At 42.2% G+C, this 43,329-nt stretch carries 42 protein-coding genes, 1 tRNA gene and 1 pseudogene; 32 read left to right on the top strand and 12 right to left on the bottom strand.

Annotation, left to right across the window (positions count from 1 at the left end; translation table 11 throughout):
- Positions 1 to 8 precede the first annotated feature (8 nt).
- The 3 genes from EKM80_RS09550 to EKM80_RS09540 form a co-directional block, all read right to left on the bottom strand.
- Entirely contained in the window at positions 9 to 212 is a 204-nt protein-coding gene (locus tag EKM80_RS09550; RefSeq protein WP_125552897.1) for a hypothetical protein, read from the bottom strand.
- Positions 213 to 852: 640 nt separating this feature from the next.
- Positions 853 to 940, bottom strand: a tRNA-Ser gene (locus EKM80_RS09545).
- A 320-nt stretch (positions 941 to 1,260) separates the two neighbouring features.
- Positions 1,261 to 1,698 (bottom strand): PAS domain-containing protein, encoded by a 438-nt coding sequence (locus EKM80_RS09540; RefSeq protein ID WP_125552896.1) that lies wholly within the window; start codon positions 1,696 to 1,698, stop codon positions 1,261 to 1,263.
- A 172-nt stretch (positions 1,699 to 1,870) separates the two neighbouring features.
- Between EKM80_RS09540 and EKM80_RS09535 the strand changes: the two genes are divergently transcribed.
- Together EKM80_RS09535 and EKM80_RS09530 are read left to right on the top strand one after the other, a co-directional pair.
- Positions 1,871 to 2,635 carry an alpha/beta hydrolase gene (locus tag EKM80_RS09535; RefSeq protein ID WP_125552895.1) on the top strand — a complete coding sequence of 255 codons (765 nt, stop codon included), beginning with the start codon at positions 1,871 to 1,873 and terminating at the stop codon, positions 2,633 to 2,635.
- 292 nt (positions 2,636 to 2,927) lie between these two features.
- Positions 2,928 to 3,116, top strand: a complete 189-nt coding sequence (locus EKM80_RS09530) for a hypothetical protein (RefSeq protein WP_125552894.1) — start codon at positions 2,928 to 2,930, stop codon at positions 3,114 to 3,116.
- A gap of 47 nt (positions 3,117 to 3,163) precedes the next feature.
- Here EKM80_RS09530 and lexA read toward each other — a convergent pair whose 3' ends face one another.
- Positions 3,164 to 3,784: a transcriptional repressor LexA gene (gene lexA / locus EKM80_RS09525; RefSeq protein WP_125552893.1), complete on the bottom strand. Its 621-nt coding sequence runs from the start codon at positions 3,782 to 3,784 to the stop codon at positions 3,164 to 3,166.
- Positions 3,785 to 3,926: 142 nt separating this feature from the next.
- Here lexA and EKM80_RS09520 point away from each other — a divergent pair, with 142 nt between their 5' ends.
- Both EKM80_RS09520 and EKM80_RS09515 read left to right on the top strand, forming a co-directional pair.
- Positions 3,927 to 4,163, top strand: a complete 237-nt coding sequence (locus tag EKM80_RS09520; RefSeq protein ID WP_125552900.1) for a DUF896 domain-containing protein — start codon at positions 3,927 to 3,929, stop codon at positions 4,161 to 4,163.
- 84 nt (positions 4,164 to 4,247) lie between these two features.
- Positions 4,248 to 4,466, top strand: a complete 219-nt coding sequence (locus tag EKM80_RS09515) for a YneF family protein (RefSeq protein ID WP_125552899.1) — start codon at positions 4,248 to 4,250, stop codon at positions 4,464 to 4,466.
- A gap of 42 nt (positions 4,467 to 4,508) precedes the next feature.
- Here EKM80_RS09515 and EKM80_RS09510 read toward each other — a convergent pair whose 3' ends face one another.
- Positions 4,509 to 5,135 carry a lysophospholipid acyltransferase family protein gene (locus EKM80_RS09510; RefSeq protein WP_125552892.1) on the bottom strand — a complete coding sequence of 209 codons (627 nt, stop codon included), beginning with the start codon at positions 5,133 to 5,135 and terminating at the stop codon, positions 4,509 to 4,511.
- 147 nt (positions 5,136 to 5,282) lie between these two features.
- Here EKM80_RS09510 and EKM80_RS09505 point away from each other — a divergent pair, with 147 nt between their 5' ends.
- The 26 genes from EKM80_RS09505 (at position 5,283) to lepA (ending at position 36,495) form a co-directional block, all read left to right on the top strand.
- Entirely contained in the window at positions 5,283 to 6,020 is a 738-nt protein-coding gene (locus tag EKM80_RS09505) for a tRNA1(Val) (adenine(37)-N6)-methyltransferase (RefSeq protein WP_125552891.1), read from the top strand.
- Positions 6,007 to 6,291: a GIY-YIG nuclease family protein gene (locus tag EKM80_RS09500; protein ID WP_125552890.1), complete on the top strand. Its 285-nt coding sequence runs from the start codon at positions 6,007 to 6,009 to the stop codon at positions 6,289 to 6,291. Before EKM80_RS09505 ends, EKM80_RS09500 begins: the two co-directional genes overlap by 14 nt.
- Before the next feature lie 88 nt (positions 6,292 to 6,379).
- Positions 6,380 to 7,372, top strand: a complete 993-nt coding sequence (locus tag EKM80_RS09495) for a D-2-hydroxyacid dehydrogenase (protein WP_125552889.1) — start codon at positions 6,380 to 6,382, stop codon at positions 7,370 to 7,372.
- Positions 7,373 to 7,598: 226 nt separating this feature from the next.
- Complete coding sequence (rpsB, locus tag EKM80_RS09490) at positions 7,599 to 8,426, top strand: 30S ribosomal protein S2 (RefSeq protein WP_125552888.1); 828 nt, start codon at positions 7,599 to 7,601, stop codon at positions 8,424 to 8,426.
- A 211-nt stretch (positions 8,427 to 8,637) separates the two neighbouring features.
- Positions 8,638 to 9,522 carry a translation elongation factor Ts gene (gene tsf / locus EKM80_RS09485; protein WP_125552887.1) on the top strand — a complete coding sequence of 295 codons (885 nt, stop codon included), beginning with the start codon at positions 8,638 to 8,640 and terminating at the stop codon, positions 9,520 to 9,522.
- Between the two features lie 139 nt (positions 9,523 to 9,661).
- Positions 9,662 to 10,387 (top strand): UMP kinase, encoded by a 726-nt coding sequence (pyrH, locus tag EKM80_RS09480; protein ID WP_125552886.1) that lies wholly within the window; start codon positions 9,662 to 9,664, stop codon positions 10,385 to 10,387.
- Position 10,388: 1 nt separating this feature from the next.
- Positions 10,389 to 10,949, top strand: a complete 561-nt coding sequence (frr, locus tag EKM80_RS09475) for a ribosome recycling factor (RefSeq protein WP_125552885.1) — start codon at positions 10,389 to 10,391, stop codon at positions 10,947 to 10,949.
- A gap of 191 nt (positions 10,950 to 11,140) precedes the next feature.
- A complete protein-coding gene (locus EKM80_RS09470; RefSeq protein WP_125552884.1) occupies positions 11,141 to 11,905 on the top strand; it encodes an isoprenyl transferase in 765 nt (254 codons plus the stop codon).
- Between the two features lie 65 nt (positions 11,906 to 11,970).
- A complete protein-coding gene (locus EKM80_RS09465) occupies positions 11,971 to 12,753 on the top strand; it encodes a phosphatidate cytidylyltransferase (protein WP_125552883.1) in 783 nt (260 codons plus the stop codon).
- 34 nt (positions 12,754 to 12,787) lie between these two features.
- Positions 12,788 to 14,062 carry an RIP metalloprotease RseP gene (gene rseP / locus EKM80_RS09460; protein ID WP_125552882.1) on the top strand — a complete coding sequence of 425 codons (1,275 nt, stop codon included), beginning with the start codon at positions 12,788 to 12,790 and terminating at the stop codon, positions 14,060 to 14,062.
- 79 nt (positions 14,063 to 14,141) lie between these two features.
- The gene (locus EKM80_RS09455) at positions 14,142 to 15,842 is read left to right on the top strand and encodes a proline--tRNA ligase (protein ID WP_125552881.1); all 1,701 of its coding nucleotides are present in this window, start codon (positions 14,142 to 14,144) and stop codon (positions 15,840 to 15,842) included.
- A 292-nt stretch (positions 15,843 to 16,134) separates the two neighbouring features.
- On the top strand, positions 16,135 to 20,478 hold the full coding sequence (locus EKM80_RS09450; protein ID WP_125552880.1) for a PolC-type DNA polymerase III: 4,344 nt from the start codon (positions 16,135 to 16,137) through the stop codon (positions 20,476 to 20,478).
- Between the two features lie 223 nt (positions 20,479 to 20,701).
- Complete coding sequence (gene rimP, locus EKM80_RS09445; RefSeq protein ID WP_125552879.1) at positions 20,702 to 21,175, top strand: ribosome maturation factor RimP; 474 nt, start codon at positions 20,702 to 20,704, stop codon at positions 21,173 to 21,175.
- Positions 21,176 to 21,195: 20 nt separating this feature from the next.
- Positions 21,196 to 22,470, top strand: coding sequence for a transcription termination factor NusA (nusA, locus tag EKM80_RS09440; protein ID WP_125552878.1), 1,275 nt, complete (start codon positions 21,196 to 21,198; stop codon positions 22,468 to 22,470).
- 26 nt (positions 22,471 to 22,496) lie between these two features.
- A complete protein-coding gene (gene rnpM, locus EKM80_RS09435) occupies positions 22,497 to 22,802 on the top strand; it encodes an RNase P modulator RnpM (protein WP_125552877.1) in 306 nt (101 codons plus the stop codon).
- The gene (locus EKM80_RS09430; RefSeq protein WP_125552876.1) at positions 22,792 to 23,097 is read left to right on the top strand and encodes a L7Ae/L30e/S12e/Gadd45 family ribosomal protein; all 306 of its coding nucleotides are present in this window, start codon (positions 22,792 to 22,794) and stop codon (positions 23,095 to 23,097) included. The genes rnpM and EKM80_RS09430 overlap by 11 nt, the downstream gene beginning before the upstream one ends.
- Positions 23,098 to 23,110: 13 nt before the next feature.
- Complete coding sequence (gene infB / locus EKM80_RS09425; protein ID WP_125552875.1) at positions 23,111 to 25,645, top strand: translation initiation factor IF-2; 2,535 nt, start codon at positions 23,111 to 23,113, stop codon at positions 25,643 to 25,645.
- Positions 25,646 to 25,695: 50 nt separating this feature from the next.
- Positions 25,696 to 26,049 carry a 30S ribosome-binding factor RbfA gene (gene rbfA, locus EKM80_RS09420; RefSeq protein ID WP_125552874.1) on the top strand — a complete coding sequence of 118 codons (354 nt, stop codon included), beginning with the start codon at positions 25,696 to 25,698 and terminating at the stop codon, positions 26,047 to 26,049.
- Between the two features lie 132 nt (positions 26,050 to 26,181).
- Positions 26,182 to 27,096 carry a tRNA pseudouridine(55) synthase TruB gene (gene truB, locus EKM80_RS09415; RefSeq protein WP_125552873.1) on the top strand — a complete coding sequence of 305 codons (915 nt, stop codon included), beginning with the start codon at positions 26,182 to 26,184 and terminating at the stop codon, positions 27,094 to 27,096.
- Positions 27,097 to 27,179: 83 nt separating this feature from the next.
- Positions 27,180 to 28,136, top strand: coding sequence for a riboflavin biosynthesis protein RibF (gene ribF, locus EKM80_RS09410; protein ID WP_125552872.1), 957 nt, complete (start codon positions 27,180 to 27,182; stop codon positions 28,134 to 28,136).
- Complete coding sequence (hemW, locus tag EKM80_RS09405) at positions 28,133 to 29,275, top strand: radical SAM family heme chaperone HemW (RefSeq protein ID WP_125552871.1); 1,143 nt, start codon at positions 28,133 to 28,135, stop codon at positions 29,273 to 29,275. Before ribF ends, hemW begins: the two co-directional genes overlap by 4 nt.
- 236 nt (positions 29,276 to 29,511) lie before the next feature.
- A complete protein-coding gene (gene hrcA, locus EKM80_RS09400) occupies positions 29,512 to 30,552 on the top strand; it encodes a heat-inducible transcriptional repressor HrcA (protein WP_125552870.1) in 1,041 nt (346 codons plus the stop codon).
- Between the two features lie 19 nt (positions 30,553 to 30,571).
- Complete coding sequence (gene grpE / locus EKM80_RS09395) at positions 30,572 to 31,210, top strand: nucleotide exchange factor GrpE (protein WP_125552869.1); 639 nt, start codon at positions 30,572 to 30,574, stop codon at positions 31,208 to 31,210.
- 29 nt (positions 31,211 to 31,239) lie between these two features.
- Positions 31,240 to 33,102 (top strand): molecular chaperone DnaK, encoded by a 1,863-nt coding sequence (gene dnaK / locus EKM80_RS09390; protein WP_125552868.1) that lies wholly within the window; start codon positions 31,240 to 31,242, stop codon positions 33,100 to 33,102.
- 265 nt (positions 33,103 to 33,367) lie between these two features.
- Complete coding sequence (gene dnaJ, locus EKM80_RS09385) at positions 33,368 to 34,528, top strand: molecular chaperone DnaJ (RefSeq protein WP_125552867.1); 1,161 nt, start codon at positions 33,368 to 33,370, stop codon at positions 34,526 to 34,528.
- 128 nt (positions 34,529 to 34,656) lie between these two features.
- Positions 34,657 to 36,495, top strand: a complete 1,839-nt coding sequence (gene lepA / locus EKM80_RS09380) for a translation elongation factor 4 (RefSeq protein ID WP_125552866.1) — start codon at positions 34,657 to 34,659, stop codon at positions 36,493 to 36,495.
- A 52-nt stretch (positions 36,496 to 36,547) separates the two neighbouring features.
- On the opposite strand, the pseudogene EKM80_RS09375 reads toward lepA, so the two are convergent.
- The 6 genes and pseudogenes from EKM80_RS09375 to EKM80_RS09350 form a co-directional block, all read right to left on the bottom strand.
- Positions 36,548 to 36,826 (bottom strand): annotated as a pseudogene (locus EKM80_RS09375) (tyrosine-type recombinase/integrase); the annotation flags it as partial.
- Positions 36,827 to 37,039: 213 nt separating this feature from the next.
- On the bottom strand, positions 37,040 to 37,801 hold the full coding sequence (locus tag EKM80_RS09370) for a DUF1828 domain-containing protein (protein ID WP_125552865.1): 762 nt from the start codon (positions 37,799 to 37,801) through the stop codon (positions 37,040 to 37,042).
- Positions 37,802 to 37,821: 20 nt separating this feature from the next.
- Positions 37,822 to 38,250 (bottom strand): DUF6978 family protein, encoded by a 429-nt coding sequence (locus EKM80_RS09365; RefSeq protein ID WP_125552864.1) that lies wholly within the window; start codon positions 38,248 to 38,250, stop codon positions 37,822 to 37,824.
- A gap of 79 nt (positions 38,251 to 38,329) precedes the next feature.
- Positions 38,330 to 38,647 carry a DUF898 family protein gene (locus tag EKM80_RS09360; protein ID WP_125552863.1) on the bottom strand — a complete coding sequence of 106 codons (318 nt, stop codon included), beginning with the start codon at positions 38,645 to 38,647 and terminating at the stop codon, positions 38,330 to 38,332.
- A gap of 516 nt (positions 38,648 to 39,163) precedes the next feature.
- The gene (locus tag EKM80_RS09355) at positions 39,164 to 39,781 is read right to left on the bottom strand and encodes an alpha/beta hydrolase (protein WP_125552862.1); all 618 of its coding nucleotides are present in this window, start codon (positions 39,779 to 39,781) and stop codon (positions 39,164 to 39,166) included.
- Between the two features lies 1 nt (position 39,782).
- Entirely contained in the window at positions 39,783 to 40,748 is a 966-nt protein-coding gene (locus EKM80_RS09350; protein WP_125552861.1) for a ring-cleaving dioxygenase, read from the bottom strand.
- Positions 40,749 to 40,923: 175 nt separating this feature from the next.
- Between EKM80_RS09350 and EKM80_RS09345 the strand changes: the two genes are divergently transcribed.
- On the top strand, positions 40,924 to 41,718 hold the full coding sequence (locus EKM80_RS09345) for an SDR family NAD(P)-dependent oxidoreductase (protein ID WP_125552860.1): 795 nt from the start codon (positions 40,924 to 40,926) through the stop codon (positions 41,716 to 41,718).
- Between the two features lie 26 nt (positions 41,719 to 41,744).
- Here EKM80_RS09345 and EKM80_RS09340 read toward each other — a convergent pair whose 3' ends face one another.
- Positions 41,745 to 42,116: a hypothetical protein gene (locus EKM80_RS09340; RefSeq protein WP_125552859.1), complete on the bottom strand. Its 372-nt coding sequence runs from the start codon at positions 42,114 to 42,116 to the stop codon at positions 41,745 to 41,747.
- Between the two features lie 217 nt (positions 42,117 to 42,333).
- Between EKM80_RS09340 and EKM80_RS09335 the strand changes: the two genes are divergently transcribed.
- A complete protein-coding gene (locus EKM80_RS09335; protein WP_125552858.1) occupies positions 42,334 to 43,206 on the top strand; it encodes an NAD(P)-dependent oxidoreductase in 873 nt (290 codons plus the stop codon).
- Positions 43,207 to 43,329: the final 123 nt, after the last annotated feature.

The raw sequence follows: 43,329 nt of genomic DNA, 5'->3' as shown, positions 1-43,329 counted from the left end.
TAGACCAATTATAAGTTAATTCTAGTAAGTGTTGCACTTGGGTTGACAATTCGGGCTTTATTTTTATTATCAAAATCTAAAACATAGTCCTTTAAAAATACTTTAGGATTTGCTACTTTAAAGAAGTCAGAATCTTGATTAAGTACGAATCTTTTAACGCGTAATTTATATACTTCTCGGTATATAGAATCCTTGATATTTTTATCATTCACTTTATATGCCCCACATGTTTTTTGCCTTAAATTTATTCATCAAATAACTACTTTGTATACACCTTAGTTAGTGTTATTAAGCATGACCAATAGATAGTTTTATTTGTAATCCATAATACTATGTTACGCTATAAAATTAAAAAAGCATCAATTAAAAACACACTATTTTCATTACAAGACGGGATGTTCATTATTTGAAAAAGCTGATTTTGCATTATTATTTGCTAATCAAAACCGTCAAATTTTTTTGATTGAAATGTCCAATCATCGGACGTTCTATTCGTGATCATGGCGTAAATTTGACGACCGCCAAATCATTGTCACTGTAGCTGGTATGGAAGCTGTAACCGGCGAAAAGGATCCTAGGGACAAAAGTTAAATTGAAGAGATAGTATTCCAATCACAAAGTATAGGTTGCTGTTTTAGAATTTCACGTTCCCATTTTTTTATTGAATGCTAAATCTTCATACAAACAAGTCTATCATAGCAGTGATTAACAGTAATCGGCTGTTCTCAATTTGGTTCTCAATTTAATTATTTTCATGACTTTTTGTGATGGTTCAGAGCAAACAAAAAGACCGCTAAACACTGGTTTAACGGTCTTTCTAATTTTGAAAAACTTTTCGTGAACATACTCATAAGGAGAGTACAGGATTTGAACCTGCGCGCCGGTATAAGCCGGTTCGACGGATTTCGAGTCCGTTGCATTACCACTCTGCCAACTCTCCACAACAAGATACATTATAGCAAAAGACGGCTTGGTTGCAAAGTGTTTTTTCAGTTTGCTGGATAGTTGATCAGTTAATAGCGAATGATTTATTTTTATTCTAGTGAGCAGAATTGAATCGACAAATACCAGGAATAAAGCTAAAATTAAGACAGTCCAACTGGTCAAAAGAAGCTCACTAACAGCAAAAAATAACGGCAGCTAGGTTGCATTACGCGCTGGCTAAGGTTGATGTTACTGGCATGATGGGTAACGAAATGGTGTTTGCTTAGTACAAAAAACTGCCGTAACACTTGGCTTACAGCAGGTTACGGCAGCGTCTTATTTATATTTACGGGTCAATTTCAGTAATTTTAAGAAATTGCCGAATTTAGTCGTTTTGGTGTATGTTGTGACGTCTTCGGTGACTTCGATACAGCCAATATAGTCACCACTTGGGTTATGTAGGGCATAAAACGCCATGTGGACCTGCTTACCATGAATTGGGACGGTCATCGCAACTTTACCGGTGGTGCCATTGTGCATTTCCGCTAAGACTTGTTTTACGCGGCCGGCACTATGCGCGGGATGAACGTCTAGTACGTGTTGGTTTAAGTGCTTAGGCTCACGTTTGAATAAGCGTTGGGGGCTATTTGAATACCAACGGACAATGTCCTTTTCATCGATAAAGTCAAATTCTTGATCGATGGTGGCAAAAATTGCGTTTAATTGTTCTAGGCGTAAGCTTCCGCTGGCTAAATTGATTTCTGATTGTTCCAAGTGATATTCCTCCATATATAAGTGATTACCTATAGATTAGCATGGAAAAAGGGCTGACTTAAATAGGGGAAAGCACTATAATAATTGTTAGGTACAAATAGAAACGGTCATATTAAGGATAGACTAGTTGTAATTGATGATGAAAGTATTATTTTTCGAGGTGAGTTAAGTATTGGTCACAATTAAGCGAAATATTAAATATGCAACTGATTTAACTTTGGATCAGTATCAGCCTGAGCAAGCGGCAAAAGGTTTAATCATTGCCATTCACGGTGGCGGTTGGTTTCAAGGTGACAAGGCTAAGGAAGCTGACGTTAGTCAATGGTTGGCGCAACAGGGTTATTTAGTCGTTACGCCTAATTATCGGTTGGCCCCGACACATCTTTTTCCAGCACCATTGCAAGATATGAATGCGTTATATGATTGGCTGTGCCAGAAAGAACCAAAATTACCGATTGCGGCAATCGGTGCTTCATCCGGCGGTAATTTAGCTGTAGAATTGGCACTGAATTATGGCATCCCAGCAGTCTCACTATCGGGTATCTTGGATATTAGTCATTGGTTGAGCACGCATCCATTGGTGGTTGCTAAAAAGGTAGCCACCACTGATCCAGATCAGCCAAGCGTTGCAGTTAACCAAACGGGGACGAATGATAGCTTCTACAAATGGTTTATTGAAAACTATTTAGCAGCGGATCAAGCCACAGCGGCTACTCCGTATTTACACGTCAGTTCTGCCAGCGGCCCGATGTTGCTGATTAATTCGTTGGCTGAGTTTGTGCCGATCACGGGCATTACGCGATTGAGCCAGCGTTTGGCCCAGGTGAAAGTACCAGTTGAAACGATGCTATTACCTGGCAGTCAACATGGTAAAGGCTATTTAGCGACCGTCCAAGCTGATATTTTGTTGTTCTTGAAACGTTATTTAGCGGCATAACTAGGTTAACAGGTTGCTGTTCAAAAAGGAGAATGCGGCTAGGACATAATTTTACTTATGTCTTGGTCGCATTTTTCATGGTAGAGATCAATTAAGTTGCTAAGCTTGTGGTGCCGCGCGTTGCAGGCTAATTACATAATAGGCTGCTGGTCAGTTGCTCATTGCAAACAAAGTCGCTATTTTCAAATTTTATTGTTCGCGGGTGGTGCAATAATTTACGCTGTATCATTTACTGATTAGTTATGGTACAATATTTGGCTGGTAATTAATTATTTAACGGGAGGTGAGTGGGATGAATCAATGGATCTACGTGGTTTGTTATCAGAATTTAGCTGGTGATCCGGCAGACTTTGAAGTGTTGCGCGCTTACCACACTGAAAAAAGGGCACAAGAAATGGTGGCCATATTAATGTCCGCGCCCTTTGAACGCCACTCATTGACTACTGGTTATTATAGCTATCAGCGAATTTCCTTAATGTGATCGGCGAAAAAAAGAGCATCAGCGAAAGTTGCTAATGCTCAAACGAATTACATATGATTACGGTATAAACCAACGACTTTACCAAGAATCGTGACTTGTTGTAAAATGATTGGTGCAAAGGTGTCATTTTCTGGCTGTAGCCGAATATGATCCTTTTCACGGAAGAGCCGCTTACAAGTGGCTTCATTTTCTGTCGTCATCGCAATCACAATATCACCATTATCAGCAGAAGCTTGCTTACGCACGATGACATGATCGCCGTCTAAAATACCGGCATTGATCATACTTTCGCCGCGAATCGTCAGCATGAATAGGTCTTGTTCTGTGTCATCGAGATCAGGTGGAATGGGAAAGAAATCAGTTGCTTCTTCAACGGCTAGAATCGGCTCGCCAGCAGTTACGGTGCCTAAAACAGGAATCCGTTCTGGGGCAACACCTAAAACTTTAAGGCCAGCATCGGTTAGCTCAATAGCTCGTGGTTTCGTTGGATCTTTTTCTAACCAGCCTTTTTTCTCTAAACGGGCGATATGGCCATGAACGGTCGACGTTGATGATAAGGAAACCGCAGCGCCAATTTCGCGCACCGTTGGCGGATATCCTTTCTCAGTCACACGTTCGTGAATGAAACGTAAGACTTCTAGTTGTTTGGGTTCATGCGGTTTAATCATGGTTGACACCTCAGTCATATTTTATTAGTTTTAGTGTAGCATATTCAATTAGGTATTTCAAACAAACGTTCGGCCTTAAACGGCTGATTTAATCGTATTTTACGTTGAAATAGTGTTAGATTTATGAAAGGTGACGACAATGATGGAAAATAAATATCTCAAACGGATCAATGAACTGGCCCGTAAAGCTAAAGAAAATGGCTTAAATGCTGATGAACAGGCGGAACAAAAACAGTTGCGCCAGGCCTATATGAAGGAATTTCGTGAGGGTTTACGGCAACAAATCGAACAAACCCAAATTTTTGATAAAAAAGGCCGCGAAACAACGCCTAAAAAGGTTCAACAAATTCAACGCAAGAATGGGTGGCGGCAGGACTAATTTGGTCTGTACCTTTTAATTTAGGCGTGAATTGTGTAAAATAAATAAACGAGATCGTTTTGAAAGGGGAAAAACAACGTGGGAATGTATATTCTGATTTTTGTTATCGGTGCTGCGCTGGGCGTTATCGGTGGTTTCTTTGGCGCTCGCCAATATATGAAGAAATATTTGCAAGACAATCCGCCTATTTCTGAAGATATGATGCGGACAATGATGATGCAAATGGGTCAAAAACCTTCTGAAAAGAAATTAAACCAAATGATGTCTTCAATGAAAGCTCAATCCCGTAAATCCGGCAAATAAAAAAACGACCGTCCTTTTTGATGAAAAGGGGCGGTCGCTTTTTTATTTTTTTGGTGTTGGCACGTATTTAAAGTTAGGATCGATTTCAATATCTAACTTTTTAAAAGCTGTTTGCATTTGGTCATCGATCGCTGCCATACCATCTTTATCCATTTTTTGTTTACGATCAATGTAGATTGGGTCACCAAAACGAACAGTAATTCGTTTGCGGGTGAATAAGCGTTTAAAAGTTAATGGTCCTTGATAAACAGTTGGGACTAAAGGCACGCCGCTCATACGGGCAATAACCAACGCGCCACCTTTTAGCTCAGCTGAATGGCGGGTACCCGAGGGAAACATGATCAACGCCAATTCACCCTTTTTCAAAAGTTTAACCGGCGTTTTGATTGCTGAGGGGCCGGGATGGGCGCGATTAACTGGAAAGGCGTTGGCGTGCACTAAGATGAAACGAATGATTGGATTTTTGAATAATTCTTCCTTAGCCATAAATGAAAACTTTTTTGGACTGCCAGCCAAGGCGTAATAAATTGGATCAAACCAGGTACGGTGCGGACCAACTAAAATATACGATCCCTCTTTTGGTAGAACAGTTTTATTTTCATAATGGGCGTTGCCGTTGATTAGCCAAACCAGCCCACGTACAATGGCGCGAATAAAAGTATAAAACATAACTTGGGTCCTTTCCGTGGATAATTTCTTATATTATACCAAAAATTTGCAAATTGACTTGTTTTTTCATCGTTGTTTGGGTAATCTGGTTCAGGACGAATAATTGTGCAGCAGAATGATCGCTTTTTTATAGGGAGACGAAGAATTGTGTTAAAAGCCGATGAACGGATCGATCAACTTTATAGTCAAACTATTCAGATTATCCAAAGCCCAAGTGTTTTTTCCTTTTCACTTGATGCCGTATTATTGGCGGATTTTGCGGTGATCAAAGCGCATAGTAAGACAGTTGATTTGTGTGCTGGTAACGGGGCGGTCAGCCTATTTCTTAGCGGCAAAACAACAGGCCCAATTGCCGCGATCGAGCTACAGCCTCGTTTAGCTGACATGGCACAGCGTTCAGTCGCGTTAAATCAGTTGACGGCACAAATCAGTGTTTATCAAATGGATCTGAAGGATACCTTTACCAAAATTGCCAAAGATAGCGTTGATGTAGTGACCTGTAATCCACCGTATTTTCCGCCATTAGCGACCAGTAAGAAAAATCCGAATCCCTATTTGGCAATTGCCCGCCACGAAATTGCCACTTCATTGGAAGAAATTTTGAAAATAACCAGTGGCTTACTGAAAATGAATGGCAAAGCTTTTTTTGTTTATCGGCCAGATCGCTTTAATGAGTTTGTGACTAAAGCAGCAGCGTGGCGCCTGGAAACTAAGCGTGTCCGATTTATTCACCCTAAAGCTGATTGTGAAGCCAACATGGTACTGATTGAATTGATCAAGGATGGGCGCCCCGGTGGCCAGCGGTTTTTGCCACCGATTACCGTTTACGATCAAAACAACCATTATTTACCAGAAGTCAGGCGATTACTTTATGGCAGTGATTAAAAAATATTATTTTTATGTTTTACTCTGTGCGGATAACACGTTGTACGGCGGCTTTACGACTGACGTTGAAAAGCGCGTTGCAACGCATAACGCCGCTAAAGGAGCCAAATATACGAAGCCGAAAACAAGGCGGCCAGTAGAATTGCTTTTTCACGAAGAATTCAGCACTAAAACCGCGGCACTACAAGCAGAGTGGCACTTTAAGCATCAACCGCGTGAAGATAAGCTAGAATTCTTACAAGAACATGGCGTTAAAGTGAGGTTACGATAAAATTTTCTGAAATCAGCAAATTAAGCTTTACCTATTTTCAGTAAATGCTTATAATGTAAAAGGACTATGAAGGGAGCAATCACAAATTATGAAGTTTATTGTTTATGGTGTACGTAAAGACGAAGAAGGTTACGCACGTAACTGGTCAAAAGAAAATAAGATGGAAGTCAAGCTAGTTGCTGATTTATTAAATAAAGAAACAGTTAAATTAGCTAAGGGCTATGACGCAATCATTGCTTATCAACAATTGCCTTATGACAAAGAAATCTTTACTACCATGAAAGAATTTGGTATCAAAGACTTATCGATCCGTAACGTTGGGGTCGATAACATTCCTACTGATGTTGCTAAAGCAAATGGCGTACGGATCACTAACGTACCAAGTTACTCACCAAGTGCTATTGCTGAATTAGCTGTCACTGGTTTAATGCAATTACTTCGCCGGACACCTGATTTCAACGACAAGCTCGCTAAAGGCGACTTTACTTGGGAACCAGATATTGCCCGCGAATTGCACACTATGACTGTTGGTGTCGTTGGTACAGGTCGTATCGGCCGTGCCGGCATCAATATCTATAAAGGTTTTGGCGCTAAAGTTATTGGTTACGATGTATTCCGTAACCCTGAACTTGAAGCTGAAGGTATGTACGTTGACACTTTGGACGAATTATACGCCCAAGCTGATGTTATCACGTTGCATGTTCCTGGCCTTAAAGAAAACTATCATATGATCAACAAAGATTCCATCGCTAAGATGAAAGACAATGTTATCATCATTAACACTGCCCGCGGTGAATTAGTTGACGCCAAAGACTTAATTGCTGGCTACAAGTCAGGTAAAGTTGCTGGTGCCGTACTTGATGTTTATGAAAACGAAGTTGGTATCTTCAACTCTGATTTCACAGGCAAAAAAGTTCCCGACGCTACTTTAGTTGAATTAATGGCACAACGTAACATTTTGGTTACACCACACGTTGCTTTCTATACGGAAACAGCTGTCCGTAACATGGTTGACGTTGCCTTAGATTCTGCTAAGAGCATGCTTGAAAAAGGCGAAAGCCGTAACGAAGTTAAATTCTAAATTAACGTTTAGACTTAAAAGGTCTGTCCTTCGGGGCGGGCCTTTTTTTATTCACAGCGGCGGTTAGAAAAAAGTAGTTGCACCCAGACTGATTTTACGGTAAACTGTTAATCGGTGCTTTAAGACACCACAATTCACACCTTGCGTGATAATAAGCGTGGTGCTTGCTTGCAAGTTCACTTGTTAATTGACCGCAGGGGAGGAAAAAACCTAGGAGGAAACACATATGTCTGTTATTAGTATGAAACAATTACTTGAAGCCGGCGTTCATTTCGGCCATCAAACACGTCGTTGGAATCCAAAAATGAAGCCTTATATCTTTACTGAAAGAAACGGTATCTACATCATTGACTTGCAAAAGACTTTGAAATTAGTTGATAACGCTTATGACTTCATGAAGAATACAGCTGCTGATGGCGGGATCGTTCTTTTTGTTGGTACAAAGAAGCAAGCACAAGATTCAATTGCTGAAGAAGCAACTCGTGCTGGCCAATACTACGTTAACCATCGTTGGTTAGGTGGGACTTTGACTAACTGGCAAACAATCCAAAAACGGATCGGTCGCTTAAAGGAAATCAAACAATGGGGCGAAGATGGCACCTTTGAAAAATTACCTAAGAAGGAAGTTTCTCAGTTGAACAAACAACGTGAAAAACTTGAAAAATTCTTAGGCGGTATCGAAGATATGCCACGGATCCCAGATGTCTTGTTCATCGTTGACCCACGCAAAGAAAAGATTGCCGTTCAAGAAGCACAAAAATTGAACATCCCAATCGTTGCTATGGTTGATACTAACAGTGATCCTGATGACATCGATGTTATCATCCCTTCAAATGATGATGCAATCCGTGCCGTTCGTCTGTTAACTTCAAAAATGGCTGACGCAATCGTTGAAGGCCGTCAAGGTGAAGAAGCAGAAGTTGCTGCACAACAACAAGCTGCAGCTGAAAGTGCTGCTCCAGCTGAAAGTGCAGCTGCTGATAGCGAAGCACCAAGCAAAGAGAGCTTAGAAGATTTACAAAAAGCTGTCGAAGGCAAAAACGCAAACAAATAGCATAAAATCAATTTTAAAATGAGTGATTTAGGGCTGTCTCCAAGGTTAGGCACAATCTGCAAGCCTTAATTAAGAGGCGGCCCTTTTTTTGTGAAATGTTGGGAAAGCGCTCCGATTATGGCCTTTTAAATACGGTCGATAAGCTGCTTTTGCAACGAGCTTCACCTAGTTGAAACGAAAAATAGTTATTATCTATAGGAGGTTGTACACAATGGCAACAAAGATTACAGCGGCACAAGTTAAGGAATTACGTGAGAAGTCTGGTGCCGGCATGATGGCAGCTAAGAAAGCTTTAGTTGCAGCCGATGGTGACATTGACAAAGCAATGGAAGCATTACGTGAAAAAGGTGTTAAAACAGCTGCCAAGAAGAGTGGCCGTATTGCCGCTGAAGGTTTAGCTGATGTTGCCGTTAATGGTAACGTTGCTGCTATCGTTGAAGTTAATGCTGAAACTGACTTCGTCGCTGGCAACAAAGATTTCCAAAGCTTGGTTCAGACAATTGCTGATACCATTGCCGCTAACAAGCCAGCTGATATGGATGCCGCTAATGCCGCTAAAATGGCTGACGGTAAAACAGTTGCTGAAGCAGTTATCAATGCGACGGCAACAATTGGTGAAAAAATCAGCTTCCGTCGTTTCCAAATATTGACTAAAACAGCTGACGGTCATTTTGGTTCATACCGTCATATGGGTGGTAAAATTGCTGCCTTGACTGTTGTTGAAGGCGCTGATGAAGAAACTGCTAAGGATGTTGCAATGCACGTTGCTGCAATTAACCCACATTATGTTTCGCGCGCTGATGTTCCAGCTGACATTATGAATGCTGAAAAAGCTAAATTAATGGAAGAAGCTAAGCAAGAAGGCAAGCCAGAAAAAATTGTTGAAAAGATCGTTGAAGGTCGTTTAAACAAGTTCTTGGCTGAAATCAGTTTGGATGATCAAGAATTCGTTAAGGATTCTGATCAAACAGTTGACCATTACGTTAAATCAAAGGGTGGCAAGGTAGAAAACTTTGCGCGCTATGAAGTTGGCGAAGGTATTGAAAAAGTTGAAAAAGACTTTGCTGCCGAAATTCAAGCTGAATTAAACAAGTAAGCTACCGTAATTTTAGGGAACGCAGACCCCTGCGCTCCCTTTTTTTAAGGTTAAATAGCGTTAGATATGCTAAAATAGAAGAGGCAACTCTTTCAGTCAGAATGTAATAAATTAATGGTGAAGCAGGAGGATGCAATTCATGACGAAAATCAAGTATAAACGGGTGGTTCTTAAAGTCAGTGGCGAAGCACTTGCTGGTGAAAAAGGCTTTGGAATTAACCCACCGATGATCAAAAAAGTGGCTAAGGAAATCAAGGAAGTTTATGCCTTAGGTGTCCAAATTGCCATCGTTGTTGGCGGCGGTAATATTTGGCGTGGCCAAACAGGTGCCGCAATGGGCATGGAACGGGCACAAGCCGACTACATGGGCATGCTAGCAACAGTAATGAATGCATTAGCTTTACAAGATAACTTAGAACAACTTGAAGTGCCAACTCGGGTGCAAACTTCAATTGAAATGCGCCAAATCGCAGAACCTTATATTCGGCGTAAGGCAATTCGCCATTTAGAAAAAGATCGCGTCGTTATTTTTGCTGCCGGTACTGGGAATCCTTACTTCTCAACTGACACAACAGCTGCTTTACGGGCTGCTGAAATCGATGCCGATGTTATCTTAATGGCTAAGAACAACGTTGATGGGGTTTACTCAGCTGATCCTAATAAGGATGCTAGCGCAACTAAGTATGATCAATTAACACATTTGGACATTATTGATAAAGGGTTGAACGTTATGGATACAACCGCTAGTTCATTATCAATGGACAATGATATTCCGCTGGTCGTTTTCAATTTAAACGAATCTGGCAACATCAAGCGGGTTGTTGAAGGCGAACAAATCGGGACAACAATCAAAGGGGAAAAATAATATGGCTAAAGATCCAGCAATTACAGAAGCACAACAAAAAATGGTTAAAGCTGAAGAAGCACTTCAACGTGAACTTGGCCAAATTCGTGCCGGCCGCGCTAATGCCAGCATTTTAAACCGCGTTACTGTTGATTATTATGGTGCACCAACGCCAGTTAACCAATTGGCAACCATTACGATTCCAGAAGCACGTGTATTAATGATCACGCCTTACGACAAGTCAGCCTTGAAAGAAGTTGAACGGGCAATCTTAGCTTCTGATCTAGGCTTGTCACCGGCCAATGATGGGACAGTTATTCGTTTGGTGATCCCACAATTGACGCAAGAACGGCGCGAAGAATTAGCTAAAGATGTTAAAAAGCAAACGGAAGAGGCTAAAATTGCCGTCCGTAATGTTCGCCGTGATGCGATTGAAAACATGCGCAAGCGCGAAAAGAGCAACGACTTAACGGCAGATGATTTGCATGAATTGGAAGAAGAAACGCAAAAAATCACTAACGCAGCAACTAAAAAGTTAGACGAAATTGCAGCAGCTAAGGAAAAAGAAATTTTAGCTGACTAGAACCTATTTACTTTAAAAATATAAATATGATAGCTTTTAGATGCACTTTAGTGACAGATTGATGGCCGCGGCAAACTGCTCGCGGCTTTTTTGTTGGTGGGTCACTGATTTAATTGGGATTTAATAGTCAGTGCGCGGCTTTTTTGATACAATTAGGGTTAGTTTGAAAATTAGAAAGCAGGCGCTAATCTTTGTTCTCATTTGGAAAAAAACAGCAAACCACGCCGGTAACACTAGACTCGCAGCGTATTCCTGCCCACATTGCAATCATTATGGATGGTAATGGCCGCTGGGCGCAAAAGAAACATCGGCCCCGCGTATTTGGCCATCGCGAAGGTATGGAAACCGTTAAACGGGTGACTCGACATGCTAGTGACTTAGGTGTTAAAGTCTTGACTCTGTACGCTTTCTCAACTGAAAATTGGAAACGACCTGATGATGAGGTCAACTATTTAATGCAGCTGCCAGTTGATTTTTTTGATACGTTTGTCCCGGAGCTGATTGAACAAAACGTGCGGGTCAATGTGATGGGTTACGTTGATCAGTTACCAGCTAAAACGCAAAAGGCTGTCCGTAACGCCATGGCCGAAACTGCAAAAAATACTGGCATGGTGCTTAATTTTGCCCTGAATTATGGTAGTCGTGCCGAAATTGTCACCGCGGTGCAAAAATTGGCGCAACAAGCAGCTGCCGGTGAACTTGATCCGACAGCCATTGATGAGCAACAAGTCGCCGCTGCGATGATGACCGCATCACTGGGCGAATACGCAGATCCTGATTTGTTGATCCGCACCAGTGGTGAAGAGCGCATTTCCAATTTTTTATTATGGCAAATTGCTTACAGCGAATTAGTATTCACCGATGCACTATGGCCAGATTTTGATGATCAAGAATTGGAAGCCGCTATTTTGGCTTATCAAAAGCGTGATCGCCGTTTTGGTGGCATTAAGAAATGAACTTTTAAAAAGACGTTTAGTTATGGAACGTCACCTATTTAATTGAAAAAGGAGTTGTTACCTGAATGCGACAACGTGTTATAACTGCAGTTATTGCATTAATTATCTTCATCCCCATCGTCTTGATCGGCGGAATTACTTTTGACATCATGGCGATTGTTCTAGGTTTAGTTGGTATTTCGGAAATTTTCATTATGCGCAAAAAAATCATTGTTTCACTTGAGGCGCTACTTGGTGCAATAGCAGTATTAGTGATCATGGTCCCGAACACCTGGTTACCAGCTGGAACTAACCGTTTATTTATATTTTACTTAGTCATCATGTTGATGTTGGTCCACATGGTATTTTCGAAAAATCGCGTTAACTTTGATGATGTTGGTGTAACCGGAATTGCTGCAGTCTATATTGGTTTAGGCTTTCACTATTTCATTGCTGCCCGTCAAGAAAGCTTAATGATGCTGTTTTATATTTTGTTCACGATTTGGGCTACTGATATTGGGGCTTATCAAATTGGGCGCAAATTAGGTAAACACAAGTTAGCACCGCAAGTCAGTCCCAATAAAACTTGGGAAGGCTCGATTGGTGGGACACTTTGCGCAGTGATCATTGGCGGCGTTTTTGTGGCGTTCGTACCAGAAATTCAGTTATACTCACTACCAACGATGATTTTCTTTACGTTTATTTTCTCGATTTGCGGACAGTTAGGTGATTTAGTCGAATCATCGTATAAGCGCCACTATGGTGTCAAAGACTCTGGTAAGATTCTGCCAGGTCACGGTGGTATTTTAGATCGCTTTGATAGTTTACTATTTGTATTACCGATCCTTCATTTATTTACCTTGATTTAGTGACCGACTGCCAGTCTGAGAAAGGGGCAATTGTGTGGAGACCTTAATTGTATTTATATTAATATTCGGTGCGATCGTCATCGTGCACGAATTTGGCCATTTCTACTTTGCCAAACGGGCCGGGGTTTTGGTGCGTGAATTTTCTATCGGCATGGGCCCCAAATTGTTAGCCAAACGTTATAACGGTACGACTTATACCTTACGCTTATTACCTTTAGGTGGTTATGTGCGTATGGCTGGTTTACAGGATGACGAAGACGATGAACTGCAGCCAGGAACACCGGTAACGTTGACGCTAGGTGCTGATCAAAAAGTAACGCGGATCAACGCCAGCCAGAAGGTCATGTTAAACGACGGTATTCCGTTTGAAGTTGCGCAAAGTGACCTGCAGCAAGATCTGTTTATTAGTGGTTATGAAAATGGTGACGAGGATAATCTAAAACGTTATCCGGTCAGCCATGACGCCACGATCATTGAAAAAACAGGGACTGAAGTCCAAATTGCGCCGGTTGATGTTCAATTTCAATCAGTGTCAATTTTGCGGCGGATGATGATCAATATCGCTGGGGTAATGAACAATTTTATCCTCGGTATTTTGACCTTCATGCTGGTGGCTTTTCTCGCAGGTGGTGTGGCGCGTTCAGATTCTAATCAATTAGGTGCGATTCAAGCTGATTCAGTAGCCCAAAAAGCCGGCTTAAAAAGCGGTGATCACGTGACGGCTGTTAACGGCCAGAAGACGGCAACCTTTATTGATATTGCGCAACAAATCAATAAGTATCCAAACAAACAGATTAAGTTGACCGTAAAGCGCAGTGGGCAAACAAGTACCGTAAAACTAACGCCGAAAGCAACGACTAGCAATGGCGAAAAAGTTGGCGTTATCGGTGTTGCCGTTGCCCAGGATCATTCAGTCAGTGCCAAAATGGCTTATGGTTTTACCTATACTTGGCAGATTTTAACGAATACACTAAGCACGATTGGTGGTATGTTTGTTCATGGTTTTAATATCAATAATTTTGGTGGCCCAGTGGCGATGTATTCAATGACCTCACAAGCGACTAAAATGGGCTTCACCACGATTCTTAATCTGATGGGGCTATTGTCAATTAGTATTGCAATCATGAACTTATTGCCGATTCCTGCGTTAGACGGTGGTAAGTTATTACTGAATATCATTGAAGCCATCCGACGCAAACCACTAGATCCAGAAAAAGAAGGCATCATTACCTTAGTTGGTTTTGCCTTAATGTTGTTGTTGATCATTGCGGTTACTTGGAATGATTTTCAGCGGTTCTTTATGCGCTAAATTCAAACATAGTTAGAAAAGTTGTAAACGTGGTACCCGGCTGTCGGCCGCAGTATGACGTAAAAAAGGAGCAGACATCGTGAAACAGTCAAAAGTTTTTATTCCCACATTAAAAGAAACCCCAAGTGATGCAGATTCTAAGTCGCATCAAATGATGTTACGGGCGGGCTACATTCGGCAAATGAGTGCTGGTATCTATAGTTATTTGCCATTAGCTTATAAAGTCTTGCAGAAAATAAATCATATCATTGAAGAAGAAATGGATAAGATCGACGCGGTTGAAATGCTGATGCCAGAATTAATTCCTGCCGAATTGTGGCAAGAATCTGGGCGCTACGCAACATATGGCCCTGAACTGTTTAAGTTCCAAGATCGCCATGAGCGTGATTTTATTTTAGGCCCAACCCACGAGGAATCATTTACTGACCTAGTCCGGGATAACTTGAATTCATATAAGAAGTTACCGCAAGTACTTTATCAAATCCAACCAAAATATCGTGATGAAAAACGGCCACGGGCAGGCTTATTACGCGGTCGTGAATTTATCATGAAGGATGCCTATTCCTTTACAGCAAATATTGCTGATTTAGATAAGATTTTCCGCCAAATGGAAACGGCCTACCGCACAATTTTTGATCGTTGTGGCCTCGACTATCGTGCCATTATCGGGGATGCTGGTGCTATGGGTGGCAAGGACTCCGTTGAATTTTCTGCGCCAGCTGCCATCGGTGAAGATACGATTGTTTACTCGGATGCGGGGGATTATGCGGCTAACTTGGATATGGCGACTAGCTTAACTTTGAACAAAAAAGTTACTGAAGTCCCAGCCGACCTAGAAAAAGTAGCCACACCTGGCGCTAAAACGATTGCTGAAGTTGCTGATCTGTTAAACGTTGATGTTACCAAAACCGCTAAAAGTATGTTATTCATTGCCGATGAACAACCTGTTCTAGTGTTAGTTCGTGGTGATTATGAAATCAATCCAGTTAAGCTGAAAAACTATTTGGAAGCTGACAAACTTGACCTAGCCACTGATGAACACGCGGTTAAGTACATGGGCGCTAATTTTGGTTCCCTTGGTCCAGTTAATTTGGCAAAAGAAGTTCGGTTATTGGCTGACTTTAGCATGCAGCATTTGGCGAATGTGGTGATGGGTGCCAGTGAAGATGGTTTCCATTATTTAAACGTTAATGCTGACCGTGATTACACGCCAGAAGCTTATGCTGACCTACGTTTCGTCAAGGAAGGCGAAGTTTCGCCTGATGGTGAAGGCGTCTTAAAGTTCACTAAAGGCATTGAAATTGGGCATGTCTTCAAATTAGGTACGCGCTATTCTAAAGTGATGAACGCCACCTTCTTAGATGAAAATGGTCGTAGTCAGCCTTTGATCATGGGTTCGTATGGTATTGGGGTTAGCCGCTTATTGACGGCAATTGCTGAGCAACAAGCTGATGATAATGGCTTAGTTTGGCCGCAAAACATTGCGCCATACGCGATTCACGTTATTCCAGTTAATGTTAAAAATAAGGACCAAGTTAACCTGGCGGCCGAAGCAGAAACGACGCTTGAGGACGCTGGCTATAGTGTCTTAGTTGATGATCGCAAAGAACGTGCGGGCGTTAAATTTGCTGAATCTGACTTGATTGGTTTACCAGTTCGGGTCACGGTCGGTAAAAAAGCAAGCGAAGGCATCGTCGAAATCAAGTTACGTAAAACTGGTGAAACGATTGAGGTTCAAATGTCAGAATTAGTTAATACTATCAAAATTCTATTGAAGTAAGTTGACCTGTTAGTAAATTAGGTTAAACTAAAGTGAATGTTAAAAAATGGTTGGCGGTTACTTCATAGTACAGTCAACTAGCATTTGCTAAAGTGTTATTGAGTTGCACGAACGGTGCTTTTCTAAGTACGGTTCAGCAAAATTAGTTGTGCAAGAAGATCAGTATTAATTTTCGAACACGACTTAAATACAGTGGATAAGAGTGGAACGGTAGCGCCATCGTTTGGGTTAAGCCAAACAACGCCGTTCGACTCTTTTCTTAATTAAGTTTTAATTTGGAAGGATGGCTGCGTTGAGTTTAAGTGAAACAGAATTATTTAATCAACTGCGCGAACAAATTAAGTTAGACGTCACTGCTGAAAATGAACAATTTTTTAATGCTGCTAAAGTGAGTAAAGTGGTGGTCCATCAACGTTCACAAGTTTGGCAGTTCTATTTGGAATTCGCTGATATTTTGCCGTACCCGTTATTTATCGATCTCGGCCAGCATTTGCAGCAAGCATTTAGCGCAATTGCCAAGGTGAAATTAACCATTCGAACGCGGACACCGCAATTAACAGATCAAAATTTAGGGGATTACTGGACCTACGTAGTGAAAACCAGTGGCATTACCTCGTCGTTGATTCAAGAATTATGTGAAAAAGAACAGCCTTATCTGGACGATGGCCGGGTGATGTTATTGGCGGATAATGAAATTGTTAAAAACTTTTTGACTACCCAGGCGCTAGGGCCGATTGAAGCCACTTATACCGATGTTGGTTTCCCGAAATTGTCAATTCACGCCATGATCGATGAGTCAGCTTCACAGGCGAAGATTGAGGCTTTCCAAGCAGCTAAGGCGAAAAAGGACGCTGCCATGGCGCAACAAGCAGCGGCCTCGTTGCAACAAGCTGCACAGCAACGGCAGCAGTCCAGTGAAAAAACAATTACTGGGCCAATCACCATGGGCCGCAGTATTAATCCTAACGAGCCAGTGCGGCGGATGATCGATATTCAAGAAGAAGAAAATTCGCTGGTGATCGAAGGCTATGTTTTTGATTTAGAAATTCGAGTTTTACGTTCAAAACGGCAATTATTGATCTTTAAAATGACCGACTACACGTCATCGTTTACAGTCAAAAAATTCTCACGCGGCGATGAGGACGAAGCCATTTTTGCGGCTATGAAAAAAGGAATCTGGGTCAAGGTCAAAGGTAGCGTGCAAGAGGATAACTTCATGCGTGATTTAGTAGTCAATGCCCGCGATATGCAAGAAGTTAAACACGCTGCCCGCCAAGATACTGCACCAGAAGGCCAAAAACGGGTTGAGTTACATTTGCATTCCAACATGAGCCAAATGGACGCTACCAATAGTATTTCTGATTATGTGGCCCAAGCGGCTAAATGGGGCCAAAAAGCAATTGCTATTACTGATCACGCGGCGCTGCAGGCTTTTCCTGAAGCACATGCCGCAGGTAATAAAAATGGCGTTAAAATTTTATACGGGGTCGAGGCTAATATTGTCGATGATGGGGTGCCAATTGCCTATAATCTAGACCACACACCACTAAATGACGACACCGAGTATGTGGTTTTTGATACCGAAACTACTGGTTTATCGGCGGTTTACGATTCAGTTATTGAATTAGCTGCGGTTAAAATGAAGCACGGTGAAGTCATTGCTGAATTTGAAGAATTTATCGACCCGGTGCATCCGCTATCGGATACGACAATTAATTTAACGAGTATTACCGATGAGATGGTGCGCGGCGCCAATACGGAAGAAGCCGCATTTGCCAAGTTTAAAGAGTTTTATGCGGGGACGATTTTAGTCGGGCATAATGTTACGTTTGATGTTGGCTTCTTAAATGCGGGCTATACGCGTCATCAGATGGGCCAAATTGATGTCCCCGTGATCGATACTTTGGAATTGGCGCGGATGTTGCATCCTGAATTCAAAAATCATAAGCTCGATTCTTTGGCCAAACGGTTTAAAGTTAGCTTGGAACACCATCATCGGGCTAATGCCGATGCCGAATCAACTGGGCGTTTACTGTATATTTTCTTAAAAGAAGCTAAGCAGCATTATCAAATGAACTACGTTGATCAATTAAATGATCGCGTTGGTGAAAATGATGCTTACAAGCAGGCGCGGCCGTTCCACGCAATTTTATTGGCACAGACCCAAGCCGGCTTGAAGAACTTGTTTAAACTAGTTTCATTGTCAATGATCAAATATTTCTACCGTTTACCGCGAATGCCACGGAGTTTGGTCAACCAATATCGTGAAGGTATTTTAGTTGGTTCGGCCTGTTCCAGTGGTGAAGTTTTTACGGCAATGATGCAAAAAGGCTACAACGAAGCACGTGACAAAGCAAAATTCTATGATTACCTTGAAGTAATGCCTAAGCCAGTTTATGCGCCATTATTAGAGCGTGAGTTGGTCAAAAATAATGGTGATCTAGAAGATATTATCCGCAATATCGTCAAAATTGGTGAGGAATTAAAGCAGCCGGTAGTCGCTACTGGGGATACGCATTATCTAAATCCAGAAGACAAAATTTACCGCAAAATCTTGATTAATTCGCAAGGTGGCGCTAATCCGCTGAACCGAATTAATTTGCCGGATGTTCATTTCCGTTCAACCGATGAAATGCTAAAGTCATTTCAATTTCTCGGTGACGATGTTGCAAAGCAGTTAGTGGTAACTAATCCCAATGCAATCGCTGACGATATCGATGAGATCTCACCAGTTAAAAACAAGTTGTATACGCCTAAAATGCCGGGCGCTGAAGATGATATCAAAAATATGACCTATACTTTAGCCTATAAGCTATATGGTGAAGAATTACCGAAAATTGTGGCTGACCGAATTGAGCAAGAATTAAAAAGTATTATTGGTAACGGCTTTGCGGTCCATTATTTGATTGCCCAAAAATTGGTGTCAAAAAGTAATAAAGATGGTTATTTGGTTGGTTCGCGTGGTTCAGTTGGTTCTAGCTTAGTCGCTTATTTGGCCGGTATCACCGAGATCAACGCACTGCCACCACATTACCGGTGCGCTCATTGTCATTATTCTGAGTTTTACACCAAAGGGGAATATGGGTCGGGTTATGATCTGCCGGATAAGAAATGTCCTGACTGTGGTGCTGAGTTAGAAAAAGATGGCCACGATATTCCATTTGAAACGTTCTTAGGTTTCACAGGGAATAAAGTGCCCGATATTGATTTAAATTTCTCGGGTGACTATCAGCCAATCGCACATAACTATATGAAGGTTTTATTTGGTGAAAATAATGTATTCCGTGCCGGCACCATCGGCACAGTAGCTGACAAAACTGGTTATGGCTACGTTAAGGCGTACGAACGTGATACTGGCGCTACTTACCGTGGTGCTGAAGTTGATCGTCTAGCCAAGGGGACCACTGGGGTTAAGCGGACTACTGGCCAGCATCCAGCGGGTATTTTAATTGTGCCTGATTATATGGATATCTATGACTTTACGCCGATTCAGTACCCTGCTGATGATCAAAACGCGTCATGGCGCACCAGTCATTTTGATTTCCATTCAATTCATGACAATATTTTAAAAATGGATATTTTAGGCCATGATGATCCAACAATGATCCGTAAGCTGCAGGATCTTTCCGGAATTGAGCCTAAATCAATTCCGCCCGTGGATCCGAAGGTGATGTCGTTGTTTTCTAGTACTGAGGTGTTAGGTGTAACGCCGGAGCAAATTGGATCAAAAACTGGCACGCTGGGTATTCCTGAATTTGGGACACGCTTTGTTCGTGGGATGTTGGAAGAGACTAATCCAACGACTTTCTCAGAACTACTACAAATTTCTGGACTATCCCATGGGACCGATGTTTGGTTAGGTAACGCCGAAGAATTGATTCAAAAAGGCATTGTCACATTAAAAGACGTTATCGGTTGTCGGGATAACATTATGTTAGATTTAATTCACTACGGCATGGACGCTTCAATGGCCTTTAATATTATGGAACACGTGCGTAAAGGGCGCGGGATCCCTGATGATTGGCAGCAAGCGATGCGCGATAATGATAATGTGCCGGATTGGTACATCGACTCTTGTTTAAAAATTAAGTATATGTTCCCGAAGGCGCATGCTGCTGCGTATATTTTGATGGCGTTACGAGTGGCCTATTTCAAAGTTTATTACCCCATCTTGTATTACGCCGCGTATTTCACTGTTCGGGCGGATGATTTTGATTTGGTTGCTATGTCCCGTGGTAAAGATGCGGTTAAGGCAGCGATGAAGGAAATCACTGACAAAGGGATGGATGCTTCAGCCAAGGAAAAGAACCTGTTGACTGTGTTGGAACTGGCAAACGAGATGATCGAGCGTGGTTTCAATTTTGAGATGGTTGACGTCACTCGTTCTGATGCTGCTGAATTTTTGATCGAGGATGATGGTAAAACATTGTTAGCGCCATTCCGGGCGGTTCCTAGTTTAGGGATGAACGTGGCTAAGCAAATTGTCTCCGCGCGTGAAGAAAAACCTTTTCTGTCTAAAGAGGATCTAAGCAAGCGGGGCAAGGTCTCAAAAACATTGATCGATTATTTAACCGAAAATCGTGTTTTGGAAGATTTACCAGATGAGAATCAGTTATCACTGTTTGATATGATGTAAATCAGTGTGCAAGTTGCGTCACGACCGAATTTGTGGTATTATAATAAAGTATTTAGAGACTTTGGTCGAGTGAGCAGCGATGCTCACTCTTTTTATTGGATAAAGCCAGTTTACTAAAAGATAAGGCCACCGTATAAAAGTTGTTTTAACCGCGGTGGCTCGGTATTGAGCAGCAATCGTTCCAGATAGGAACAAACTATAATTGCGAAAAGGAGGCAATGGTTTGAGCTCGGTTGTTGAAAGAGTCCAAGATGTTGTCCAACCAATCGTGGACAGTCACCATTTCGAATTAGTTGATATTGAATTTGTTAAAGAAGGAAAAAGCTGGTATTTACGGGTTTATATTGATAAACCTGCTGGTATCACTCTTGAAGATTGTGCCATGATCAGTGAAGAAATTAGTGAAACGCTGGATTCAATAGATCCGGACCCGATTCCGCAAGCTTATTATCTAGAAGTTTCATCGCCAGGCGCTGAACGACCTTTGAAAAAGGAAGCTGATTATCAGCGCGCTTTGAACAGTTATGTCCATATTTCGCTGTATCAAGCAGTCGCTGGTGCGAAGATTTATGAAGGAACATTGACGGCGGTAACGCCTGATGAATTAACGTTATCAGTTAAAGTCAAAACCCGGCGTAAGGAATTTACTTTTGCGCGGCAACAAATTGCGCAAGCTAGATTAGCCATCGAATTTTAATCGGGAAGGAAACAGTTAGCATGAGCAAGGAAATGTTAAGTGCCTTGGATGCACTTGAATCTGAAAAAGGCGTTAAAAAAGAAGTTGTGATCGAAGCATTAGAAGCGGCCTTAGCGTCAGCATACAAGCGTAATTATGGTCAAGCACAAAACGTGGAAGTTGAATTTGATAATAAAAAAGGCGACATCCATGTGTATGCGGTCAAGGAAGTGACTGATGAAGTTTTTGATTCACGTTTAGAAGTCAGTTTGAAGGAAGCTTTGACCATCAACGAGGCTTACGAAGTTGGCGATGATATTCGTTTTGAGGTCACACCAAAGGACTTCGGCCGAATTGCCGCCCAAACGGCTAAGCAAGTTATCATGCAGCGAGTACGCGAAGCTGAACGTAATATTATTTACGATCAGTACATTAAGTATGAAAATGAAATCATGCAAGGGGTCGTAGAACGGCGTGATAGTCGGTATATTTACGTTAATTTAGGTAAGATTGAAGCTATTCTTGCTAAAAGTGACCAAATGCCTAACGAACACTACGAACCACATGATCGCATTAAAGTTTATGTTACCAAGGTTGAAAATACGCCTAAGGGCCCACAAGTTTATGTGAGTCGGACCCATCCTGATTTAGTTAAGCGGTTATTTGAACAAGAAGTACCAGAAATTTATGATGGTACTGTAGAAATTGTTTCAATTGCGCGCGAAGCTGGTGATCGGACAAAGATGGCTGTTCGTAGCCATGACGCTAATGTTGACTCAGTTGGTACCTGTGTTGGGCCGCGTGGTCAGCGGGTTCAAGCCATTGTCAATGAATTATCTGGTGAAAACATGGATATCATTGAATGGATGGATGATCCAGCCGAATATATTGCTAACGCGCTGAACCCAGCGCAAGTGGTTAATGTTACATTTGACCCAACCAACGATAAAGCCGTTACAGTGATCGTCCCTGATTATCAACTGTCATTAGCAATTGGTAAACGTGGGCAAAATGCGCGCTTAGCGGCGAAGTTGACGAGCTACAAGATCGATATCAAGTCAGAAACTGAAGCTGATGAATTGGCTAATAAGACTGATGAAACTAGTGATACCACAGAAGCTGCAGTTGCACCAACGGTTCCAGATGAAACTAGTGCTACTGCAGAAGCAGCGGCTGCACCAACAGTTTCCGATGAAACCACAACCAAGTTGCCTGCTGATGAGGTACCAACCGTTCCTGACACGACAACCGTCGACGATTCAGCTGACAATACAGCACCAACTGTCCCTGATGACACCGCTGATGCTAACGATTAATTATCGGAAAAGGAGCTAACTTGAGTATGAAACCAAGAAAAATCCCGATGCGTAAAGATGTCGTCAGTAACGAAATGAAGCCTAAAAAAGAAATGGTGCGCGTCGTTCGTAGTAAGGAAGGCGAAGTAGCCGTTGATCCGACTGGTAAAAAATCTGGTCGTGGCGCTTATGTTTCATTGGAACCAGCGGCAATTGAGGAAGCGGCAAAAAAGCACATCTTAGATAAGGCTTTAAACGCCAGCGTTGACGATGATTTTTATAATGAATTATTAGCTTATGTTAAACATCAAAAAGCCCGCAAAGAACTTTTTGGCGATAAAAATGGAAAATAATCAAAAAGCATTAAACCTGTTAGGATTAAGTTTACGAGCAGGTGCATTGACAATGGGTGAAGGCTTAGTTTTAAAGGCGATCCAACAGCAGAAAGTCATGCTGGTTTTGGTCGCCGCTGATGCTAGTCAAGCCACACGTGATAAATTTAACGCTAAAGGCGAATTTTATCATGTACCGGTGATAACAGCCTTCACAAAACAAGCAATGAGCCAAGCGCTAGGACGTCCACGAACGATTGTTGGTCTGACCGAGCCAGGTTTTGCCCACCGGCTCATTGCCTTACTGAAAACGTAGGGAGCGTGAAGATATGGGTAAAAAACGTATCTACGAATTAGCAAAAGAATTAGATATTCAATCAAAAGTAGTGATTGATCAAGCAAAAAAAGCAGGATTTGATGTCAAGAATCATATGTCCACGATCGATGATGCACAAGAGAAAACCTTGCGCAATGCGATCAGTGGCGGAAAGGTGGCCAATACGCCAAATACTCAGCCGGTGGATCACACCCAAAAGGCAGCGCCAACACACGAACAGGCAGCTCGCCCACAACAACCGACGCGTAACGAACATAGTCATGAAGCACGTCCACAACAGCACAATGAGCGTGAACATAATGACCGTGAGCGCAACCAACCGAACCGTAATTATCAAGGACACAGCAACCAGAATCAACATGGTAATAACAACCATTCACAAAATCGCAATGATCGTTATAACCATAATAATAATAATCACAACAACAAACCGCGAGTTTCTGCAAGTAATAACCGGGTAGCACCGAATCCACAACATCGTGATGATAATCGGGCACCAGTTAATGCTGCTAAACCAATCAGTTCCACTAATAATACGGTTCGTAGTGGTAATAACCGTAATCAAGGTGGCACTGGTAGCAATACTGCTGCTGGTAACCGCAATACTAACAGCCGTTTTGGCAACAATAATAATCGCGGTGGCCGTGGTAGCAGTCGTTTTGGTGGTAATGCTGGCGGCGGTGGTCGTTTCAACAAGAAGCGTAACCGGCGCAATAAACGTCAAAATCATTCAGTCATTCCAGCAACAACGCGTAAAGACCGTGCTTTGCCAGAAGTATTACAATATACTGAAGGCATGAACGTTCAAGATATTGCGAAGTTAATTCACCGTGAACCAGCCGAAATCATCAAAAAATTATTCATGATGGGTGTTATGGTTAATCAAAACCAATCTTTGGAAAAAGATACGATCGAGGTTTTGGCGGCGGATTATGGGATTGAAGCTGAAGAAAAAGTCGAAGTTGATATTTCTGATTTGGACAAATTCTTTGCAGCTGAAGAAGCGAATACCAAGTATCAAGAAAACCGGCCACCAGTAGTAACCATTATGGGCCACGTCGATCATGGTAAAACGACATTGCTGGACAAGTTACGGCATACTAACGTTACTGAAGGCGAAGCTGGCGGGATCACTCAGGCAATTGGTGCTTATCAAGTTAAGTCTAAAGATCGTCAAATCACTTTCTTGGATACACCAGGACATGCGGCCTTCACTGATATGCGGGCGCGCGGTGCTGATGTGACTGATATTATTGTTTTGGTGGTTGCGGCCGATGACGGCGTTATGCCACAGACCATTGAAGCTATCAACCATGCCAAGGCAGCGAATGCACCAATTATTGTTGCGGTTAACAAGATCGATAAGCCTAATGCTAATCCAGACCACGTCATGAAGCAATTGACTGAATACGGCTTGATTCCTGAAGACTGGGGTGGCGAAACCATTTTCGTCCCAATTTCTGCTAAATTCGGTAAGAACTTAGACGAGTTATTGGAAATGATCTTGTTGGAAGCTGACATGTTGGAACTGAAGGCTAACCCGAACCAAAAGGGTGCTGGTACGGTTATCGAAGCTCGTTTGGATAAGGGTAAAGGCGCGGTTGCCTCACTCTTAGTTCAACAAGGGACTTTACGGATCGGTGATCCAATTGTTGTTGGTAATACCTTTGGTCGTGTCCGGGTTATGACTAACGATCGCGGTCGCCGCATCAAGGAAGCTAAGCCATCGACACCAGTTGAAATCACTGGCTTAAGTGATGTACCTGAATCAGCGGATAAATTTATCGTCTTTGAAGATGAAAAAACTGCTCGGGCTGCTGGTGAAGAACGTGCTAAACAAGCTGTTTTGGCACAACGTAATCGGACTAAACATGTTACCTTGGATAACTTATTTGAGACGATGCAAGAAGGTCAACTTAAAGAAGTCGATATCATTATCAAGGCAGACGTTCAAGGTTCTGTTGAAGCTTTAGCCAATAGTTTACAAAAAATTGAGGTTGAAGGCGTCCGTATTAACATTATTCATGAAGCTGTTGGGGCCATCAACGAAAGTGATGTCACCTTAGCTGCTGCTAGTAATGCGGTTATCATTGGTTTCAATGTACGGCCAACACCACGTGCTAAAGACCAAGCAACTACCGAAGATGTTGATATTCGTTTACACAACGTCATTTATAACGCAATCGATGAAGTTGAAACAGCGATGAAGGGCATGCTAGAACCAACTTATCAAGAAAAGGTTATTGGTCAATTGGATGTTCGTCAAACTTATAAAGTTTCTAAAGTTGGGACTATTGCCGGCTTTATCGTTACTTCTGGTTTGGTTAAACGAGATTCTAGTATTCGCTTGATTCGTGACGGAATCGTCATTAATGAAGGCAAAATTGCTAGTTTGAAGCATCTAAAAGACGACGTTAAAGAAGTCAAACAAGGCTTTGAAGGCGGCTTGATGATCGAGAACTACAATAATGTTGAAGACGGTGACCAAATTGAAGTCTACATTATGGAAGAAGTTCCAGTTAAGTAGTTTTTAAACGTCACTAAGTTAACTACCTGTTTTGAGAGTGGAGGTGCGCAATGGCACAATATCGAATTGGCCGCGTTTCGCAAGAAATTCAAAAAGAAACGTCGGACATTTTATTGAAGCGGGTGCGTGATCCCCGGGTCGAAGGGGTCACCATTACTGGTGTCCACGTCACCGGTGATTTACAACAAGCAACGATTTATTACAGTATTCTTTCCGACAAAGCCGGTGACGGTGAAAAAGCGCAACGGGGCTTAGAAAAAGCGACTGGCTTAATTCGGATGGAATTAGGTCAACGGATTCGTTTATTTAAGATTCCTGAGCTAACTTTTGCGCGGGATGAATCAGTTCAATATGGTAGTCGAATCGATGAATTGATCAATCAGTTGCACCGTGAAGAACGTTAATTTTGCTTAAGCAGGGCTAGGGTAGCTTTTTACCTTAGTCCTGCTTTTGCGTTGAACACTAGCTTAGTAAAATAGCTAAGTGTGCTATAATGATTTAGTTTGCAAGTGAATCAGAAGTGCGGAGGAACAATAATGAACGGAATTTTACCACTATATAAACCACGCGGCATGACCAGCCATGATTGTGACGCTCAAATTCGCCACTTGTTACATACAAGACGAGTAGGTCATGGCGGGACGCTTGATCCGAATGTAGACGGCGTTTTGCCGATTTGCATTGGGTCAGCTACTAAAGTTGTCGATTATTTAGTTGCTGGCGGTAAAACGTATCAAGGTGAAGTTACGTTAGGTTTTGCAACAACGACAGAGGATCTAGATGGCGAGGTTGTTGAACAAACACCATTAGCAGCTGCATTTACGCCGACACAAATCGATCAACAAATGGCGGCTTTTATTGGCCCAATCACCCAAATTCCACCAATGTTTTCAGCGGTTAAAGTCAAGGGGCGGCGCTTATACGATTATGCTCGCGCTGGCGAAACGGTGGAACGACCACAGCGGCAGGTAACGATCAGTGCTTTTACCCGGCTGAGTGAGCCTGAATTTGATGCTACAGCTGGTACCCAAAAATTCCGCTTTGAAGTACGCTGTTCTAAGGGAACCTATGTCCGCACCCTAGCTGTCGATTTAGGCCGAAAGTTAGGTGTTGCGGCAGTAATGTCAGCTTTAACGCGTGTCCAGAGTGGTGGCTTTGCTCTGACCGACACCGTTGATCTAGCAACTGTTGCGCAACTATGCGCTGATAATCAATTAGCGACCGTTTTGCGGCCAATGGAATCAGCGTTAAGTGCGTATCCAAAGGCAGAATTAACGGCGGAACAGTGGGATAAAGTCCAGCATGGGGCCTTTTTGCCGCGGGCTGAAGTAACTCCTTTAAATGAAGTGATCGCACTGGTTTATGCAGGTAAGATCAAGGCATTGTATCAACCTCATGCTGAGTATTCCCATCTGTTACAGCCGGTTAAAATGTTTCTAGCTAATGACTAAGAGCAAGTGTTCTAAAATGCGTTCAGTGGCGCGAACACTAATCTGGTTATAAAGAATTTTATTGAGATTGGAGTTTAGGTTAAATGAAGATCGTTCGCATTCATCATCCATATACAGTGGCGCAAATTGTGGCCACGCCCGTTGTCTTAACGTTGGGCTTTTTTGATGGTGTCCATTTAGGTCATCAGGCAGTCATCAAACAAGCGGCAGCTGTTGCCCGTGAACGGCAGATTCCGTTGGCGGTGATGACGTTTAATCAACATCCTGGACTGGTATTTAGCCAGTTAGATTCAGAACAAATGAAATACTTAACGACGCCAACAATGAAAGCCGAATTAATGGCTGCTTTAGGCGTTGATATTTTATATATTGTCGAGTTTACTTCGGCACTTGGTGCGTTGACACCCGTTGAATTTGTTGATCAATATATTGTTGGTTTTCACGCGCAGGTAGCAGTTGCTGGCTTTGATTATACTTTTGGGCCAGAAAAAGCGACAATGCAGGATTTAGTGCAGTATGCACAAGGCCGTTTTGATGTTGTTCAGGTCGCTAAGCAAGAAGCAGCCGCCGCCAAAATTAGTTCAACAGCGATCCGTGCGGCCATCAAGGCTGGGAACGTTGATCAGGCCAATACGTTGTTAGGCTATCCTTACCGCAATGCTGGTGTGGTCGTACACGGTTTAGCGCGCGGACGGACGATTGGTTTCCCAACGCTTAATTTAGCGATTGATCCAGCACAGCACGTTCCTGGCATCGGTATTTACGCCGTGAAAATTGCGCTTGCTGGGCGTTGGTATTTAGGTATGGGCTCAATTGGCCGTAATGTGACCTTTGGCGATAAAAATGCTGTGACAGTGGAGCTGTATGTTTTTGACTTTGACCAAATGGTTTACGGTGAGCAGGTACAAGTGGCCTGGTTTACCCGTTTACGCGGCGAAATCAAATTTGCTGACGCGGCTGGGCTAGTGACGCAACTGCAACAAGACGAGCAGCATAGCCGAGCTTATTTTACCAATCATAGTGGTCAGGTGAGTCTATGACCGGCGCTTATATTCACATTCCATTTTGTGAGCACATTTGTTATTATTGCGATTTTAACAAAGTCTTCCTCGCTGGCCAGCCAGTGGATGATTACGTTGAATGCTTGCTACAAGAAATGCGCTTGGTGACAGCGGCTCATCCGGAGCAGACAATTGACACCCTCTATGTGGGCGGTGGAACACCAACGACCTTGACGCCGACACAATTGGACCGCTTATTAAGTGGTATACAAGAGATTCTGCCGTTCACTGGGCAGGAGTTCACCTGTGAAGCTAATCCCAATGATCTGTTGACAACGGACAAATTATCAGTTTTGCACGAACATGGCGTAAACCGCTTAAGTATTGGCGTACAGTCATTTAATGATGATGTGCTGAAAAAAATTGGTCGTATTCATCGCAGTGCGGATGTCTACACGGCCATTGCCAACGCGCGCAAAGTCGGCTTTGAAAATATTAGCATTGATCTTATTTTTCGCTTACCTGGTCAAAGTATGGCTGATTTTACCGATAGTCTGGACAAAGCAATTGCACTAGATCTACCGCATTATTCGACTTATTCACTTATTTTAGAACGTAAAACGATGTTCTATAATTTAATGCGCCAAGGTAAGTTACACTTGCCATCAGAAGATGTGGAAGCAGATATGTATGAATTAGCGTTGAATAAATTTACTCAAGCTGGGCGACCGCAGTACGAAATTAGTAATTTTGCGAAGCCAGGCTATCAATCGCAACATAACTTAACCTATTGGCGTAATGATAATTACTTTGGTTTCGGTGCCGGGGCCAGCGGTTACTTAGGCAAGGAACGTTACCAAAATTTTGGTCCGATCCAACAATACTTGACGCCGTTACACGCGGGGCATGTGCCTGTATTACAGCGTCATGTGTTGCCACGTAGTGAACAGATTGAGGAAGAAATGTTTCTCGGCTTACGGACAGTCGCTGGGGTCAGTAAAGCCCGTTTTGCCCAAAAATTTGGGTTACCCATGGCGGAACTTTATGGCACAATTATTGCTAAATTAGTTGCGCGGGGGTTATTGGCGGAAGATGCAGAGCATATTCATTTAACTCGCCGTGGTGAGTTCATGGGTAACGAAGTGTTCCAGGCCTTTTTAATGGATGACGAAACCTAGTGTTAGCTGACTAAAAGCACGCTTTAGCTAAGCTTTTGAATCTCAGCTAAAGCGCAAAAATCGCTACCGCAGAAGTGGCGATTTTTTGGTGAAGTCACTTTTCTCCGTCGTAGGACTGATTTTAAAGGAATTTAACGGAAAAACCAGCTGTTGCCTTGACTTAAATGGGTAGAGTTGGTATATTAATAATTGTGTTAGCACTCAAATGTATCAAGTGCTAAAAAGAGGTGGTTCGAATGCTGACCAAGCGACAACTAGTTATCTTAAAGGAAATTGTCCGTTTGTATACTGAAAGTGGTCAGCCTGTCGGTTCGAAAAAGCTACTCGAGCAACTACCTATGCACGTTAGTTCAGCAACCGTTCGTAATGAAATGGTTCGTTTAGAGGATATGGGTTTAATTGAAAAAACACATTTATCTTCCGGACGTATTCCGTCGACCAAGGGTTATCGCTACTACTTGGATCATTTAGTTGAGCCTAGTAGTGTCGCTGCCAGTGATTTAGCCGTGATCGAAACATCATTTGATCAAAGTTATCATCAAATTGATCAAATTATTGCGCAATCGGCGAAAATTTTATCAAGTTTGACGAGCTATACGGCGATTTCATTAGGACCTGAGTTACGTGATTCACGGTTGACTGGTTTTCGTTTAGTGCCATTAGGTGACCAGCAAGTCATGGCAATTTTAGTGACTGATAATGGCGCGGTGGAGAATCAAATCTTCACTTTGCCACATGAGCTGGATAGCGACAGCTTAGAGAAGGCTATTCGAATTATTAATGATCAATTGGTTGGTTTACCGCTAACTGACGTGATCAGACGATTACGTAGTGACATTCCACAATTGTTGGCCCAATATTTAGGGACGCCAACTGGCTTTCTGAATATTTTTGGCAATGTCTTGAAAAAGGCTGCGCAAGAGCGTTTCTATGTCGATGGTAAAATGAATCTGATCAATCCAGCAACCATTAAAAACGTTGACCAATTGAAGTCACTTTATTCATTGGTCGATCAAAATGATGATTTAGCTAAATTGATTGGGATACCAGATCAGACGATTGAAGTCCGCTTAGGCGATGAATTGACCAACAATCTATTGCGTAATTTTAGTTTGATCACCGCCACTTATGATGTTGGTGATCACGGTAAAGGCATGATCGCATTATTAGGACCTACCAGTATGCCATACTCACGGATGATCGGTTTACTTGATGTTTTCCGCGAAGAATTGGCCAAAAAAATAACTGATTATTATACCCATCGCGGGGATGAGTGATCATTGGAGGTGAATTTGTTTGGCTAAAAAGCAACAACCAAATACTGATGATGAATTAGCACAAAAGACAGAATTCCCATCAGAAAAAGATTTAGCAACTAGTACGGCTGCACCTGAAAGTGCAACCAGCACGACGTCAGCTGCCGCAGATTCAGCGACTAGCGCTACGGACGAAGCGACCGAATCTGCAGCGGTCGACCCACAAGCTGAACAGATCAAGACGCTACAAGCTAAGGTAGATGCTACTGAAGATAAATATCTTCGGGCAGAAGCTGAGATTCAAAACATGAATACGCGCTTCAAGAAGGAGCGCGAACAATTGTTGAAGTATGAAGGCCAGGATCTGGTAAAAGATATTCTACCAGTGATCGACAATCTAGAGCGTGCCTTGGCCGTTGAGGTCAATGATAAAAATGGTGAACAATTGAAGAAAGGCGTGCAGATGGTTTATGATCATCTGGAGCGTACTTTAAAAGCTCACCAGGTCATTGAAATTGCGGCTGCCGATCAGGCCTTTGATCCGACCATTCACCAAGCGGTCCAAACCGTGGCGGTGGAAGGTGATCAAAAACCTGATACGATAGTACAGGTATTGCAAAAAGGCTACAAGCTTAAAGACCGCGTTATACGACCAGCAATGGTCGTTGTCGCACAATAAATAAAATTGGTAAAAGAGGTTAGAAATTTATGGCTAAAGTAATTGGTATTGACCTCGGGACGACTAACTCAGCCGTTGCCGTGCTTGAAGGTAACGAACCTAAGATCATCACGAACCCAGAAGGTAATCGTACAACACCATCCGTTGTTTCTTTTAAGAATGGTGAAACTCAGGTCGGTGAAGTGGCTAAACGCCAAGCTATCACCAACCCTAACACAGTAGCTTCAATCAAACGTCACATGGGTGAAGCAGGCTACAAAGTTGAAGTTGACGGCAAATCTTATACACCACAAGAAATTTCCGCGATGATTTTACAATACATCAAGAAATTCTCCGAAGATTACTTAGGTGAAGAAGTCAACGATGCAGTTATTACTGTACCAGCATACTTCAACGACAGCCAACGCCAAGCAACTAAAGACGCTGGTAAAATTGCTGGCTTGAATGTACAACGGATCATCAACGAACCAACTGCTTCCGCCCTAGCGTATGGCCTAGATAAGGCTGATGCTGACGAAAAAATCTTGGTTTATGATTTAGGTGGTGGTACTTTTGATGTTTCCGTCCTTGAATTAGGCGACGGTGTCTTCGAAGTATTGTCAACTAATGGTGATACTAAACTCGGTGGTGATGATTTTGACCAAAAGATCATCGACTGGTTGGTTGCTGAATTCAAAAAAGATAACGGTATTGATTTAGCAAAAGATAAAATGGCCTTACAACGGTTAAAGGATGCCGCTGAAAAAGCTAAGAAAGACTTATCTGGCGTTAACGAAGCTCAAATTAGCTTACCATTTATTTCTGCTGGCGATGCTGGGCCATTACATTTGGAAAAGACTTTGACGCGTGCTAAGTTTGATGAAATGACTGCTGACCTCGTTGCTCGTACTAAGGTACCTTTCGACAACGCTTTGCGCGATGCTAAGTTAAGCTTAGGCGACATCGATAAAGTTATCTTAAATGGTGGTTCTACTCGGATTCCAGCCGTTCAAGAAGCCGTTAAACAATGGACGGGTAAAGACCCAGATCGTTCAATCAACCCTGATGAAGCTGTTGCCTTAGGCGCTGCTGTCCAAGGTGGTGTTATCACTGGTGATGTTAAGGACGTTGTCTTACTTGACGTTACACCATTGTCATTAGGTATCGAAACAATGGGTGGTGTCTTCACTAAGTTGATCGACCGTAACACAACGATCCCAACGAGCAAGTCACAAGTCTTTTCAACTGCTGCTGATAACCAACCAGCTGTTGATATCCATGTTTTACAAGGTGAACGGCCAATGGCAGCGGACGACAAAACACTCGGTCGCTTCCAATTAGCGGACATTCCACCGGCGCCACGTGGCGTACCTCAGATCGAAGTTAAATTCGATATTGATAAGAACGGTATCGTTAACGTTTCAGCTAAAGATATGGGTACGCAAAAAGAACAAAAGATCACGATCAAGAGTTCTTCAGGTTTATCTGATGAAGAAATCGAACGGATGCAAAAAGAAGCCGAAGAAAACGCTGATGCCGATAACAAGAAGAAAGAAGAAGTTGACCTACGTAACGAAGTTGAACAACTTCTCTTCACGACTGATAAGACATTGAAAGAGTTGAAGGGCAAAGTATCTGACGACGAAATCAAACAAGCCGAAGATGCTAAGGAAGCCTTGAAGAAAGCCCAAGAAGAAAACAACTTGGACGACATGAAGGCTAAGCGCGATGATTTGAACAAGATCGTGCAAGACTTGTCCGTTAAAATGTACGAACAAGCAGCTAAAGAACAGCAAGCTAAGAGCGGTGACGCTGGTGCTACTGATCAGGCTGCTGGTGATGCCAAGAAAGATGACGACAACACCGTTGATGGTGACTTTGAAGAAGTCGATCCTGACAAAGACAAGAAATAGCAAGTGCTGAAAAGCGCTTAACGTTCGAACTATAGTTGTACTGCGTTTTATGCAAGCAGCTACTTTGCAGAACGGATTTGTACCATACCTCACAAAAAGCCAAAGCCATTGCGGCTTTTGGCTTTTTGTTTTGATTTATGGTATGCTTGGAAAAGTTTTTAATGTAACGGAGCATAAATTAATTAACATTAATTCAGTGAAAACGTGTTGTGAAATATAAGTGCCTTTTGCAACGCGCTAAATTTCTAGGAGGTTCTTAACACGCATGGCGGATAAAGATTATTATGAGACTTTAGGGGTTAGCCGCGACGCCTCACAAGATGAAATAAAACGCGCCTACCGTAAGCTTTCGAAGAAGTATCATCCTGATTTAAATAAGGCACCAGATGCTGAACAAAAATTTAAGGATATTTCTGAAGCTTATGAAACGATCGGCGATGCTGATAAACGTGCACAATACGACCAATACGGTTCAGCTGGTCCTCAAGGCCAAGGCGGCTTTGGTGGCGGTCAAGGTTTTGGCGGTTTCGGTGGCGGTGGTCAGAGCTTTGGCGGTTTTGACGATATTTTCAGTCAGTTCTTCGGTGGTGGCGGTGGCCAAAGTGCTAATCCAAATGCACCACGTCAAGGCGCAGATCTACAATACCAAATGGATCTCAAGTTTGAAGAAGCAGTTTTTGGTAAGGAAACCACAATTTCCTATTCACGCGAGGCAATGTGCCATACTTGTAATGGGACTGGCGCTAAGCCAGGAACAACACCAGATACTTGTCATAAATGTCATGGCTCCGGCTATATCCAAGTTACGCGGCAAACACCGTTAGGCCGGATGCAGTCCCGTGAAGTCTGTGACGTTTGTCATGGTACTGGTAAAGAAATCAAAGAAAAATGCCCAACTTGTAATGGTTCTGGCCATGAAGAAGAACGGCACAGCGTTAAAGTTAAAGTTCCAGCTGGTGTTGAAGATGGTCAGCAAATGCGGTTATCTGATCAAGGTGAAGCTGGCGAAAACGGTGGCCCTTATGGTGATTTATTTATCGTTTTCCGGGTGGCAGCAAGTAATAAATTTGAACGTGATGGCGCTGAAATTTATTTAGAAGTACCAATCAGCTTTGTTCAGGCAGCCTTAGGTGACGAACTGCAAGTGGATACTGTTAGCGGTAAGGTCAAGCTAAAGGTACCAGCTGGCACACAGACCAATACAACGTTCCGGTTACGCGGCCAAGGTGCACCACGGTTACGTGGTAACGGACGTGGGGACCAACACGTTAAGGTCAAAGTGGTTACACCAAAGCATTTAAATGGTGAACAAAAAGAAGCCTTGAAGGATTTTGCTGTTGCTAGTGGTGACAGTATGACCGAAACAGAAGGTAATTTATTTGATAAATTACGTGACACCTTTAATGGTGGTAAACGTAAGAAATAAGTGATTAAAAGCAAGTGGCTACGGCTACTTGCTTTTTTGATAACAATCAGAATTGCACCAAACGGTTGAGCTTGCTATAATTTAAAGGACAGCTTGCTTTAGCGAGCAAGGAGAAAGTAGGCAAGATAATGGATATTAAAGCGATGCAAGAACGCCAAAAACATATTCGTAATTTTTCGATAGTTGCCCATATCGATCATGGTAAATCGACGTTGGCTGATCGGATTTTAGAATTGACGCATACGATTGCTAAGCGCGATATGGAGGCACAGATCCTTGATACTATGGATCTGGAACGTGAGCGTGGCATCACAATTAAATTAAATGCTGTTGAATTAGCGTACCAGGCTAAAAACGGTCAAACATATACCTTTCATTTGATTGATACGCCAGGCCACGTGGATTTCTCTTATGAAGTTTCTCGTAGCTTAGCAGCCTGTGAAGGTGCTGTTTTGGTGGTAGACGCAGCACAAGGTGTTGAGGCGCAGACCTTAGCTAACGTTTATTTAGCTATTGATAACGACTTAGAAATTATTCCAGTGATCAATAAAATTGATTTACCGGCGGCTGATCCAGAGCGGGTCAAAGCCGAAATTGAAGACGATATCGGTATTGAAGCGCAAGATGCTGTATTAGCCAGCGCAAAACAGGGGATTGGCATTGAAGAAATTTTAGAACGTGTTGTGACCGATATACCAGCGCCAACCGGTGATTTAACGGCACCACTACGCGCATTGATATTTGATTCTGTTTACGACAGTTACCGTGGTGTTGTATTGAACACACGAGTCTTTGAAGGTGTGGTTAAGCCCGGTGACATCATCAAACTAATGCAAAGTGGCAAGACGTTTGAAGTTACTGAAGTCGGTGTGATGTCACCCAAGGCGGTTAAGCGTGAAATGTTGATGGCCGGGGACGTTGGCTATATTACGGCTAGTATTAAAACAATTCAGGATACTGAAGTTGGGGATACAGTTACTTTGGCCAATAATCCTGCAACTGAAGCAATTCAAGGTTACCGGAAAATGACGCCAATGGTTTACTGTGGGCTGTATCCAGTGGACTCGTCAAAATACAATGAATTACGTGAGTCGCTTGAAAAGCTGCGTTTAAACGATGCTGCCTTAACCTTTGACCCTGAAACATCGGAAGCGTTAGGTTTTGGCTTCCGTTGTGGTTTCTTAGGCCTATTGCACATGGATGTTGTTCAGGAGCGCTTGGAGCGTGAATTTGACCTTGATTTGATCACCACGGCGCCATCGGTTATTTATCACATTAATCAAACGGATGGAACTCAGAAAATCGTGGCTAACCCGTCAGAAATGCCAGATCCTGCTTCGATTCGTTCAATTGAAGAACCCTTTGTCCACGCCTCAATTATGGTGCCTAATGATTACGTCGGCGCAGTTATGGAATTATCGCAAAATAAACGTGGCGACTTCGATACCATGGAATATTTAGACAATAATCGAGTCAATGTGATTTATCATTTACCATTATCAGAAATTATTTACGACTTTTTTGATAAATTGAAGTCTAGCACTAAAGGCTACGCATCATTGGATTATCAAATTGAAGGTTATCGTGAAAGTAAATTAGTCAAAATGGATATCTTGCTTAATGGTGAAGCCGTTGATGCTTTAAGTAGCATTGTTTACCAGGATTTTGCGATGAATCGTGGTCGTGAAATCGTCGATAAATTACGGACGATCATCCCGCGGCAACAATTTGAAGTACCCATTCAAGCCGCTATTGGTAATAAAGTTATCGCTCGTACTAACATTAAGGCATTACGTAAAAACGTACTGGCTAAGTGTTACGGCGGTGATATTTCCCGTAAGCGTAAATTATTAGAGAAGCAAAAACGGGGTAAGAAACGCATGAAACAAATCGGTTCCGTTGAAGTGCCGCAAGAAGCCTTCATGGCCGTTTTACGGACTGACGAGGAAGAAACCCATAAGAAATAACGGGTTGCATGAAAATAGTGAAGTCTAAATAGACGATTTGCCAACATAGCTTTTAATCGTTCTGTTGAATTCGCTCAAAGATGTCGACCATGTTGGTTTTTATTTTTTGAGTGACATGTGAATAAGTAGCCAACGTAGTGGAGATTCGAGAATGGCCTAGCCGTTCTTGGATCTCTTTTGGTTTGGCGCCGTTTTCTAAAAGCATAGTGGCATGGGTGTGGCGTAATGAATGAAAATTAAAGGGGATTTTTAATTCTTTTGCGATGTGTGCAGATTTATATTTAATTGAGTTAGGGGTCACGGACTTACCATTCTCATGAGTACAAACAAATGAGTGCAAACAAAATTTAATTCAGTATAATAACCTGCATAGCGGACTCGGGTACTTAATTGCTGTTTGGGTCATTTTTCGCCGCACCGTTTTATATTTTTTCTGCCATGATGATGGCTTCCTAATATGATGGATTTCCAAAAATCGATCATATTGACGGGAATGTATGTTCTTTTGGCTTTTTAAATAAAATCCCTATGGTATGAATAGGGATCAACGTAAGGCTAATAATTGCTTTTTATCTGACCATGTATATATAGTTATGCCTGAATCATAAGCTATTTTTTGGGAAGTATCGGAAGCATTCATTTCTGAGTCGTTATATATGATTGAGTAAGCAATATTTTTCGAAAAATATTCGCTACTATCGTTTATATCTCGATACTTATATGCGCCAATCATGACATCATTTTTAGTGATTCTATTTTGAAAATCAATAATTTTAAAGGGTTTGTCATTTCTTGCGGGAATCACATAATTTAAATTATGTTTTACACCGCTTTTACCTTCAACTGCATAATGAGGCAAACCGCCAAAATCATTTGTTTCAAAATATTTATAAACTTCCTCAAAAAACATCTTATCAATATTACTTTTCTTCGTATAAGCTAAATCACTTACTTTAAGAATTGCAGACGTTAGCCGTTGCTTCATGTTTGGAAAATCGTTAACTGAACCAGAGACAGATAACACATCATCAAGTTGGTCAATTGAGAATTGTCGTTTGATATTATTTATGATACTTTTTCTTGAATCTGATAGGTCTATACCTGATAATTCGAGATCTTCTATTGTAATACCATCATCACTTAACTGTATTCTATTATTTGACAATGATTGTACATAGATACGCATATTATCACCAATGCTGTTAACAAACGGAGTTGTGATTTCGTCAGCAGCGCCAATAGATTTTATTTTGTACTGAGTTCTTAGCCAATTAGCATAGTCGTCCAGCATTTTGTTGGTATTCATTTACTTCACCTCAAATCTTCTTAAACTGTTCTTTGACTTATTTGATTATTAGTCAAATCAAAGTTGTTGAATTTTAAGAACTCTGCAAGAGAGTCTATTATACTATCAGTGATGTTGTAATTAGCGATTTGACTCAGCGGAATTGCAACTTCACCTTGATTATGTTCTTCATCATAAATATGAATATGGGGTGTCGGTACGCCTTCATGTGTTGCACCTATTATATCAACTCTTACCATGATTTCACTAGCTTTATGTAGTAAAACGTAGGATAGATCATTTTGTCTGATATGTCCCTTTCGAGCTTGTATTACTTTAAAAGTTTCTTTTTCGTTAAATATAGCATGACCATTATATATTTCCTGTTTTCCTTGTGCAGCACAGAATAGTTTTTGCTTATTTGTTAGTTTTGGATATCCGTGAATTCTGCGATAGCTGTCATCCTCCAAAATAACACCTCCAATTAAACTATAATTATTCCCCTCCATGGAATCGAACCACAGTGCACCGGTAGGGGATGTTATTAATTTATGCAAATGACGTATTTTTGGCTTTCCAGTCTTCAAGCTTGATATTGACCCAAAAACTGTAGATACCGATCGTGATGATGGTCAGTAGCAGCCATTTGATCCAGTTACCAAATAGACCGATTGCCGAACCATGAAAGCTCATGCGCTTACCGTCGATTACAGTATGATTAATTTTCCAACCGTAGATCATTGTTAGTGCCCACGGGTAGCAAATACCCAACGTAAATACTGTAATGATCATACCAATAAGCGACCAACCAATAAATTGTAATAATCCGCCATCAAAAAATGATGAATGCCCATGTTTTACTTCCATAAAGTCCTCCCAGATAACCTAAGTATTAATTTGCTAATTCTGTTTCGTGATCCTTGGCTTGTTCAAAAGGCTCAGTTTTATAGGTTTTTGACCAAGTTTCTTGCTCTGACGCTGAGTTGGCCTTTAGATTACCCCAAATAGATTGCCTACCTCCTAAGTTGTTTTTATAGTTCTCAGTTAATGCTTTGTTTCTAATCATAATATAACGTTAATCAATAGCTAACACAACTTAATTTAAGTAGGTCATGTCTTCAAATTAAAAATTCAACCGCAACAAAGCAGCATGCTTAGTATTGTTAGTCTAGCTAATAGGTTGGCGCATAAGGGTTGCTGCTTTTTAGCCACTGAGTTAACCGAATAAAAAACAGAACTAGAAGTTGTTTAACTTCTAATTCTGTTTAAAATTAGCTACCAATAAGATTTAAAAGGTGCTTTTTGCACTAATTTAATTAGTTTCTAAAAAATGACGTTAGCCTAAATTTGAAGTGCAACAGCACTGTAAGTTAAAGTGCATGACTATAACCCTTGGCTTGCCTGCAACCAATTTTTGGCAGCGGCAAGTTCTTGTGGGCTTAGCGCGTGGGATTGTTCGGCCTTAAAAACGGTTAAGTCTGCATGTGCGGTAGTTAATGTCTGCGTTAATGCCGCAAAATTTGTTGCGGTAACAATTGGATCTAGGCTACCATACGAGGCCCAAACTTTGATCTCGTTCAAGTCTGGTATTGGTTGATAGTCAGTTAGTTGCATCGGGTGAAATAAAATACCAGTTTTGAATTTTGCTTGCTGGGTTAGCCACGCATGAGTTGCGATGTTGGCACCATTTGAGTAGCCAACGACGATCATGCGCGCAACAGCGAGCTTGTATTTAGCAGCCAGTTCGTCGATTGCAGTCATCAACCAAGTCGTTTCGTTGGCCAAACTAGTGAGATCGAAGTGACCATCCGGGGTGTGAGCAAAGTACCGGGTGCGGCCTTGTTCAGTTAAGCGGCCGCGAATACCCAATAGTGGGCTACCAGGTGCTAATTGTTGTGCAAGCGGGGCTAACTCATCTTCGTAGCCGCCGGTGCCATGGAACATCAAAATTGGTGGCTTAGTGGCAATGCCTGCTCTAAAATAGTGATAATACTTGGGCATATTAATCGACTACTTTCTTGTCTGTGTTGAACGGCACTAAATGAGCTTCAATATCAGCGCGCTGGGCTTCTAGAAATGGCGGTAATTCCAAATGAACACCAGCTTCTTCGTAAGTTTCATCGACTAAAAAGCCAGGACCATCAGTCGCAATTTCAAATAAAACGCCTGGGCCAGGACGGAAGTATTCAGATTTAAAGTAGAAACGGTCAACAAAGCCAGATTGGCGCAAACCAGCTGCAGTAATTTTTTCGATCCAGTCACGTAATTCCTTTTCATCAGCGGTACGAAAAGCTAAATGATGTACGGTACCGTAAGCTTGAACTTCATCGGCGGGTAATTGTTCGTCAGCCACGATCACTTGAGCACCATGACCACCAGAATCAACTTCATATAAGGTTTGTTGGCCTTCAGTCGCTACTTTTTCAAAACCTAATAGGTCGATGAGTACTTTTTCCATTTGGGTAAAGTAGTTGACGGTGATCCGCATTGGGCCTAAGCCGCTAATAGCAAATTCAGCCGGAACGGGGCTGTCACGGTAAGGCGTGCCAGCAGGGACACCATGATTAACTTCGTCGGAAACTAACTGGTAGCGTTCATGATCAAAATCGTAAAAGCGCAACGTTTTAGCACCAAATTCAGTTACGATTGGTTCGTGTTCAATTTGATGATCAGTGAAGCGTTGTTGCCAGTAGGCTAGAGCGGCGTCATTAGGAACGCGGAAACCAATTCGTTCAATGCTATTGCGGCCTTTGTTACCTTGAAATTGGCCTGGAAAATCAAAGAAAGTGATATCAGTGCCAGCTGCGCCACGATCATCGGTAAAATAGAGATGATAAGTGCGAATATCGTCTTGATTGACGGTTTTTTTGATTAAATGTAAACCGAGAATACCAGACATAAAATTGAACATTTTAGGTGAACTGGAAGTAATTGCTGTTAAATGATGTAAACCGAGTAATTTAGCCATGGGTGCGGCCTCCTTGTTTAAATGATTGGCAGTATCATATCATACTTATTTTAAGTAAGTAAGTTTAAATGCTCGAGTTCATGCTAAATATTATGGCTCAGGGAAGCGTGATTATGGGTTGCGCCCAGTAGGCATGCTATACTGACGGTAAGCGCTTTAAAATTGGAGGGATAAAATGACAAAATTAGTAATGATCACCGGTGCTTCAGCTGGGTTAGGTGAACAGTTAGCTTATGCTTTCGCTCACCGCCAAATGCGCTTGCTTCTGATTGGCCGCAATCGGCAGCGTTTAGAAAGAGTTGCCCGTAAGGCTGCTAAGTTGACCACAGCAGGTGTAGCGATTTTAGTGGCTGATCTGGCGGTGGATAATGGTGCGCCAGTTTGGCGTCAGTGTGTGGCTAAATGTGGCTTGCCAGATATCTTGGTCAATAATGCCGCTTTACCTGGTTTTGGTGCAATCAATGGGGTACCAGTTGCCAAGATGCAGCAAGTCTTGCAGTTAAATACTGTAGTACCAATTACACTGAGCCAATTATTTATTCAAGCTCATTATCGAGATCAGCGGTCGAGCTACCTGATCAATCTTGCTTCAGCTGGTGCAGAATTAGCGTTACCGTATGCTGCCATTCATTCAGCAAGTAAGGCCGCCTTGCTGGGATTTGCTCGTAGTAGTCGGTTTGAATTGCGGACAACGCGGATCCATTTAATGACGGTCTTGCCAAGCTTACTGGCTACTGGCCACTTCCAACAACAAACCGTACCCTATTTGCGCGCCAATCAATTGATCATCAAGGCAATGACTGCGAGTCAATTGGTTCCGGCAAAAGTAGCTAAAAAAATCGTGTCCGCTACATTGCAGGGACAACAAATTTTGCGGTTACCAATGGCTTATCAGTGGTTTGCGGCGTTTACTCGCTTAGCGCCTAACATTAGTCGTAAAATTGTTGCTCTACCATACCGGACACGATAAAACTTAACTCTATTTTAGTTTAGTGCTTAATCCCAGAACTTGATCGTTGAATTACCGATATCATGGTGTTCAGGATCGGTTACAAGTTCAACGGTTATTGTGATCGTGCTGTCAGTGGTGATGTGGTTTTTATAGGCTGTTGCAGCTTCAGAACTGGTTTTCTGGAACATTTTTTGAAAGAATTTGGGTAGCTCAGTGATTGGCGCTGTAACATTAACGGTCGCATCAGCGGCGTACAGCTTTAATAATTGAAAAACTTCACTATCAACAATTAAATCATCAACGAAAGCAGGTTGTGCCGCAAACTTTAATTGTAGGGTGTTTGGGCTGATTAATTTGTCGACTCGATCGCCATGTTCTTCGATAACTTGTAAAATGTTCCGTAATTTTCTTTTCAAAAAATCGCCCTCTTCTTTTCTTTGGTTGTCCTAAATATAGCATTTTTTAGGGGTTTTGCAAGTTGTGTGCCGGAAATTAATGGTAAAATGAAAGTGGTTCAACTGTTATGTAAACCGATAATATGACTATTTTTAGTTTCGTTTACAACTTGATGCAAGTACTAGCGACTAGTGATTTAGAAAAGATGGCAATAAATTGTAGAGTAGGAGTGACATCATGCAAAAAATTGGTTTCATTGGTACTGGGGTCATGGGAACAGGCATTATCAATAACTTGCTGAAGGCAAACTTTGCGGTGACGGTGTACAACCGAACTAAGGCGCACGCAGCGACGGTGTTGGCGCATGGCGCAACGTGGGCCGATAGTCCGCGCCAGGTCGCACAAAATAGTGATATTATCTTAACTATGGTTGGCTACCCGCGTGATGTTGAGGCGGTTTACTATGGGGCAGATGGGCTATTTGCTGGCGCTAAAGCTGGTGATATCATAGTCGATATGACTACCAGTACGCCCACATTAGCGCAACGGATTGATGCAACGGCGATCACTCGTGATATTCAGGCACTTGATGCACCAGTTTCCGGTGGGGATGTTGGCGCTAAAAATGGGACATTAACGATCATGGTTGGCGGTGCGCAGTCGACCTATGAGCAGTTGGTCCCTTTATTTAAGGTCATTGGTCAAAGTCATCATTTATTTGGCGCTGCGGGTAAGGGCCAACACGCTAAAATGGCTAATCAGATCATGATCGCCGGTACAATGACTGGCATGACTGAAATGTTGGTTTACGCCAAGCAAGCTGGCTTAGACTTACCAGCTGTGATTGCGACTTTGAGCGCCGGTGGGGCAGCCAATTGGAGTTTGACCAATTATGCGCCGCGGATCTTAGCCCAAGATTACACGCCTGGTTTTTTTGCCAAGCATTTTCTAAAGGATTTACGAATTGCTTTAGCAGAAGCGCAGAAACAAAACCTCGATTTGCCGGCCACTAAAGCAGCCGCGGAATTATATCGGCGCTTAGTTGAAGATGAAGACTTAGGTGATGATGGCACTCAAGCACTGATTAAGTTATGGTGGCCAATTAAATAGACTTATAATGACTACGGCAAAATAACTTGGCGTAGTTTTTATTTGTTGCTGACCAACTTATTTTTAGGCCCAAATTGTCAAATCAAGTGCAACAGTATCGACCTATTCTTATAAATTGGTATA

The sequence above is a fragment of the Loigolactobacillus jiayinensis genome, from assembly GCF_003946445.1.
GTDB classification, from domain to species: Bacteria; Bacillota; Bacilli; order Lactobacillales; family Lactobacillaceae; genus Loigolactobacillus; species Loigolactobacillus jiayinensis.
Note: the sequence above shows the minus strand (reverse complement) of the source record. Positions and strands in the feature narration are given on the sequence as shown.

Excerpts from the sequence above, each read along its gene's own strand:
- rpsB (WP_125552888.1), top strand. The coding sequence starts at position 7,599 with ATGTCTGTTATTAGTATGAAACAATTACTTGAAGCCGGCGTTCATTTC.
- frr (WP_125552885.1), top strand. The coding sequence starts at position 10,389 with ATGGCTAAAGATCCAGCAATTACAGAAGCACAACAAAAAATGGTTAAA.
- truB (WP_125552873.1), top strand. The coding sequence starts at position 26,182 with ATGAACGGAATTTTACCACTATATAAACCACGCGGCATGACCAGCCAT.
- tsf (WP_125552887.1), top strand. The coding sequence starts at position 8,638 with ATGGCAACAAAGATTACAGCGGCACAAGTTAAGGAATTACGTGAGAAG.
- lexA (WP_125552893.1), bottom strand. The coding sequence starts at position 3,784 with ATGATTAAACCGCATGAACCCAAACAACTAGAAGTCTTACGTTTCATT.
- EKM80_RS09495 (WP_125552889.1), top strand. The coding sequence starts at position 6,380 with ATGAAGTTTATTGTTTATGGTGTACGTAAAGACGAAGAAGGTTACGCA.
- dnaJ (WP_125552867.1), top strand. The coding sequence starts at position 33,368 with ATGGCGGATAAAGATTATTATGAGACTTTAGGGGTTAGCCGCGACGCC.
- EKM80_RS09520 (WP_125552900.1), top strand. The coding sequence starts at position 3,927 with ATGGAAAATAAATATCTCAAACGGATCAATGAACTGGCCCGTAAAGCT.
- hemW (WP_125552871.1), top strand. The coding sequence starts at position 28,133 with ATGACCGGCGCTTATATTCACATTCCATTTTGTGAGCACATTTGTTAT.
- rbfA (WP_125552874.1), top strand. The coding sequence starts at position 25,696 with ATGGCACAATATCGAATTGGCCGCGTTTCGCAAGAAATTCAAAAAGAA.
- EKM80_RS09500 (WP_125552890.1), top strand. The coding sequence starts at position 6,007 with ATGGCAGTGATTAAAAAATATTATTTTTATGTTTTACTCTGTGCGGAT.
- EKM80_RS09360 (WP_125552863.1), bottom strand. The coding sequence starts at position 38,647 with ATGGAAGTAAAACATGGGCATTCATCATTTTTTGATGGCGGATTATTA.
- EKM80_RS09515 (WP_125552899.1), top strand. The coding sequence starts at position 4,248 with ATGTATATTCTGATTTTTGTTATCGGTGCTGCGCTGGGCGTTATCGGT.
- pyrH (WP_125552886.1), top strand. The coding sequence starts at position 9,662 with ATGACGAAAATCAAGTATAAACGGGTGGTTCTTAAAGTCAGTGGCGAA.
- ribF (WP_125552872.1), top strand. The coding sequence starts at position 27,180 with ATGAAGATCGTTCGCATTCATCATCCATATACAGTGGCGCAAATTGTG.
- hrcA (WP_125552870.1), top strand. The coding sequence starts at position 29,512 with ATGCTGACCAAGCGACAACTAGTTATCTTAAAGGAAATTGTCCGTTTG.
- EKM80_RS09355 (WP_125552862.1), bottom strand. The coding sequence starts at position 39,781 with ATGCCCAAGTATTATCACTATTTTAGAGCAGGCATTGCCACTAAGCCA.
- infB (WP_125552875.1), top strand. The coding sequence starts at position 23,111 with ATGGGTAAAAAACGTATCTACGAATTAGCAAAAGAATTAGATATTCAA.
- EKM80_RS09335 (WP_125552858.1), top strand. The coding sequence starts at position 42,334 with ATGCAAAAAATTGGTTTCATTGGTACTGGGGTCATGGGAACAGGCATT.
- EKM80_RS09530 (WP_125552894.1), top strand. The coding sequence starts at position 2,928 with ATGAATCAATGGATCTACGTGGTTTGTTATCAGAATTTAGCTGGTGAT.
- EKM80_RS09345 (WP_125552860.1), top strand. The coding sequence starts at position 40,924 with ATGACAAAATTAGTAATGATCACCGGTGCTTCAGCTGGGTTAGGTGAA.
- EKM80_RS09350 (WP_125552861.1), bottom strand. The coding sequence starts at position 40,748 with ATGGCTAAATTACTCGGTTTACATCATTTAACAGCAATTACTTCCAGT.
- lepA (WP_125552866.1), top strand. The coding sequence starts at position 34,657 with ATGGATATTAAAGCGATGCAAGAACGCCAAAAACATATTCGTAATTTT.
- rnpM (WP_125552877.1), top strand. The coding sequence starts at position 22,497 with ATGAAACCAAGAAAAATCCCGATGCGTAAAGATGTCGTCAGTAACGAA.
- EKM80_RS09370 (WP_125552865.1), bottom strand. The coding sequence starts at position 37,801 with ATGAATACCAACAAAATGCTGGACGACTATGCTAATTGGCTAAGAACT.
- dnaK (WP_125552868.1), top strand. The coding sequence starts at position 31,240 with ATGGCTAAAGTAATTGGTATTGACCTCGGGACGACTAACTCAGCCGTT.
- EKM80_RS09430 (WP_125552876.1), top strand. The coding sequence starts at position 22,792 with ATGGAAAATAATCAAAAAGCATTAAACCTGTTAGGATTAAGTTTACGA.
- nusA (WP_125552878.1), top strand. The coding sequence starts at position 21,196 with ATGAGCAAGGAAATGTTAAGTGCCTTGGATGCACTTGAATCTGAAAAA.
- EKM80_RS09465 (WP_125552883.1), top strand. The coding sequence starts at position 11,971 with ATGCGACAACGTGTTATAACTGCAGTTATTGCATTAATTATCTTCATC.
- EKM80_RS09510 (WP_125552892.1), bottom strand. The coding sequence starts at position 5,135 with ATGTTTTATACTTTTATTCGCGCCATTGTACGTGGGCTGGTTTGGCTA.